The 57,671-nt window shown below is 37.3% G+C and carries 38 protein-coding genes; 10 read left to right on the forward strand and 28 right to left on the reverse strand.

The window, feature by feature from the left end; translation table 11 throughout:
• Positions 1–398 precede the first annotated feature (398 nt).
• Together BC008_RS41365 and BC008_RS41370 are read left to right on the forward strand one after the other, a co-directional pair.
• Positions 399–1,202 carry an SH3 domain-containing protein gene (locus BC008_RS41365; protein ID WP_058184653.1) on the forward strand — a complete coding sequence of 268 codons (804 nt, stop codon included), beginning with the start codon at positions 399–401 and terminating at the stop codon, positions 1,200–1,202.
• 511 nt (positions 1,203–1,713) lie between these two features.
• Positions 1,714–2,868 carry a YncE family protein gene (locus BC008_RS41370; protein WP_036266773.1) on the forward strand — a complete coding sequence of 385 codons (1,155 nt, stop codon included), beginning with the start codon at positions 1,714–1,716 and terminating at the stop codon, positions 2,866–2,868.
• Positions 2,869–2,978: 110 nt separating this feature from the next.
• On the opposite strand, the gene BC008_RS41375 is transcribed toward BC008_RS41370, so the two are convergent.
• Positions 2,979–3,380, reverse strand: a complete 402-nt coding sequence (locus tag BC008_RS41375) for a fasciclin domain-containing protein (protein WP_027844923.1) — start codon at positions 3,378–3,380, stop codon at positions 2,979–2,981.
• 360 nt (positions 3,381–3,740) lie between these two features.
• Between BC008_RS41375 and BC008_RS41380 the strand changes: the two genes are divergently transcribed.
• Positions 3,741–5,402, forward strand: coding sequence for a CHASE2 domain-containing protein (locus BC008_RS41380; protein ID WP_058184654.1), 1,662 nt, complete (start codon positions 3,741–3,743; stop codon positions 5,400–5,402).
• A 23-nt stretch (positions 5,403–5,425) separates the two neighbouring features.
• A complete protein-coding gene (locus BC008_RS41385; protein WP_058184656.1) occupies positions 5,426–6,262 on the forward strand; it encodes a DUF928 domain-containing protein in 837 nt (278 codons plus the stop codon).
• 35 nt (positions 6,263–6,297) lie between these two features.
• Here the strand turns inward: BC008_RS41385 and BC008_RS41390 are convergent, their stop codons facing one another.
• The 4 genes from BC008_RS41390 to BC008_RS41405 all read right to left on the reverse strand — a co-directional run bounded on the left by BC008_RS41390 (position 6,298) and on the right by BC008_RS41405 (position 18,630).
• Complete coding sequence (locus BC008_RS41390) at positions 6,298–10,839, reverse strand: CHAT domain-containing protein (RefSeq protein WP_058184658.1); 4,542 nt, start codon at positions 10,837–10,839, stop codon at positions 6,298–6,300.
• A 582-nt stretch (positions 10,840–11,421) separates the two neighbouring features.
• Entirely contained in the window at positions 11,422–13,038 is a 1,617-nt protein-coding gene (locus BC008_RS41395) for an FAD-dependent monooxygenase (RefSeq protein WP_036266774.1), read from the reverse strand.
• A gap of 145 nt (positions 13,039–13,183) precedes the next feature.
• A complete protein-coding gene (locus BC008_RS41400) occupies positions 13,184–16,540 on the reverse strand; it encodes a ferritin-like domain-containing protein (protein ID WP_027843588.1) in 3,357 nt (1,118 codons plus the stop codon).
• A gap of 575 nt (positions 16,541–17,115) precedes the next feature.
• Complete coding sequence (locus BC008_RS41405) at positions 17,116–18,630, reverse strand: flavin monoamine oxidase family protein (RefSeq protein WP_027843587.1); 1,515 nt, start codon at positions 18,628–18,630, stop codon at positions 17,116–17,118.
• A 263-nt stretch (positions 18,631–18,893) separates the two neighbouring features.
• Between BC008_RS41405 and cbiD the strand changes: the two genes are divergently transcribed.
• A complete protein-coding gene (gene cbiD / locus BC008_RS41410) occupies positions 18,894–19,955 on the forward strand; it encodes a cobalt-precorrin-5B (C(1))-methyltransferase CbiD (protein WP_027843586.1) in 1,062 nt (353 codons plus the stop codon).
• Between the two features lie 459 nt (positions 19,956–20,414).
• On the opposite strand, the gene BC008_RS41415 is transcribed toward cbiD, so the two are convergent.
• Together BC008_RS41415 and BC008_RS41420 are read right to left on the reverse strand one after the other, a co-directional pair.
• On the reverse strand, positions 20,415–20,747 hold the full coding sequence (locus BC008_RS41415; RefSeq protein ID WP_027843585.1) for a hypothetical protein: 333 nt from the start codon (positions 20,745–20,747) through the stop codon (positions 20,415–20,417).
• 4 nt (positions 20,748–20,751) lie between these two features.
• Complete coding sequence (locus BC008_RS41420; RefSeq protein ID WP_027843584.1) at positions 20,752–21,633, reverse strand: hypothetical protein; 882 nt, start codon at positions 21,631–21,633, stop codon at positions 20,752–20,754.
• 340 nt (positions 21,634–21,973) lie between these two features.
• Between BC008_RS41420 and BC008_RS41425 the strand changes: the two genes are divergently transcribed.
• The gene (locus tag BC008_RS41425; protein ID WP_058184662.1) at positions 21,974–22,768 is read left to right on the forward strand and encodes a cobalt-precorrin-6A reductase; all 795 of its coding nucleotides are present in this window, start codon (positions 21,974–21,976) and stop codon (positions 22,766–22,768) included.
• 31 nt (positions 22,769–22,799) lie between these two features.
• Here BC008_RS41425 and BC008_RS41430 read toward each other — a convergent pair whose 3' ends face one another.
• Both BC008_RS41430 and BC008_RS41435 read right to left on the reverse strand, forming a co-directional pair.
• A complete protein-coding gene (locus BC008_RS41430) occupies positions 22,800–24,758 on the reverse strand; it encodes a BamA/TamA family outer membrane protein (RefSeq protein WP_027843583.1) in 1,959 nt (652 codons plus the stop codon).
• A gap of 214 nt (positions 24,759–24,972) precedes the next feature.
• Positions 24,973–26,199, reverse strand: coding sequence for a serine hydrolase domain-containing protein (locus BC008_RS41435; protein WP_058184664.1), 1,227 nt, complete (start codon positions 26,197–26,199; stop codon positions 24,973–24,975).
• 409 nt (positions 26,200–26,608) lie between these two features.
• On the opposite strand from BC008_RS41435, the gene BC008_RS41440 reads away from it, so the two are divergent.
• The 3 genes from BC008_RS41440 to BC008_RS49030 all read left to right on the forward strand — a co-directional run bounded on the left by BC008_RS41440 (position 26,609) and on the right by BC008_RS49030 (position 29,558).
• Positions 26,609–27,802 (forward strand): sensor histidine kinase, encoded by a 1,194-nt coding sequence (locus BC008_RS41440; RefSeq protein ID WP_027843582.1) that lies wholly within the window; start codon positions 26,609–26,611, stop codon positions 27,800–27,802.
• A 416-nt stretch (positions 27,803–28,218) separates the two neighbouring features.
• Complete coding sequence (locus BC008_RS50095; protein ID WP_161938221.1) at positions 28,219–28,356, forward strand: hypothetical protein; 138 nt, start codon at positions 28,219–28,221, stop codon at positions 28,354–28,356.
• 116 nt (positions 28,357–28,472) lie between these two features.
• A complete protein-coding gene (locus BC008_RS49030; protein WP_063800859.1) occupies positions 28,473–29,558 on the forward strand; it encodes a DUF2927 domain-containing protein in 1,086 nt (361 codons plus the stop codon).
• A gap of 156 nt (positions 29,559–29,714) precedes the next feature.
• Here BC008_RS49030 and BC008_RS41450 read toward each other — a convergent pair whose 3' ends face one another.
• The 11 genes from BC008_RS41450 to BC008_RS41495 form a co-directional block, all read right to left on the reverse strand.
• A complete protein-coding gene (locus BC008_RS41450; RefSeq protein ID WP_027843581.1) occupies positions 29,715–30,290 on the reverse strand; it encodes a hypothetical protein in 576 nt (191 codons plus the stop codon).
• Positions 30,291–30,499: 209 nt separating this feature from the next.
• The gene (locus tag BC008_RS41455) at positions 30,500–32,092 is read right to left on the reverse strand and encodes a TrbI/VirB10 family protein (protein ID WP_027843580.1); all 1,593 of its coding nucleotides are present in this window, start codon (positions 32,090–32,092) and stop codon (positions 30,500–30,502) included.
• A gap of 43 nt (positions 32,093–32,135) precedes the next feature.
• The gene (locus tag BC008_RS41460; protein WP_027843579.1) at positions 32,136–32,831 is read right to left on the reverse strand and encodes a hypothetical protein; all 696 of its coding nucleotides are present in this window, start codon (positions 32,829–32,831) and stop codon (positions 32,136–32,138) included.
• Positions 32,832–33,143: 312 nt separating this feature from the next.
• Entirely contained in the window at positions 33,144–33,947 is an 804-nt protein-coding gene (locus tag BC008_RS41465) for a hypothetical protein (RefSeq protein WP_027843578.1), read from the reverse strand.
• 89 nt (positions 33,948–34,036) lie between these two features.
• Positions 34,037–35,077: a hypothetical protein gene (locus tag BC008_RS41470; protein WP_027843577.1), complete on the reverse strand. Its 1,041-nt coding sequence runs from the start codon at positions 35,075–35,077 to the stop codon at positions 34,037–34,039.
• Positions 35,078–35,309: 232 nt separating this feature from the next.
• The gene (locus tag BC008_RS41475) at positions 35,310–36,083 is read right to left on the reverse strand and encodes a hypothetical protein (protein ID WP_058184666.1); all 774 of its coding nucleotides are present in this window, start codon (positions 36,081–36,083) and stop codon (positions 35,310–35,312) included.
• A 13-nt stretch (positions 36,084–36,096) separates the two neighbouring features.
• Complete coding sequence (locus BC008_RS50955; RefSeq protein ID WP_201026229.1) at positions 36,097–36,234, reverse strand: hypothetical protein; 138 nt, start codon at positions 36,232–36,234, stop codon at positions 36,097–36,099.
• Positions 36,235–36,298: 64 nt separating this feature from the next.
• Complete coding sequence (locus BC008_RS41480; RefSeq protein ID WP_027843630.1) at positions 36,299–39,046, reverse strand: hypothetical protein; 2,748 nt, start codon at positions 39,044–39,046, stop codon at positions 36,299–36,301.
• Entirely contained in the window at positions 38,994–39,371 is a 378-nt protein-coding gene (locus BC008_RS41485) for a hypothetical protein (protein ID WP_058184668.1), read from the reverse strand. Before BC008_RS41485 ends, BC008_RS41480 begins: the two co-directional genes overlap by 53 nt.
• 77 nt (positions 39,372–39,448) lie before the next feature.
• Entirely contained in the window at positions 39,449–39,964 is a 516-nt protein-coding gene (locus BC008_RS41490) for a hypothetical protein (protein WP_036265657.1), read from the reverse strand.
• A gap of 990 nt (positions 39,965–40,954) precedes the next feature.
• Positions 40,955–42,589: an alkaline phosphatase PhoX gene (locus BC008_RS41495; protein ID WP_058184670.1), complete on the reverse strand. Its 1,635-nt coding sequence runs from the start codon at positions 42,587–42,589 to the stop codon at positions 40,955–40,957.
• A gap of 1,498 nt (positions 42,590–44,087) precedes the next feature.
• Between BC008_RS41495 and BC008_RS41500 the strand changes: the two genes are divergently transcribed.
• On the forward strand, positions 44,088–46,469 hold the full coding sequence (locus BC008_RS41500) for a phosphoketolase family protein (protein WP_027843628.1): 2,382 nt from the start codon (positions 44,088–44,090) through the stop codon (positions 46,467–46,469).
• 205 nt (positions 46,470–46,674) lie between these two features.
• Here BC008_RS41500 and BC008_RS41505 read toward each other — a convergent pair whose 3' ends face one another.
• From BC008_RS41505 to BC008_RS41540, 8 genes are all read right to left on the reverse strand, one after another.
• Positions 46,675–47,586, reverse strand: coding sequence for a carbonic anhydrase (locus tag BC008_RS41505; RefSeq protein ID WP_027843627.1), 912 nt, complete (start codon positions 47,584–47,586; stop codon positions 46,675–46,677).
• Positions 47,587–47,884: 298 nt separating this feature from the next.
• Complete coding sequence (gene trpD, locus BC008_RS41510; protein WP_027843626.1) at positions 47,885–48,979, reverse strand: anthranilate phosphoribosyltransferase; 1,095 nt, start codon at positions 48,977–48,979, stop codon at positions 47,885–47,887.
• Positions 48,980–49,405: 426 nt separating this feature from the next.
• Positions 49,406–50,650, reverse strand: coding sequence for a tryptophan synthase subunit beta (gene trpB / locus BC008_RS41515; protein ID WP_027843625.1), 1,245 nt, complete (start codon positions 50,648–50,650; stop codon positions 49,406–49,408).
• Between the two features lie 169 nt (positions 50,651–50,819).
• On the reverse strand, positions 50,820–51,632 hold the full coding sequence (gene trpA / locus BC008_RS41520; protein ID WP_027843624.1) for a tryptophan synthase subunit alpha: 813 nt from the start codon (positions 51,630–51,632) through the stop codon (positions 50,820–50,822).
• A gap of 60 nt (positions 51,633–51,692) precedes the next feature.
• Positions 51,693–52,529: an indole-3-glycerol phosphate synthase TrpC gene (gene trpC / locus BC008_RS41525; RefSeq protein ID WP_027843623.1), complete on the reverse strand. Its 837-nt coding sequence runs from the start codon at positions 52,527–52,529 to the stop codon at positions 51,693–51,695.
• A 393-nt stretch (positions 52,530–52,922) separates the two neighbouring features.
• Positions 52,923–55,127 (reverse strand): anthranilate synthase, encoded by a 2,205-nt coding sequence (locus tag BC008_RS41530; protein WP_027843622.1) that lies wholly within the window; start codon positions 55,125–55,127, stop codon positions 52,923–52,925.
• 369 nt (positions 55,128–55,496) lie between these two features.
• Complete coding sequence (aroF, locus tag BC008_RS41535; RefSeq protein WP_027843621.1) at positions 55,497–56,591, reverse strand: 3-deoxy-7-phosphoheptulonate synthase; 1,095 nt, start codon at positions 56,589–56,591, stop codon at positions 55,497–55,499.
• A gap of 666 nt (positions 56,592–57,257) precedes the next feature.
• On the reverse strand, positions 57,258–57,626 hold the full coding sequence (locus tag BC008_RS41540) for a hypothetical protein (RefSeq protein WP_027843620.1): 369 nt from the start codon (positions 57,624–57,626) through the stop codon (positions 57,258–57,260).
• Positions 57,627–57,671 lie beyond the last annotated feature (45 nt).

Genomic DNA, 57,671 nt, shown 5'->3' on the forward strand with positions numbered 1-57,671 from the left:
CTTTTTTACTCTTTTATTATTGATTTATTTAAGTAATTACCGATTGTGACAGTTAGAGTGCGGAAGATGGGTTTATTATCGCCTTCCGATCCCCTTACCCTCCTTGAAAAGGACGAAAATTAATTCAAATTTCCCTTTTTAACGGGATTTAAAGGGGATATAATTATTTTTTACTTAAGATTGTAATTTAAAATCCGAGAGACAACTAAAATCCGCGTTTTAACTGTGCATTTTTGATATTATAATTTTTTGTTTTTAAGTATAAACACTTATGTATGAGGTGAATTTTGAATCCTTAACATAAGTTATTAATGTTACATTATCTTTATATGCCTTGATTTTCTGGTGGCATAGTAATAGTTATAAATCATACAATCTTCAAAGTGGTAAGAATTGTCATGGATAATTTAGCATTGTTGATTAGTTATGCCGAGAACGAAAGAGATTCTGTTGTGAGTTCTCATGCTGCACAAACTGGAGCCGCTAAAAAACAAGGTTGGAAAAATCCTAAAGTATGGTTGAGTCTTATAGGTTTTTGTTTATCTTTATTCACTGTTTGCTTATCTGGAGCCGTAGCAGAAGCTGCTCCTGTTAGAGTGAATGCTCGTAGTGGATTGAATGTCCGTACGAGACCAACTACGAGTTCTCGTGTTGTCAGAACTTTATATAACGGACAGGCTGTTAACACAAGTGGGCGCGTATCTAACGGTTGGGCACAACTTGATAATGGTGATTGGGTTGTTCAGAGGTACTTGACTTACATCAATAGCGGTGGTGGTACCGGTGGTGGAAGTCGAGTCGCAAGAGTACAATCGGTGTCTGGAGTAAATGTGCGTAGTGGTCCAAGTACCAGATACAGAAGAATCAATGGCTTAAGAAACGGAACTGAAGTGAGAACAAGTGGTCGCACATATGGTGACTGGGTTCAATTAGCTAATGGTTATTGGATACATGGGGATTACTTAAGCTTCGGTCCCCGTTCTGGTGGTGGTACTGGTGGTGGTACTCGTACCTCATTTATAAGGTATGTAAGTTCATATACTAGTGGAGCAAATATCCGTAGTGGTCCGGGTACTAATTACAGTAGGGTCAATTATTTTTCCAATGGTACACCACTAAGTCTTACTGGTCGTTCCTCTAATGGCTGGTATGAGCTTACCGGAGGTCGTGGTTGGATTTCTGGTAATTTACTTCGGGTTTAATGAAGATATTTGACTAGTGGAATTTACGAGTGTGTTTATAAAAAATCAAACAGGGTGTAGGACTGCAAAACTTTAATTTATTTTTTTTGAACGGTTCAATCTTAGCTAGAATCCAATATCTGTAGTAATTAGATGACAGTATATTGGATTAATTTCAAATGTATACATATTATTAATATAATTCCCTCCAATAACTAAGATGTGGAGGGAGTTTTATTTGTTGTTATTAGATAGGTAGGGGTTTTTGGAATAAGCCAGAATTTTGTTTCTTGTTCGAGAACTGAGTTTAAGAATTATTAATACCTGAACTACTAATAAAAAACACAAATCTGCAAAATATTTTGTTGGAGTTATCTTGCTAAACTTGTTACGTAAAGTTGTTTTTCTTATTCCATTCACTTCAATAAATTCTATCCCTCAATACTTATAAATTAGAGACAATATTGTTACCGAAATTTATATTTATTGCTTTAAAAGTGTGAATACAATTGGATAGAAAAAAAGGTGTGAAATGTTCAGATTTTCGTCTCACTGGATGCAATCCCCTTGGAAACAACTTGTATTAGGTTGTGCGATTGCAGTTATTTTAATAACAACTACAATTTTGCCATTAAAAGCAAACATCATTGAGATGCGTCCCGGTACTCCAGCATCTCCCACTGGATCTCGAATCGCAGTTGCAAATAGAGGTACAAATACTGTCACATTAATAGACATAAAAAGTGAAAGAACCATCGATCTGATTCTGGAAAAAGGATCCGAGCCGATGTACGCACAGAATACCTTTTTTACTGATGAGATATGGCTGGGAGATAGAGGGAATAACAGAGTACTTGTATACGATGCATTACGACTGCGCCGAAAAGCTGAAATTCCCACAGGAAGAGGTGTTTTCCATATGTGGAATAATGGAACACTCGGTCAGATGTGGGTGGTAAATGATATCGATAAAACTATGACAGTCATTGATTTGAGAATGAAAAAGGTATTAGCAACTGTATCAATACCTGCAGACCTCGCACCAAATTTTAAACCCCACGACGTTACGGTAACCTCTGATAGTGCAATTGTTTCTCTGCTCAGTGCTAATGGTTCTGATGAAGGATGGCTGATTAAATATAGTGGAGAGAGTTTTCAAGAAACCAATAGAGTTAAGGTGGGAGGAGATCCGCATCTTTTTTATTGGGGATTTTCCGATAGTTTGCTCTATGTCGCTACACAAATCGATGGAAAAGTGTTGAAAATGGATCCATCAACATTGGAGTTACTCGGGGAAATCGATATACCAGGAGCTCACGGAATATGGGCTGATGAGTCTGAAACAAATCTTTATGTTACAGATATTGAGAGTTCTGATGGGAAAAATTCCGTGTATACGATTGATTTAGCATCCTTCAGTCTTGTTCCTGGAACTCCTGCTGATGCTCCCTTACCATTTCCGCACAATGTTATGGTTTCCCTCGACAACAAAAAGCTATTTATCACCCATAGTCAAGATTCTGAATTTACTTCGATTTACGATCTTGATAAAACTGGAGTTCCTGAGGATAGCCGCATTATCAAGACTGGTGCTACTCCATTTGGGATTATGTTGGTTCGCGACCCTGTTGCCTATAAGTGTGAAAAGAGGAATGCATACAGGAAACGGTGTAAACTGTATCGGTAAGTTTTTTCTCAATAAGTTATTAAGGATAATAAATCTTATCAGCTTTTGCAGTCAAGTGGACTCGTTAAACTAAGAATCCCCGTCCTCATAGGACGGCGGAGTGTCAAAAATCAACCCATAAGAATTACCTTGTCAATCACATGAATTACACCATTATCAGCTTCGATATCTGCTGCTAAAACTGTGGCATTTTTCACTTCAAATCCATTAGTACAATTAATATTAATAGTAGAGCCTTCCACTGAATTTACAGTTTTCAATTTTGCTAAATCGGCTTGCATTAATTTACCCGGTACAACATGATATGTGAGAATTCTTGCTAGCTGGGGAGTATTTTGCAGCAGAGTTTGAATAGTTCCTGGAGGTAATTTTGCAAAAGCTTCATCATTGGGTGCAAAAACTGTAAAAGGTCCAGTACTTTTTAATATTTCTACTAAATTAGCAGTTTGTACAGCTTGAACTAAGGTACTAAAAGAGTCATCACTAACAGCAATATCAATTATATCTGCCATGTTTTTACCATTAATCTAGTAAGTATAATATGCAGTATACGGAAAACAAACACCTAATTTTAACAGTGTTTCTTGGCCTGTAAAAGTTTTAGGGTTTATGGCAAGATATAATTGTTACCTCTAAAAGAGCTACACCCAAATCATTTATACTTTGATGAAGACCAGTTGGCATCACGCTTTTTGGAAAAGTATGTCTACCAAAACACTGATTTATTCCTGAACTATCAACAAACTCAGCCATACTTTTTATAATGGTTAATGAAGACTTGACTTGATTGATTTTCAAAGGAATGAGATAAGCATTAACATTTAGAAGTAAGAGGACGGGACAAATAAAGAGTGACGGGTATTACATAAAGTATGGATTTATCTGGTGGAGAACGGAAACAATTGCAAGAAGTTTTAATGAATGCTTTTCCCAATAGGGGGTCATTAAAGCAAATGCTATCTTTCCACCTAAATAAAAATCTACATGAAATTGCCTCAGAAGCTAATTTAAGTCAGGTAGTCTTTGAGTTAATAGAAAAAGCCGAATCAGAGAATTGGTTAGAAGATTTAGTTCTTGCAGCACGAAAGGCAAACCCTGCTAACGAAAGATTAAAATATCTAGCAAAAAGTTTAGGTATTCCTTTATCAAGTGAGAAGGAAATTTTTGCATCAAATTCCAGTCAGGAAACTGCCCAAGCACCTCCCAATACTACCGTTGAGATAGATATAAATAAGCCAGCATCTCCATCGCCAAAGGGTAGATTAACAAGATTCGTTGAACGAATTCGCCAGCCGGTGTTTAGTGGTTCTGGTTTCCGAACTCTGCTATTGGTGAGTTTGATGATCGCGGGTGGGTTAGTGGTGCTACGTTTTTTTGGTCTGATGGAATGGTTAGAGTTAAAGACTTTTGATCACCTGATACAAATCAGACCATTGAATGAAGGAGTCGATTCACGCTTGCTAATTATAGAAATCACTGACGAAGATATTAAGGCTCAAGATAAACGCCAAGAGCAGGGACAGGGATTTGCTTTAAAAGATGCTTCTCTCAATCGCCTTTTGGAAACCCTAGAGAAATATAACCCTCGACTAATTGGTTTGGATGTATACCGTCCCTATAATGCTGACCCCAATTTGCCAGGGTTATTAAAGCGCCTGGGAAAACCAAATGTTTTTGCAGTTTGCAAAGTACCTGATATCGATCACCAAGGGAAGCAAATTGGACATACCAGTGTCGACCCACCTAAAGAAGTAGCTAAAGAACGTGTTGGTTTCAGTGATTTTGTTACTGATAGAGACGGAATTGTGCGCCGATATCTGATGGTTGTAGAGGGAATTTCTGGTTCTAATTGTCAAGCTAAGCAGTCTTTTAGTTTTTTGTTGGCGCGTCGTTATCTGGAATTGGAGTTGAGGGAAAACAGTAATTATCAAGATCCTTTTAAATCTGGGGATAATCTACAACTTGGTGGTATTACTTTCCCGCAACTACAACCTTTTACTGTGGGTTATCAAGATGTGGACGCTTCTGGTTTTCAGATTTTGTTAAATTACCGTGCTACTGGTTCTGGAGTCGAAAACATTGCTAAAAGGAAGACTCTGGAAGATATCTTAAACAATCGCTTTGACGAGCAAGATGTACGGGACAAGATTGTTTTAATTGGTGGGACTGCCACTCAAGGAATCAATGATAATTGGTCTACACCCTATGGTACAATTCCCGGTGTTGTGGTAAATGGTCACATGATCAGTCAAATTCTCAGTGCCGTACTCGATGAGGTACCTTTATTGCAGGTTTGGTCACAACCAATAGAAATCCTCTGGATATGGGGTTGGTCCTTCTTCGGTGGTGTGTTTGCACTATACTCACCTTCGTTAAGAGATTTGGGAATAGCTACCGGCTGTGGGATCCTAGTTTTATATATGACTTCTATAATTTCTCTTACTGTTGCTAGTATATGGATTCCTTTGATTCCACCTGTACTGGCTTTTGTCTCTACTGGAAATATATATTTTGTTTTCCTTGACCGTAATTAAACTGTACATCAGGCGAGGAAACTATGAACCGACTACATTTCCCTTCCCGAAAAGTAATTTTTGCTTTTGTGCTAATTTTTGTATTGACTAATTTGCTGGTTTACGTACCATCAGTTCAAGCACAATCCCAGCGTAGACCTGGCTTGATTGAGAAAATTAAACGGTTTTTCTTTGGTATTCGTCCTGGAGGGACACCTACTGGTCGTAAGCGAGGAGGAGCGGTACGCGATCGCTGTCCAAATGTAGTTCAACCGCTGACAGCTTTGGTTCCTGCAACAGATGAAGGATTTCCTTATGTTGAGCAAACAATTGCTAAATATCCTACTTTCTGGTTCTATATTCCCTACTGGTCATCCTATCAACGTGATGCAGAGTTTGTGCTAATTGATGAAAAAGAAGATGATGTCTATTATGCTACTTTTCCATTAAAACAAGAGCCAGGAATTGTTAGCCTACAACTACCAAAAATAATGCTTCCGCTACAGTCAGGAAAAAAATATCGCTGGGTTTTTTCTGTGATCTGCAATCCAGATAACCGCTCTGCAGATGCAACAGTTAATGGTTGGGTTGAGCGCATTCCTGTTAGTCCTAACTTAAGTAATCAGTTGCAAGCAGCTTCCCCTAGGGAGGAAGTCTTGGTTTATACTGATGCTAAATTATGGTATGAAGCACTAACTACTCTTGCTGAGCTTCAGCGTACTAATCCACAAAATCAAGAAATACAAACAGATTGGGCTAATTTATTACAAATACTTGATTTGTCTGAGACTGTTCCCCAAACTTGGACTACCTATTTTCTTCCCAATCCATCTAGAAGGGAACGGGGAACAGCTAAATATAACTCGATAGTAAACATATAAATATATAAATAATTTCATTAAACAAATTTACCTATTTATTTCCACTCTCCTTGAATGGTAAAAGCAGCCCAGTAATAAGGATTTTGCCACTGTTGTTCTCGCCACATAGCTAGTTGGGCTGCTCGTAATGCTTTTGCTGGTGGAAGCTTGTCTTTGAGAACGCCTTGATAGAAGCGTTTCATCAGTTCTGTTGTTGCTCGATCGTCTACACTCCACAAGCTCACCATTACGCGCTTTGCGCCACTGTACATCAAGCCACCAGTTACACCAATCAACCCCTCACCTTTAACTTGTTTACCCAAACCTGTGCGACAACCGCTTAAAGTTACCAAGTCTGCTGATAAGTTAAGTTTGAAGAAATCAGGTGTGGATAAGAGACTTCTTTGAAATTCCCCTTGTTCATTTACTAAAGATAGGATAACACCAGAGCGCTCTGGCGTCTGAGAGTCAAGAATACCATGGGTCGCAAGGTGAATATAGCGATACTGGCTAAATTCTGGAGCAAATACAGCTTTGCGATTAGCAGCAAAATCAAATTTTTGCAATTGCTCAGGTGGAGGTACCAGAGACGCAATTTCTTCTGCTTCTTTACGGGTGTTAGGTAGTCGGGGATAAAGCTGTTCAACTACAACATTATTATTACTTTTAACTCCCATAGCATTAGACAAAGTTGATAACTTTTGCTGCGACTGGTAATCAGTTTGATTTAACTTGCGCGTAAGTCTTTCATCTCCCCTACTAAAGATCGGATCTGCTAATACAGCCAAAGTTTTGCTTGGTGGTTGGCGCTTTTCATTATTGCGCCTAATAACTGCAAGAGTGGAAGCTGAGGGAAGATTAACAATTTCATGTTTAACTAACAATGGCTCAACTAATAATGGCTCAACAGCAGCAGATGAACTGACTGTATTTAGAGACGTGGAGTTTGGAATAGGTAAGGCGCTAAAAGGAATATATTGCAGAATTCCATTTGCGACAATTAATAGGCGTTTGTTACCCAGCTGCTGAGAAACCTGTCCTAAGAGCATTTGGCTGAGTTTAACTCCTGATGCTGCTGCTTTGTTAGGTCTAATTCTTAAACTTGACACTGTCAAAAAGTCGTAAAATTGCTTTGCTGCTGCTTCAATATCAGCTCTCTTAGGTAACTCATAAGTTGTGATACTGTTTTTAGTAACAGCCCATAGATAGCTGCGTTCTTCCCCTAGGCTATACTCTAAAAGTAGCGTGTTATCATCGAGTAATTCCTGTTGAATCTTTTGAATTTGAGGCGGTTTGGCTAGTTCTATATAGTTGGGATTAGAATAGTCGGGATTAGAACTACTATTATTTTGAACTTTACCTTCAGGATTGCGACTATCCCTATTAATCATTGCCAGAAGACTACGAGCGTGCGACCGCTCACTAGCTTGTAATGCTTCTATATCGTAACCTGCTGAGGGGTTTTGTTGGTGTTGTTGCATTAGCAGATCGATATAAAAATCATAGTAATTTTGCTTTGATTCTAAATATTTAACTAGGTCAATATAGGATTTATATTCAGTCTGCTTTGGCTGTATTGTGGGGAAATCATCATCCTGGGTTTCTTTAGCTTCTTGAGCCTGAGCTTGGGCGCGTTCAGATTCAATCATTGCTATTGCTTTTTCAATCTCAGTTCTTGCTTGAGTCAAATTTCCTCGCTCACGTTCAGTAGTTGCAATTGCGAGATAAGTATCTGCTTCTTTGAAAATTTCCTCTTTAGCTTGCCATAATTTTAATGCTCGATTGTGAAATTCCAATGCTTTTTCATACTCTTGGTTCGCCCTATGAGCCTTAGCAATTAACGAGAGTGTTTCTCCATAAATATTCGCTGAATATGTGGAGTTGAAATAATCGATCAACATTTGTGACGATTCAACAATAGAGCCTAGGTTTTCTTGTTTGTCTTCTTCTGTAGATTTTTGATTGGAGTTTTGTACTAATGACAGGAATTTTGTAAATATATTTGTTATTTCTTGAGGGTCATATTTTTTGTAGATAGTGCTTTCATATGTAATGCTCAATCGTGACAATGCTAAATCTAGTGAAGTCAAGGCTTCTTGATTCTGTTGCAAATAAAGTTGATTTTTTGCTACTAAATTCAATAATTGTGCTTTTCCTATTTCTGCTGATTTATAAAAGCATAGATTATTTGTGACTTCATTTTTTTTATTCTTGAAAACTGCTTTTTCTTTATTAGCTTTAAAAACTAAGGTAGGAAATAATGTATCAAGGCATAAATCTTCTTTTTTTAATTTTTGGATGATTCCTAAAGCTTGATTGTATGATTCAATCGCTTCACTATTTTTCTTTGAGCTTGCTAAATTTTCGGCATCAATGATATGTTTAGCTAGGGTGATGTACTGTTTGATCTGTTCTTTAAGTTTCGGCTCAAAGTTGTACTGATTTACAAATTGGATTAGTTGTTTTTCAGACTGACTAATAATCTCTTCCAGTTGTAGCCCTGTAACAAACTTAATAGGAATTTGCCAAATATTTAGCAGTAAAGCCTTTGTAGTATCCCTGTTATCACTATAAATTAAATCAATAAAATTCGGTATTTCCTGCTCTGCAATGTTAAGTGATTGTTGTTTGTATTGCTTGCTTAACTGTTTGTTACCTAATTCCTCGTATATTATAGAAATCTGAAATAACAGCCAGCCATTCAATATATTTTTTAAAACATGACTATTTTCTCTTAAGAGGGTAAAGATTTCTTGATCGTTTTCTACAGTTTTCCAGAGTTCTAATGCATTACTAGAATAATATAGAGCCTGTTGATAATCACCAAATGACTGATAATGATGTGTAGCATTTAAGAATGTTACCACTCGCCAAAAGCGGCTATCTAAAATGCAGTTTGATAATTCATCATCTAATAGTTGGATTCCTGTGTATATATATGAACCACTAGCATCACTCATACCTAATCCAAAGAAAAAATGTGCTTTTTTCTCCAATCTTTCTGAAGATTGACGTTCAAGACATTCCTGAGATTGTCTTTCAATTTCAACAGGGTTTTGCTTTAGATTCTGTAATTGCAAAAGTGCCTGATTATATAATTCTATAGATTTATCTTTTTCGTCTAAATAACGGTAGTTGAAGGCAAGATTATTTATAGTTATTACTTCCCATAAAGGTTCATTAAGATATGAAAATATTTTCCTGGCTCGGCTGTAGTTATCTATTGCATTTTGATATTGATTAGTTTGCATATATGTATTGCCAAGATTGTTAAGTAATATGGCCTCCCCCAATTTATTTTTCTTCTGCTGATATATTTTCAGAGATTCTTGAAAATTGCTGATTGCTTGGTCATACTTGTCATATTTGTAATAAACATTACCTACGTTGTTATAAACTTTAGCGACTTCTATCTCCTGATTCTCTGACTGGAAAATTTGCAGTGCTGTTTGATATTTTTTAACCCCATCTTCATAGTGAATTTTATACTGACGATATAAGTATCCCAGTTTTTTTAATGCCTGAGCTTCCGCAATTCTATTTTTACTCGCTTGAGCAGTTTGCAATTCCTGCTGATACTTTAAAATTTCCGCTGCATCACCTGTTAATAGATTCTCAGCGAACTTTAAAACTACAATTTCTTTATTTTTATCTTGACCAGAAATGAATGAATAATTGGCGTGTTCAAAAATTCCCCAGCTTAACAACTTCTGTAAGCTTTTTACTGTTTGAGGATGATTAAAAACACTTCCTGGTTTTAAATCAATTTCTTTGAGAATAGCAGTAGTTAGTGTCTCACTGCTAATTGCTTCTTCTTTCTTGTCTTTATCTTTACCATCCTTATTCACAAATCGGACTTGAATATCTTCAATCACCCCTTCTGCTACTTGTAAGGTAACAACACCATCTTTGGAAACGATAGGTGAATCAACTACATTCGCTAGTACGTAACCTTGCTCTTCATACCACTTAATTAAATGCTTAATCCCATCTCGTAAGTCTTGCAAATTGAGTCTCTTACCGTACTGGGGACGAAAAATTTTATCCACAACCCCTAGTTTCAGCACCGAGGATACAGTACTAGGACTTACTTGCACTTTTACCTGACTTAAAACCGGGTTAAGCTTTACTTCAAAGGTTACTCGCACCCCTGATGGAGTGTCTTCTGGTACTGCTTGGACATTGGAAAAGAAACCCGTATCAAATATGGCATTTATATCTAATTCCAATTGAGAACGAGTTGTTGTACGTCCTGGTTTGGTCTTAACAATCTGGTAAATCTTATCGTTTAATTGTCCTTCTACCCCACTAACTACAACTTCACTTATCAATACTCTTGTTTCTGTTTTACTAGGTCCAGATTCATTAGATGGCTTTTCTGAAGTTGGCTTTTGAGAATCTTGTGCTAGGAATCTGGAGTGGTTTAACTTGGGTGGGATATATGTTTCAGTCTCTAATGAGAGTTCTTTGAGTTGTTTTACATCTTCTCCACGACTAACTGCCATTAAAGCTGAAAAACATAAAATGTTAATAGATAGAGGAAGACTATAAAAAGCAGAACTGAGAAGTAAACATTTCAGTAAAGAGTTTTTCTTCATATCTAAGAGTTATGACATCTTAATATATTCTTGAAATAAAAATTTATAATATATTAATACACATATAAACTTAGCATTATAAATTAACTCACAGATGTGGTTAATTGTATCAGATAATAGTTTTATATTTCTAGGACTTTTATAAATTAACAGGACTTACACAACTAAGATTTGTCATTACGACCGAAAGGCATTGCAGGAAAGCAATCTCACCTATTTTTAAAATTATGTTGCTATCACTAGCAATGGTATAATTACATTTATTTTGCGTAAGATATGATTAAGATACAAATGACATATTATTCATTGTAAATGAGTTTTCCCCCAATATAATTTAGTTTTATTTAAATTTATTGTATTTAATAATTTTAACTAATAATTCAGAAAACTTAAGAACTTAAAAACTCAATTAAATTAAAATATAAACGAAAGTTTATATTTTAATTTATGTTTCTATTTGTATATTTTTATTCCTGTTATTATGAATTAGGACTTACATATTTATAGTAGAAAATGGGATGATTTATAATTATGGAAAAGATTTTATTTCCCAGTTTTTTACCGAAAAGTAAGTCCTAAAACCTATACAAACTCTCCTCGTACCTGATCGATGATAGCTAGAGGATTATCCGGTAAAATATCACCTCTCCAAGCAACATGACCGTCAGGTCTAACTAAGACATATGCTTTTTCATAGAGTTGAGCAACTTCAGGATTATCGATCGCATGTAATTTAAGAGGTACACTCCGTTTTTCGCATGCTGTGACAAAAGTTTCTAATCCTTCTTTTCCTTTAAAGCTAAGTAATACAAATCCATGACCGAATAAATCTAAAGTTGATTTTCCAGGTTCTAACCAAGCATGGGGTGCGCGACAACCAGGATAACTAGTTTGAGACCATTGGAAAGGATCTTCACTAGGTAGATTAATATTATCTTCAATAACGATAGGGGATTGATAACGAAAGCCAAAATGAACTCCGGGAGCGTCGAATTCACGCTTAACTCCACTGCGTTCCATCCCTTCAGCCATTTTTTGGCGCATTTCCCGACCTTGGGGAGAATCGCTGGCGATCGCTGGAGGTATACTACGTTTTTGGGTACGTTGAAGATTGGCGTTTGCTTGCTCGAGATTTCGTACTGCGATGGGACGACGTTCAGTTTCGTAGGTGTCGAGTAGTTTTGAACCTCCCCAACCTTTGATGGTTGCAGCAAGTTTCCAACCCAAATCAACAGCATCAGCGATACCAGTATTCATCCCGAAACCACCGGAGGGTGAAAGTGTATGAGCAGAATCACCAACAAAGAATATGCGTCCATCACGGAAGGTATCTGCAACTCGGTGGGTTAAACGCCATGGCATATTAGAAATAATTTTATATGGGGTATCGATGGATATAGCAGCAGCGATCGCTTCTTGTGCATCGTAGATTTTGCCATCTTCCTGGGGTTTTAAAATTAGGCGATATTTACCTTTTCCATCTACAGCACGCAAAGGCTCTTGAATAATTGGGTTGACTAAGAAGAAAACCATAGCATTATTTGGGCCTAGCAGATCGGGAAGTTGGGGTGCTTCAAAAACAACACTTTGAAATACTTGGGTTTGATGAAAAGTTTGAGCGCCGATTCCAGATTGCTTACGTATTTGACTGCGAGCGCCATCACAAGCAATTATATATTGAGCTTCAATAGTTTGTGTGTTTCCAGATTTTGAACTTCCAGACTCTAAATTGGTTATTTGAGCAACTATACCTGTTTCATTTTGTGTAAAACTTTCTAAACGAGAAAGAAATTTGAGATTTCCTTGGGGGTATTCTCCCAGAGAATTGATAAATTTGGGAGCAAACCAGTCTTGGGGACAAACCTGTTCGGTTTCTGGACTGTATTCGGGTAAAGACCGTTGCGCATAGGATGGAAACTTGATGCGGAAAATTTCCTTCCCACCGACAGATGTAACCCAAGCTACATCTAGAGTATGTTCTTTAGGCCAACCTGCGTTACGTATTGCTTCAGAAATTCCCCAGCGACGGCAAAATTCCATCGACCTGGGACCGACTGTGCTAACTTTTGGGTCAGTAACAACACCGTCAGTTTGCTCTAAAACAATACAATCTATACCTTGGTAGCGTAGTTCGGATGCGATCGCCATACCGACGGGACCACCACCGACAATTAAAACTTCTGTTTTGATAGTGTTCATTATTGGTAATGAGTAATGAGTAATAAGTAATAAGTAACAAGTAACAAGTAATAAGTAATGAGTTACTACTTCTGACTCCTGATTTCTGTACAGACGTAGCATGCTACGTCTCTACGACTCCTGACTCCTGACTCCTGACTTCCTACTACTTTTCTACAAGTTTTTGAAAGAATTCAATATAAAAATCAAACATTTCTGAAACTGTTGTGGGAATCACCTCACACTGGCGCGAGCGTCGGGCTAAACTTTCAAACTCCCGTGATATTCTTTTATAAGCAATTTCTGGATCGGCGATATATATCGCCATAGGTATTTCAAAAGATGGTCCTGCTGTTTTACCCCGTTTCCCAGAAGGTAAAGTCATTAATAGTTCGCCCAGAGGACGCATCATACCTGTCATAATATCAATGCTGGCATTCATTAGTTTGGAACGTCTTAAACTTGCATTGGGATTTAGACCAAAGTGTTGCACCATTAATTGCATCATTAAGAAGTAACAGCGATTGAAAATTTCCATTACTTCTCGGGTTTGAGGTACGGTAACAATATTGGAATGATAATCTTGATAGTTAAGGGTAGGGTTACGCAAGGAAGGATAAGCAGGGTTCCAGGGTAGTAATCTTTGTGTGGAAGTTTTTATAAAGTTTTTTGTAGAAATATGTTGTAAGTGCTGTTGGGAAAGCTTTTGTGCAATACCTTGAAATTGTTGATAGTGGGATTTTTCAAACTTGGGTGAGTTTGGATCGCATCCTTCTCCTTGCTCGACAATAAAGTCGATCGCAAATAGAGCGCTTTCTACATCATCTACTTGAAATTGGAAGTGGGGGTGTTTTTTGTTAGTCTCCTCTCGTAAAAATAAATGATGTTCGCCTCCCGTACTACCTTTTTTAACAACAAATAAATCGGGAATAGTTTCAATCGCTTGTCTAATTTGACGATATAACTCACTTAAAGAACCGTAACCATGTAAGAGATCTGCTTTTGGGTCTTCAAGTACAACTTCATTAGTTAAATCTTCCTCTAAAAAGTCAGGCATTTCAAACCGAATAAATCGTTGAATTGAGGAAGCATTCAAAGGTTCTAGAGCAAAATCGACTTCAATTGGGAAACGACGATTAATTTCGCTGAAATTCGGTGTTGCAGCATAAAAAGGTTCTCCCATAGCCATCAAGATATTATTCACCATCAAGAAGTGAATCATTTCTTCGTGACAAACTTCCAGAAAAACACCGCGCATTCCGTAATCCCGGACTTCTTTCCCATCTCCGCAAGCTAAATGTAATTGTTCTTGGGTCCATAAACCTCGGCGCACATACTCTTCACCTGTGACATAATTGGGTATGGAATAACCTGCATAGATATATTGCAGCATCACCGCAACTTCCAACTCTGCAGCATGATGTAATGCGCTAACTAACTCTTCTCGTGTTTTTAGTTCCCGTTGGATACTCTTAGGTTTTGGAGTTGCTTGGGGAACATAACCCACTTGCTGTTGATTTTGCAAAAATTTACGCAGGAGCATGGCTTTAGGTTCTGACATATCCCTTGTTGGCGGCATATAATAGGTTTTGTTTTTATTTTTGGGATCTGACATTTGCCACATCAAACGGGAGTAAGTTTCAACTTTACATTTGTCAGCCAGACTAAAAACTTCTGCTTTCATAAAAGAGAAGCATTGTTCGTAGTAAGCCAAGATATGTTGATAAATAAAGTCAAAATCTACTGCTCCATCGGGGGTTTGTGCTAGTAAATCCCAGTCATCTGGTAATACTCGCAGGTTGAAGGAACCTACACTAGACCAAAATCCTAATTTATTCTCGTTATCGTAGGCTGTAATAGCTTCATTTGTCCCTAATTCATTTGCTTGAGTTGAAAGTAATACCCGTGCTGTACCTGGTTGGAAACCGCGTATGCTCACCCAAGTACGTCCATCCTTACCAGTGGAAATTCTACATTTAGGGGAAAAATGTCCAATTTCTTCTTGTTTTCCTGGCTTGAAATGAACAATATCTATTTCATTGCTGGGGGGATAATTAAATTCTTGACCGATATTACTTTGATCTTGCTCAAATTTATAACGAAGTTGGGGGAGTGCTTCTGGATTATAGAATTGATGTAAGTAAATATTTTCAATTGCTTGGGGACGTCCTCTAAAAAAGGAAAATACTTCTACTTCTACAGCATAATCTTCACCATTTTGCCAATCTGGACATTCAATAAATAGACAAGCGTCATCTATCTGTAGATTTATTTCTTTCTCTCGAACTAAAATTTGTTGTTGTCCGTCGGCTTGATTTCTAACAATATATAAACCCTGATTTTCTATCTCGTCTTGAATCTCTTCAAATTCTGCCGATAGGGGGACATCGATAATCCCACTGCTGAGCTGATAAACTTGTTTTTGATAAAGTTCCTCGGGAATTTTAGCGATTAATCGTTGAGTATCAATCGTACGCAATTCTAAGTTCCCTAACTTGAGTTTACCCTCGATACTGTGGGTGGGACCAGGTCCTGCTTTGGGAGAGCGTCCCACACAAGGTACTGCTGCGATCGCATTTAAACTCACACCTTGGGGAGTAATTTTTAAACTCAGATTAGATAAATTTTGTGGGGATGACTTATCCCCAGTTACAAGACTATCGGGAATCAAAAGACGACCGTGGGGGTAACTTTTCATCTCTCCCACACACCACAAACCAATTGTGCCATGTAATTCCCAAAAGCTAGGGGAATCGGGTTTGATGGGAGTAGACATATTACTAATGCTAAACTGCACCACCAATCCCAAAACATCGTCTCGCTCCATTGCTTCTCGCAACAGGGACACAGTCGGTGAAAGTTCTGCTTCCTTCATCCAGAGAAAATCTGCAGCATTTTTATCTACTGCAAATTGATACACCGCCGCTTTTTTAAATTCCTTATTGAGACAATGTTCTGGTAATTCCCGAATATAGTCAAAATTTTGCCAACGAGGAGTCTGAAGACCTTCTACAGGTCCAGAAAACATATTTGGTCGCTCTCCAGCGTCACCTTCCCTTCCAAAGGTAAACTGTCCGAGCATGATTGTTGTTGTCCAATTGGAAGCTGGGTCGCAATCAAATATCCGAGCGCGGTTAACGGTGGTACCTAGATATTCGTTGTAATGACCCCACATATCAACCTTACGCCCTACTACCGGATCCTTTTGGTCGATTTGTCCAAACTCACCTTGGGTACTAATAATTTTGGCATCAATTACAAAGTGACCATTTCCACCAAAATCCCAACCCATAGCCATGCTGAATGGACCATTATCATCTTTTTGTCCTTCAGAGTTAAATTTTGCTCCCTTATTGTAAAGATAGTCGTGATATTCAGATGCTTTATGACGATAATCAAAAGGTTCACCGTTCATATAAGCTGTATTAGTACTTAAATCCACTTCCTTATTTTTATTTCCTGTGGGAGCGTGGATACGAGCTAAACCCTGAAAGTGCAAGCGAGGAAAGTCTAAAATACTCATTTTAAATATGGAAATGGGATGACTGATTGGTAATTTAAATAGGTGATATGTTTTTATTTATTTAGTTAATAAAGTACTTTAAAAAAGTCTAGAATCATTGAAAATTATAGTTATAGTAACTATTTTCTTTGATGTAGTACTCTATAGGACCTGTTTAACTAGTTTGAAACTCAAAATAATGTATTGTAAAACCAACTATTTAAAATAATTAACTATAGCTAAATGATTAAAAATAATTGGTTTTAATATCGGTTAACAGATTTACTTTATAAGTATGGGAAATATAATTAGCAGAAAGCGATAGAAGCACACTTTATCAAATTTTAATTAGGTGATTTTGACTTGGAAATTTCCAATCGGGTTTGTTATCGTGCATAAATTTTCCTTTCATAGAATGTTCTCCGTCGTAACTTACAAGTAGACTATTGTGCTTCCTTAAAATTACATAGAGTAAAGTGGATGATATTTATGCACTTATTCTTAACGACATTAGATAATTTTTATTAGAACAACAAATTCCAAATACAAATTCCAAATACAAATTCAAAGAAAATATTCCAAGAACAAGACTTACTTTATGCTGCAAAGATATTAATACTGTTCGCTCTCACCGGTAAGATGCAAGAAGCATCCAAAGATTTATCCAAACGAGGTTTGTGAGTAACAATGTCATATACGGCTTCAAGTGCAGACTCTAAAGAACCTTGAATCCATGCAGGAAAGCGAGAACAATGTTCCCCAGCAAAGAAGAGAGTGTTTTGAGGTCTTGCTGCTTCTAAATAATTGATTGTGTGCTTCGACTCATCACCATCCCAATGAATTGTACATCCACCAGCACTCCACTTATAATTACCCCAAGCAATGGAAGCTTCATCTACAACCATTCCTTCTTCTTGAATTTCTGGGTGAATTTTTCCAACCACCTTTTTTACGTAATCATAACGTTCTTGCTCCACCATTGCGCCCATTTTGTCGGCATCCTCGCCAATGCTGTAACTTGCTAACATGGTGGTATTACCTTTTACTGAAGGATAGTAAGTTTGACGAATACCTTCACCACTAAAGGATGCTCCACCTCGAATTCCATCTTTTTCCCAAAATCTTTGAGCGCAGTTAAATGCAACTTTTGTCGCTGGACAATAAACTGTGTTATGAATAGATTCCAATTTTTTGCGATCAAAGCCAACTAATTCTAATTTTCTCAATACTGAGAAAGGAATCGTACATAATACATAGTCACAATTACTGCTATAAAATTCTCCATTCTTTTGTAAGGAGACTCTCACACTATTTTTACAAACTTGTAAACCAGTAACTTCAGTATTGCAATTGATATTCCCTTTAATAGAAGCAACAAGGCGATCAATAATTTGTTCTGTTCCTCCTGCAATTTGCAATAGATCGTGACTGGTTTCAATTAAAATATCACTGAGAAACATATCCAGTGCTTGGGAACATTTTGCCCGAAAACTAGGATTTTCCTTAATGAAATTCTGTAAATCTATGGTCTCGCCATCTTCACTAAAGTAAGGTGTCAAATCTAACCGTTCTAATTCACCCATCAAGTGAGTTTGTAAATCCCGTTCCAGACTTTTTCTTAAGCTTTCAGGAGATATCGCATTAACAATCGTTTGTAACCAAGCAGCAAAGAATCTTGTTTGTTCGCTATAACGTTCATCCTTAAAAATTCCTTGATACTGTTCTTGCAAAACTCTAGGTGCATCCTTCATCCGGAAAACTTTTCCTTCCATATTCATCAAAGCGTTTTGTTCCTCAAAAACAGTTACAAACTTACAAAGTTTGTCACCCAATCCCATTTCCCGAACATAGTGGAGAGTATATTCGTGATCTGAGGGGATACGCATTGCACCTAATTCCCCGTAAGCTGCATCTTCACCATCTCCAAAACGGTGAGTCCAAATTCGACCACCGATGCGATCGCTAGCTTCAATAATTTCGACTGTGTGACCTAAACGTTCTAATTCATATGCTGCAACTAAGCCTGCAATACCTGCGCCGAGAATGAGAATTTTCTTACCTGTTGTATGATTCCTCAATCGGCACATATCTAGCATTGTTTGAATATCCATAATTCTGATCCTCTACCTGAGTACAATCTGTATTTTTTAGTTTGCGGCTATCTGACCGCCTCTTTTTATTCGTTAGAGAAAGCGCAAATTTTTTATGCAGCGAAGAAGGAGTAAACAAGGAAATTTTGAGAACTTTTTTGCTTAAATGCTTAGCGTTATTGAATAATTAGCAACTTTACAATTTTAGTAGAGTTCGTTTTTGAACTCACGACAATCTTATTTTTCCTGTATCCTATTTCCAATGCTCAATTCCTAATTTCACCATGCCCCGTCAAGGATATACCTTACCTGTTTTTGCTGTAGCGGCTGCTAAAGCAGCATTGTTACACCTTCAGAACAACATAATTACTCACAATACAGTCAACCTCGATTTACTCCCTGAAGCTGCAGATATTCCTATTCAACAAGTTGCAAATTTAGCAAATGATACTGCTTTAGCTATTACCAATAGCGATCCAGGGGATAACTTAGATATAACCAAAAATACTCCTATCTGGGCTTGGGTAAAGTTATTACCGCGCGAAAATAGAGCAGAAGAATTCATTTTAGAAGCCGGTGAGGGTTTGGGAAAGACAGTAGATGGAGAAGCTGCAATTTATCATTTTGCTCGTCGTTTGTTTGAGGTTAACGTTTCACCTTTAATTTCTCCAGATCGAACAGCTATTATCAGAATTATCCTACCCGAAGGTCGTCAATTAGCCCAACGTACCTCAAACGAAGCATTTGGGATTCTCGAAGGTTTAGCACTATTGGGAACTAGTGGTATTTCCCAACCTTTGAGTGCTGCTGACCATTTGGAGGAATTTCGCGCCGTACTGCGTGAGAAAGTAAAAAATTGTTCCGACTTAGTATTTTGTATTGGTAATAATGGTTTCTCAGTAGCCCAACGCTTACCAATTCCAGAATCAGCCATCATTCCTACGGGTAATTGGTTGGGTGCATTACTTGTGGAAGCAGGGTTGTACAAAGCAAAATCGGTAACTTTATTGGGATATCAAGGAAAGTTAATTAAACTTGCAGGTGGAATTTTTAATACATCTTCTCATATTGCAGATGCCAAGCTGGAAATCATTGCAGCAGCTGTAGTTGAAGCTGGAGGGGACATACAAATAGTTCAAACTGTGTTACAAGCCAAAACGGCTGATGCTGCATACAAAACTTTGGTTGGAGTTCAATTAGCAGATCGGGTTTTTGCTCTTTTGGCTGCTAGAATTGGCGATCGCGCTAAGAAATATGTGCAAAAGTATGCCAGTGTAGAGTTAGATATAAAGGTTATTTTATTCGACCGTCAAGGAAATATTATTCATAATTTAAGTGAGTTCTGAAATTTTGTAGCAACAGACACCTCGTTTGGGACATTATAGTTTTGCTTTCAAGGGAACGAAGAACAGAAAAAAGTCCTAAAAATTATGATGACTGCTATATATTTTGAAAAAATCTCATCATTGGTTTTGCATTGTCCTAGATAAACTAAAACAAAAGAGCAAAGAAGACTATTACTACACCACATTAATTTTGATAGGTAAATTAAGGTTCGTAGTAGCGCTTTAGCGCTTTAATATCAAGACTTTACNATGTCCATCAGGACATAGCCCAACTACAAAACCCTCAGAACTTATGTGGTGGAGTACTATTCTTCCTGCTCCACTGAGATTTTAAATTTTGATTTGTTGAAGATAGATAGAATTTAATCCAGTTCCATCCCCAAGATATATTTACTAAATTTTTTATTGTCTAAGGTAAATAAATTTAAATTTATTATCCTATATTTGATTGACTATCAACTATATAAACATCAAAATTCGGGAAGCAACACGAGAAACATTACTGATGTTTCTTAAAATTCTGATTGTATTATTAATACTTTGCAATTCCTGTTCTAACTCAGAAATAGCATTTTCTAATTCTGGCTCCAAAGATTTCATTTTTTCAGCAATGTGTTCTAAATTTTGTTTTTCCAAATTTTGTAATATGCTTACATATTTTTGACGCTCTTTAACAAAATTTACCCTCTTTAATTCATCTGGGTCTTGTTCTAGAGCAAACTGTATCTCTGGCGAAAACAACATCCGCTGTTGTCTCCTCATAAGTTCGATTAGTTTATGAGTTTTTGACATGATTTTAACTTTCCTGAATAATTATTGATTTTTTGCTATTTTCAAGTATTGATAAAAATGAGTCGATATCTTTTAATGAATTATTGAGACGCTGAGAATTGATTTTTCCCTCTACAGAAGCCTGGAAAATATCCTTAAATTCATCTAAAGCTTGGCTTGCATCTGTAAGCTCTTGAATCTGTTGATCCATAAAGAAAATTTTCCTGCGTTCATTAATCCATATATCTGCACTTCTTATGGGATTGCTTGCAATCAAAGGACGAATAATTAGGCGGTTTTCCCTCACTTGCTTCATTTCTTGGGTTCTATGCTTCATGAAGCTACCAATTTCCTTCAGCATTTCCCTTTGTAGGGTTAATTCCCGTAAAATTATTTGATTGCGTTTTTCAAGTTCTTTTCTAATGACACCTTTAATTCGAGAATGTATTGCAAGATTTGTTATGTTACCCACAATACCTTGAATTGGAGGTGTAAAAAACTGACTTTTTTGGATTCTTAAACTAACAGAGTTGATATTATCAGCAATCGCTTCAATTTCTTCTTGAGCTTCTGATGGCGCATCAGATTTCGCAATTTGGTCAAGTTTATTAAAGTATCTTCTTAGTAATTGATTATGTAAACGAATATTATTAATAGTTCGGATCATTTCCCTATCTTGTTTGGAAATATTTTGATATTGCTCGACGGTTTGATTAGCAATTATGTCATCCTCTAATATTCTTTCAGAACTTGAATCCAAATGAAGCTCTCCTGCTGCAAGCAATAGTTTATCAACTGCAGTAGTATATTTATTTCCGGCTTCTGTAAGCTTTTGATATTCTTTACTATAACGACATCCACTTGTTAAAGCTGCAATAATTGCAACTAATAATAATGTTTTTCGCATAATTGTTTGACCTAGATATGACTAACTTCAAATTTGAATTAGTCTTGTTTTTTATAACTATCTATTCATAGTTACAGTGACAAAAACTTATGCAGTAAAAAATATATTTCTCAAATCAAATTTTATTTCAAGTTCATTTTTTATAAATACTAAAACTATATTTATGCCGTTAGTAATTTCTCAAAAATCCTGAATTAAAGGGCTTTGACAGCTTTTTGTTCAATCTCAAAATAGATCAAAAATATAATATAAAACTTAATAAAATATTTTAAGACCTCAACTTAAATCTAAACTTAAATCTAAATTAGTCAATTTAAAGCATATTATTCAAGCACATTAAATGAAGCGTTTATTAATTCTGGGTGGAACAAAGGAAGCATCTCAATTAGCGATTAAAGCCGCAACTATTTCTAATGTAGAAGTAAGGTTATCTGTTGCAGGTCGTACTACTCAAGCTAGGTACCAAGTAGGAGTGACACGAGTTGGTGGTTTTGGTGGTGTTCCAGGCTTAATAAAATATTTGCAGGATGATGCAATTGATATCTTAATTGATGCGACTCATCCATTTGCAGCCAAAATATCTCTGCACGCAGCAGTAGCAGCAAAGGAACTAGATTTACCCAGACTGATGTTGATTCGACCAGAATGGTTATTGCAAGCTGGAGATAACTGGCTTGAGGTTGATAGTATTATAAATGCTGCAAAGATCCTAGAAGAAAATGCAAAACGAGTATTCTTAGCTGTTGGTAGACAACAAATTATCCATTTTGCATATATAGACAATATTTGGTTTTTAATGCGATTAATCGAACCCCCCAAGCAAGATGATTTAATTCCCAAAGGATCGGTAATACTCGATCGCGGACCATTTAAATTAATTAAGGAAAAAGAGTTATTAATCGAACATCAAATTGATACAATTGTCAGTAAAAATAGTGGTGGAGATGCAACAATTGCTAAAATTACTGCTGCACGAGAATTAGGAATCAAAGTTGTTATGGTAAACCGTCCCCAACTTCCCTTAGGAGAACGGGTTAATAATGTTGAGGATGCTTTGAGGTGGTTGCTTTTATTAAAAAATGCATTATGGTGCAGTTCTTTGTTTTTCTTCTCTCAAATCTTACTAGCTAGATAAAGAAAGTTAAAGACGATTTATTTCCACTTTTTTAAAATCTCTCTCCTAAACCAAATTGAATCCGACTTTCTCCATCATTATTAAAACCATAGTCAAGACGAACAGGTCCTAGTGGAGATTGGATGCGAAGACCAGCACCATAACCAAAACCACTACCTGATTTATCTCTTGCACCTCCGGGGTTACCAACAACGCTACTACTACTACCCAAATCTGTTGCAGCATCAAAAAATACAGTTCCACCCAAAAAAGATAATACTGGAAAACGATATTCAGCCGACGCTTGGACAAAACTACGAGCGCTACCCAAATCTCCTTCAGCAAAACCTCGAACAGAATTCAAACCACCAAGGGAAAATGCTTCATAGGGTGGTAAATCGCCAAGAACAGTTCCTGCTTGGAGATTAAAAGCAAAAGCTTGGGGACATTTATCTGTTTTAGAATTAGATTTGGAATTACGACAACCCTTTGTGAATTTGGTTAAATGTGTAGGAACATAAAAGCTATAATTTCCTCGCAGTTTGTTGGATAAAATATTTCCATCTCCAATGGGAATTGATTGTTCGCTACTCAGACTTAAAAAAGAACCTTTTGTGGGACGCAAAGGATTATTACGTTTATCTCTCACTAAAGCTAGGGGTATGCTGAATAAATCATCTTCACCATCACCACTAAAGCTAAGATCGTTTCCTAATTCATCCTTAGCGTTTAAATTCCCATCTGAATCACGAATCGCAATTTTTTGATACTTTAAACCCGCACTTGCGACCCAATCAGACTTTTCAAATACATTTTTACTCAACGGACGACGAAAAATAATATTACCACCGGTACGAAATACTCTAGGGTTATCACCGTTGGGTAGTTCTACATCTGTTTCCCCACCATCAAATATTTGTGAAAAAGAACGTTTTCTAAAAGCACCAACTTTATAAGAAGTTCTGTAAGGATCTCCCGCAATCCAAGGGTCAGAAAAATTAACGTCAAAAGTTAAATCTCGTCGACTAACTTCAACATTTGTACCAAATTTCTGATTTCTACCACCAATATTCTGTGCTTGAAAATTCCCAGAAGCAAATAGTCCACTACGAGAACTGAACCCTCCTGTGGGTGTAAGACTAATATTTTTCCCTTCTCTAAGGTTTACGACTAAAACTACTTTTTGTGGGTCTTTCCCGGGATTAAATTTAAGATTGAGATCATTAAAAATTCCCAAACTTGCAATTCGTTGCAGGTCTTTTTGAGCAACTTCACGCTTGAATACTTGTCCGGGTTTCAATTGCATTTCCCGAGTAATAACGTATTTTTGTGTCCGACCTTTAATTGGTTTACCTTCAGCGTCTTTTTCCTTTCCTTCCTCATTAATAAATTGAATTTTAATGTCTTCTATAATTCCTTCTGCAACTGCTAAAGTTACACTTCCATCAGAATTAAAACTAGGGGGAGCGATCGTCTGAGCTAATACATAACCATTATCCTGATACCACTGATTTAAATTTTTTACTCCTTTTTGAAATTCCCGAAAATTGATTATCTTACCGTACTGTTGGCTAAAACTTTTATCTATTACCTTTTGAGGTACAACATTACTACCCTTTACTGTTACCCTGCGCAGTGTTGGATTGGGTTCAACAACAAAAGTTATCTTTACTCCCAAAGGTGTATCTTTTGGTATTACTCGAACATTAGCAAAGTTACCTATAGCAAATATTGCATTAATATCTTGTTCTAAGCGATCGCGAGTAATGGTTTGACCTGCTTGAACTTGGATTACTTTGGATATTTTCTGTTTTAATTCTTCTTCTACTCCCTCAATTACAACTTCTGAAACCATTACTTGGTCTTGTTCTGGCTTTTGTTTAGTTTCCGTAGAGCTTAAAGAATTATTATTTCTGGAAGTTGTTTGAGCTTTAGCAGCAGGAGTGAAAGAAAAATAATTTAAGGTTGCAGCTGAGAACAAGCTAATACTCAAAAGATACAAATTTTTCATCTAAACTTTTCCTTTTGTAGAATACTTCTTCAAAACAGCCAAAGCTCTAGTTAATCATGGATTGAACAAATCATATATTTGCTTAAGTCATATATAATAGTGACTTAAGTCATGTTATTTGCAGATTTATCTATAGTCGCAACGAAGCAAAATTATGAGTTATTCCAATTGATTTTGTTAATTTATTTCAATATTTGCAATATCTGTAAAATTATTAATTTGCATAATCTGGAAGCGTTCGGAAGTTGTCCCTTAAGATATTAATTCCTAAAGTTTCACCGGTTTGAGTTCCATAAAAAGTTTCCTTACCAAACCAACCTTCATCAATACGGTTAGAAAGTACGATTACCACGGTATTATTAGAATCGGCATACTTTATAAATATGGCATTTTGCGAATCAGTTGCACCATCATGGGAAATAATTTTGCCATATCCTGGTATTTCTTCGGTCACCCATCCATAACCGTAGTAGCTTTTTCCATCTTTATTTTCTTTGATATGAGGTGCAAACAACTTCTTAGTGGATGTTCGAGAAAGAATCAAATTCTTTTCTAGAGCAATATTCCAGAAATAAAGATCCTCTACCGTCGTTAATACACCACCGAAACCAACCAATCCCCAATAAGGACCAGGTCGCTCTGCAGCAGAACCAAAATCTTTTCCGTTATTATAACCATGTGCTACTGTCACTTGGGACCATTGAGGATCGTTATAAAAACCCGTATTAAGCATATTAGCGGGCTTAAATAAGTTGTCTTTTAGATAATCTTGAAAAGACTTACCAGAAACAACTTCAACAATTATTGCAAGTAACCCATAACCAGTATCAGAATATAAATATTTTGTTCCTGGTGAAGTTTTTAATCTAGCTTTGAATACTAATTTTTGTGCTTGTTGACGGCTAAGTTTAGCAAAATCACTATCAAATGCGTATTCTGGAAGACCAGATGAATGGGTTAAGAGTTGGTGTAGAGTAATCTTGGCTTTATCTGACGGAACATCATGAAAAAATTTAGCCAATGTATCTTCAACTTTTAATTTACCCTGTTCTTCTAGATGCAGAATAGCTGCTGCTGTAAATTGTTTGGAAAGAGAACCTGAATCGAAAACTGTTTTAGGTGTAATCGGTATCCTGTTCTTCCGGTCAGCTAAACCATAACCATTTTCAAAAATGATTTTGTCATTTTGACTTACGAGTACTGCACCTGAAAATCCATTTTCCTCAAGTATTTCCAGATACAAACTAATTTTATTTATTCGTTCTGCAGTAGATATATTTCTTACATTGGTAAGTTGATTATCATTTGAAGTCGTTTGATTTTTTGAACTAGTTTGATTATTGAGAAGATTATTTTCTTTAAAAACACACCCATATAAAGAAATCAGTAAACTCGAACAAATCACGACAACCAAACTGGAAGAATAGGATTTGAAAATCATTAGTTCCCTGAAATCTAATTTAATTAAATTTTTACCGACAAATCTCAACCAACTATATTTTAACTCAGTAAAAAATATTTAGATTTAAATATCAATAGTAAATAAATATGCATTTATATTGAAAATAGTTAAATAAGCCCTCCTTAAAAGGAGGGTAGACAAGGAGCAAACATTTTAAAATGTTTATTACTCTATTTACTCGATTAGAAGTGCTCAAAAGGCAAATAGATATAATATAAGTTTGGTAAAATACTTATTGAAAAATAACTAAAAATATTAAAGCATAAATTTATTGGGTCGCATATTGTCTAAAGTAATAAATAGTTATGACTTTAGTCATACTATAAGTTCTATAAAATTGTGCATGATAGCAATTAATAAGTTAATAATCCTGTGTTCGAGGTTGAGTATGATTGATTTAGTAAAAACACCGGACTCTATTCGTCGAACTGTACGCTATATAGAATGGACCTTGATAGTTGTATATTTCTTATTATTCTTACTAAATCGCCGTGATAGCAACTATTATTCTCAATTAATACCCACTTATGCAAATATTATTTATCTTACTTTCTGTTTATTTTTAAGCTTTATATTTCCCATCAATTACCCCAACTGGCAAAGATATATTTATATATTTTTAGAGATAACATCTATTATCTTAGCAAGAGCATTTGGAGCAAACTTTGAAATATTACTTTATCTTGTATTAGTCAAAAGTTGTTTTCTTGTAAATAGAAAAAAAGTTATTATTATTGCATTTGTATCAGGTATATTTTGGAATATTGCCCTAGGTTTGAGTCTACCTGATATTTTAAAATTTCAGTTCAAGAATATTAATAAAATTCTCGATGAACTCTCTGACACTAATTTTGTTATCATCAGGATTATAATTAACAATACTGGTGTTTATCTAGCGGCGAGTACTTTTGTTATATTATTTAGTTTTGTCATATTAGCAGAACAAAAAAGTCGTCAACAGGCAGAAGAACTAACAAAAAGAGTTGAAAGTTTGGCTGCAAATTTAGAACGTAATCGCATTGCAAGAGAAATTCACGATTCATTAGGTCATTCTTTAACTACTTTAGATGTACAACTAGAACTTGCTCAAAGATTATACGAGCAAGATCCAATCAAAGCTGCAAAATCTTTAGATATAGCCAAAGAATTAAGTAGTCAATGTTTAGATGAAGTACGACGTTCTGTTCAAACTATGCGCCAGTCAAATTTTAATTTAAGTGAAGCACTTAAGACATTAGCGCAAAAAGTAGAACGAAATCAATCTTTTGTAGTACGAGTAAATGTAAAACTACCGCACCTACCAGTTCAAATTAGTCATCAACTTTATTGCATTGTTCAAGAAGGATTCACAAACATCCAAAAACATGCTGAGTCTAAGTTGGTCACCCTGAATGCAAACAAAGATTCTAATGGAATACTTTTGGAATTAAGAGATGATGGTCGAGGTTTTAATATTAACGCACATCATACAGGTTTTGGATTACGGGGAATGCAAGAAAGGGTAAACATTTTAGGTGGAGAACTGACAATTAAGAGTTATCCCGAACAAGGGACAAAAATTCTGGTTTGGATTCCTGTTTGAGGATTTTTGCAAGGAAGAGTAATATATGTCACCCTTATAATTCCTCAATAACTTTAGAATGGTTCAAAACAAAATAACTCGACTAGGACTTACGTACTTATAAGCAATTTCTAATATTGGAATTTCTAATATTTGGAAGTTGTAATTTTATGTGCGTAAATTTCCGGTAACCTTGTATCTTAATTACTCCAATTACCTCGTACGCCAATAATTATTGTTGATTATAAAGCAAATTTATAGTGGCTACAATCGCAAAGAAATATTGGGTTCATCTCACATGAAGCAAATGTATTATTGCGAATAACTAGAGGATAAGATTTTCACATTACTAGGTAAGGTGGGTGTTTTTACGAAAGTGAGACGCTCCCGAAATATTCTCATTTTATCTGTACATTTATAAAAAACATGAGGTATAAATGGAAACTACTAATGACACACAAACATTATTTCAGAAAGTCAAAGTCAAAAGCGATCGCTCGCAGAATCTATATTTGATGTTCCTCATACAACAAGGTTTCCAGAAAATACAGAAAAATATTTTTGTTAAAGGCTAAAGTTCTAAGGGCTAAAGTTTTGGATCTTTGATTATTTAAAGTTTTAAGTAGAAAGGTTTGGGTGTCATCAGAGCCAAGTTTCCCATATTTCCCATCATTGAATTTACACAGGATTTATGAAAATAAAGCAGATTTTTGTCTCTGGGATTCGTAATACTCTTGCTTTGAGCATCGCATCGACCACAATTGGAGGAACAATATTAGGGATTGCAATTTCTTCCTCTGACGCACAAACAGCAGTTCTCAACAGTAAAAATCCTACCAGTCAGATAAATCTTCGCTTAGCACCTAGCACCCTATCCGATGCTGTTGATTACGGTAGATCTGGCGATCGGGTAATCATCCGCAATAATACAGAGGGAATGGATGGCTTTACTTGGTACTATGTCAAGTTACAGGAAACTGGTATCACTGGTTGGGTCAGAGGTGATTTAGTTGCGAGGGGAAACCGGGATAAAAGTGTCGAACACAGAAGTAACATTATTCCTATCCCACCGGAAAATTACAATGGAATAAATAGACAAGGAATAAATACTTCAAGTTCTAGATATATAAACCCAACAGTAAATAGTTATAGAAAAGAACAAAATTATCAACAAGCTTACATCACACCAAATATATATACACCTGAAGAAATTAATTATTTTCTTGAAATAGCACTTGGTGCTGAATTTTCTGCAGGTTCCAATCTGATCAGAAAATGGGATAGGGATTTAAGAATTAAAATCATCGGTTCCCCAACCCCTGAAGACTTAAATACTTTGAAAAGCGTAATTAATGAAATTAATAGTTTAGTATCCGGAATAAAATTGAATATAGTTGACAATAAACCGAATGTAAAAATTCATTTTGTTCCCGTATCTCAGTTTCGGCGGTACGAACCTAATTATCAACCAGGAAATTATGGCTATGCTTGGACTAACTGGAATCAAAATAATACTATAAATAGTGCAAACATTTTGATCGCAAGTGCTGGGGTAAATCAACAAGAACGATCGCACTTAATTAGAGAAGAATTGACCCAATCTTTGGGACTTCTAAGAGATTCTTATAAATATAAAAATAGTATTTTTTATCAACCTTGGACTGACACAAATAGATATTCTCAAATTGATAAAAAAGTTATACAAATACTCTATCAACCACAAATTCGTCCTGGAATGACTAAATCGCAGGTTATAAATTTTTTTAAAAGAACTTAAGAGTTGATAATAAAAACATTTAACAGGAAGGACTATTTGGTTGTTTTCATTACAGCAATAGTTACTAATTTCAATCCTATAGCAATCATATTTGATTTTCGTAAATGATTTAGGATTGCTATAGTTTAATTAAAAACATATTCACTGTGAAGCAGCTTACTGATCGATTCGTACGCAAGGATTTTCGCTAGAAGATGGAGGATCGGAAAAAACAGCCATAGTATTGTATTCTGGCATTCCGTCTCCATAAATCACGCGAAAAGTATATAATTTTCTCCTACCTCCTCCTTCCGTGACCACAGTTAACAGAGTTTTGGAATTATTACTTCGAGGGGGAAGACCGGGAATATCGAGTTTTTCAATCCGTCGCATGTGAATTACGCTAGCTGCTGAATTTTCACAATCTCCTCCTTCTTGTCCGCCAAAATTCACACACATGGGACCATCAAAATCTAAGGTGACCTCTGAGGGATCGTCTAACCAAACTTTTTTGATAGTTTCACCTGCGGGAATAAAGCTTAAATTTGTACCGTTTTGATACCAAACTTTTACACTGGGTATTGCTCCTCCCAAACCCTGTGCTTGACATGAAAAAATGGAACGGAGAACAGCATTATTAGCAAGTACACGATTGGTAACGCACAATCCTACTGTTAAAAAAAGTAGAGATGTTAATGGGAGAAAATAAGAACTTTTGACGATATTCCGGCAAAAATTAATGTATTCTTTCATCGGCTGCACCTAGATTCTGCCCTGTATTTTCCTGGGATTTATTTACTGAACAATTATTTTTTCTAAGTTAGAATTATTCATCAATAATTTCGTTACGTTAGGATACACCCAACTGTGCCCTCATTCAAAGTATATTTTTGATGTAAAACTCCTTTATTTAAAATTGAACTTCCTTAAACAATAAACTCAAATTGCCTCAGCACTACAAACTACAAGCGAACTTCTTGGTTGACATAAACCTCAACTTCTTTACCTGCTTTGAGAAACCAAATATCACTTTTTCGATTTATGCGCGAAATTGCTTGTTGGTTGCGACGAGTAACTTGGGGAACTAAACTTCTCATCCCACCTTCTAAAATTCCAGCCGTGATGTTGGGATCGTTATTATTAGTTTCTGAAAAAACAGCACCTTCGTCACGAACAATTCTAGTTTCAGTGCGGTTAAATAATTGAGCTGCTCTTCCCAATCCACCCAAACCAAATGTTAGCGCATCCCTTCCAGCAATCGATGAACCCTTGTTGGGATAACTCTTAGCCATTAAAGGTTTACCTTCAGGAGCGCGAATTGTTAGAGCATTTGGTGATAGACTTTTTTCAATTAATTCATCTTTATCTTTAACTAACAATTTGGTGACATTAAGTCGCATTAAACCTCTGTCTGATATTGAACTGACTTGAGTTAGAATTTCGCTACCTGCGGGTACTATAACCTCACCATCTCTTGCTTTGAGTGGTTCTTCTAAACGTACGACAAATACATTGTTGTCTGTGCTAGAGTTATCACTATTTCCGCTACTTCTACTTCTACTTCTACTTCTCCCCCGGGATTTTGTTGTTTCGCCAAAAATAGCGGTTGCAATTACGGCTTCAGCACTACTACCAACAACTGTACGTTTACCACTTCCCGATCTTCTTGATGTACTTGGTTTTGGCGTTACCTTTGATTTCGGACGACTGACGAGGGGTTCAACTTTTCTTTTTGGTGCAGATGCTGTTTTTACAGTATTTTGCTTGCTAATATCTTGAGTCACCATCCCATAACTACCCAACTTCGCCAATTTTTGCCATTTCTGCATTGGATCTGGATCTGGTGTTGGATCTGGTGTTGCTACTGGTTGTGGGGGTGGAGGTTCTGGAAGTGCAGGTTGAGTTTGATTAATCTCAACAGGTCGGGGTTCTCGTATTACTCGGGTAATAACCTCAGGTGGAGAAATATTTTGTGTAGGTTTGGGGGGTTTCGGTGGTGAAGGTTTATTTACAACTTCAGGTTTTGGTTTGTTTCTTCTAAGTTGTTGTTGTGCATTTTTGACTGCTTCTGCTTGTTTCGCAAGCGCAAGTTTGGTTTTGAGTGTATCTACTTCTGTTTCTAGTTGTTCGAGACGATTTGGGGTTTTAACTTGAGGTGGTTGAACAGTAACATTTTTTTTAACTTGCTGTTTTCCACCCCCACCCATAATTTGTGATAAAAATCCTCCAGCAAATAGGACAGCTACTAAAGTACTAGCACCAACTAAACCAGCTTTTGCAAAAGGATTTGCAGACAGGGATTGTTTGGTACGAACTGAGTTTGGATCTGGAGTTTCTTTGCTGACTTCTATTCGTTGGTTTTCTGATATCGCTTCTGTTAGGGATGTTTCCTTGATTTGGGAACTGGGTGATGTTACTTCTTCTTCTAAACCAACTAACTTGGCGATACGCGATTCCCATTCAGAAATATCTGTACTTGAAGGAGAATTGTCAATATCGGTCACAGTTGAATTTCGGGAAGATACAGGGGTAGAGATTTGATTTTTTGGCTTCATAGTTAAGTTCTTATTGATTTAGTTAATTTCTTATTTGTTTACTTTACATTTTTTTACTTGTAGAACATTTTTTATCTTTTAGTTCGCAGATATTATAAATTTCTAGCCTTGCTTCCCGTAAGCCACTAATTGCTAAATTAGCTGGTATCCCTGATTGATCTGCAGTGGCTTTAGTTGTTTCTATTGCTCGTACAAAAATCTGTTTATTAAAAGGAATAGAAGTACCTGTTTTTTCTGCGCCTTTAAAAGTTAAATAATTTGCATAAATATCGACTTTCCAGTTCCCCTTACTAACTTCTTCTGGTTGGGATATTCTTGCGATCGCTAGAACATTTTCTGTATTTCGCAAATTCCTATCTAACCCATAGTCGAAGCCCATATTATTATTCTTAGAATTTAATTTTTGCCTCAAATCTTCACTTAGTAGTGGAGAAGTTATTTCCTTAATTAAGCTTGGAGGTAAATTATTGGAAGAAGTTAATATTAAAGTCATAGCTTCACCCACAAAGCGACGAATAGTTTGTTGATTGCGTTCTAAATTATCGGTAGCAGCTACTGCAATTGTTCGACCATCAACTAATTGAACTAAGGTTTCCGGCAAGGTTTTACGTTTTACCTGCTGCAGCATTGTGTTATGGAACATTAATATCAGCACCGTGAACAAATGTAAGCTAAAAGTTCCAATAACAAATAAAGGAATAAGATTATTATTATTTTTTTTAGGATTTAAAGAACGCATTTGATATGCTCCAATCGACCCAAGTTTTTGTAATTTATAGTAGTAAGTATATAGTTAGGAGATTAGATTTTACTGAGAATAGAACAAAGAACAGGGAACGAGGAACAGAGGGGTAAGAAAAATTACCTAAATCAAAAGCTTAGTACTAATCTCAATGGAAATAATCATATCAAATACAAAGCTTTGGTTTTTTAATGATTCAGACTTAAATAATTTAAATTTAAAGTGCTAAATTTAAATAAAATCAAACTTCAAGTTACACTTAAACTCAAACCCAGACTCAAAATTTAAATATTGATGGGAAATTTGAAACTAAAATTTTACTTTACAGCGCAACCATCTTTGTTTCGCTGTTTTATCATATTCATCAGTCAGACATAAATCGCGAATTTCATAGATTTCTAAGCTATCCGAACGCACGCTATAAATAGCTTGTTGTAAATCTGTAATTTGCTGTGTCAAAGGATGTTTAAAACTATCTATTGATTGTACTATTACATCTTTATTAAAAGGGATTATAACTTTTTTATTGTCACGACCCTTAGTTTGGATTAGATTTGCAACGATTCCTACTCGCCACTTATCCGGTGCAATTTTTTCTGGAGGATAGATTTGAGTAATATCTAACTTGGCTGACATTTTTCGTTCTGGTCGGTCGGAAAAGACCTCAGGTGGAGTCATTTCAGCAATTTGACTTAAAAAACCTTTACGAAAATCCTCTGCGAATGCAAAACTAGCCAACCAACTACTAGTCGCAACTCTTTTAACACCTCCGGATGGTGTCTTAATTAAAATTCCCAAATCAGATTGAGGTTTTGAAACTTGTTCAATAGTTCGGGGAGGTAAATTTCCCGACCAGTTAAAAATTGACACCATTGTTTTACTAACAAATTGGCGGATTGCTTCTGGTTCCCTAGCCAGAGTGTCTATGGTTTTTATCGGCTTCCCATTGACTAATTGTACGAAAGTAGGCGGCTTTTGCAGACTTAACTGTCGAACAGTAAATCCTTGCAGAATTAAAATAAATAAAGTCAATAAATGTAAACTGAATGTTGCGATCGCAAATACAGCGAGAACATTTACTACTTGTTTTTTTTGTTTTAGTAGTTGCACCATTTTGATTGGGAATTAGTGATTTGGGATTGGGGATCTGCGACTGGGGTTAGCAAAGCGTCACGCTAACGCCAACAGCTAACTCTCAATCTCTAAACTTTTTCACTGACCCAAGAGCTTGTGTTACTGATTGCGTTAAAAACAGCAAATCCCCCTGAAGCTGCAATTAACAAAGATAAAATCGGTGCTAAAACTCCCAGGAAAATCATAAACCACATCAAGTCTACATTGGTATTAGGATTTGAAGATGTTCCATTTACGATCGCACTTGAAGTTAAAATTGCAATAATGTTGAAAGAAATTTTGGCAATTCCCATAGCGATAAATCCTGTAACCCATGCAAATATTGGTTTTCCAGCTACAGGTAATAATGAACCACCCACAGCTAACGGACCCAATGCTGCCACAAGTAACATTGTAACTTCTATCAAGTTTTGAAAAGCAGACTGTAAAGAAATCAGAAAGCTTTTTATACTTGGTTGAATAGTGGAACCAAGGAGAGAATTAAAGGCAAATTCTGAAACATTATTAGGATTTAAGGTAATTTGATTAACCTGTTCTTCCAACCTTACAATCCAAGGACGATCGCCATATAAATCTCGGTATTCTTGCCAAAGAGTATCAGTTTTTTCAGTTGCCTTAGTAAAACACTGAACCCTCTGTTCGCCAGATAAAGATTGACAAGGACGCAAAAAAGAAGCTACAACCTCTTCGGCGACGCTCATACTTAATGCTTGTTGATAATATTGGTCTGCATCTCCAATTCTTACCACCTGTTGATTAATACTATTAATGTAATTTCTAACACCTAAAGTTAAGCTAGAAAGAACTGAACCATTACCAGTATTAGTTAATAATAGAACTACAATAAACGGCCAAATCAAACTCGATATAGGGCGGGAGTATTCGCTGTAAATTAAATCTTTAAGCCACTGCATCATAAAAAATAGCAGGGTACCCACCGCAAAAAAAACGCCAAGATTTGTTAAGGAACCATATAAATTTTCACTGCTATTATTTTGCAATAAATTTAACCATTGTTCGTCCCAAGCTTCAGCGATACTACGTGCAGTTGTTGCACCATCACCAATAATTTCATCAACACCAGTTTGAGCCAATATCTTGATATACATTTTTGGGGATTAGGGATTGAGGACAAGTCAAAAGTAAAAAGTCATTAGCGTTCGCCGCAGGCGCATCTCAGCGTGTCCGTAGGACATAAGTCAAAAAATAATTGACCAATTAACCATTACTCCTTACTTGTTACTTACTTGTTACTCATTACTTGTTACTCATTACTTATTACTTATTACTCATTACTTATTACTCATTACTCATTACTTATTACTTATTACTTATTACTTATTACTCATTTTCTTCTCTACCAAATAAATCTGATTGGGAACTAGCTCTTAAAAGTCTAGCAACAGATGCAGCTGAGTCAACGCGACGCGCATTATTTGCTTCTTCTACTTGTTGGGAAATATTTGCCAAGTTTAAATTAGAATACTGTAGATATTGATTTTGTTTAATATTTTGACCTAAAGATTCTGCAATCATTCTTGATTGCTGTCTATTAATTTGCAGTTGTAGATTAGTTTGATTTGAAATTAATCGTCCTAGAAAATTTTGACCGGTTGCTGCTTGACCTAAACCAGCTAATTGATTGAGAATATTTTGATTATTTTCACGCGCTTCATCAGCTTCGCGATCAATATTTTCGATGACATTTTGAACAGTTTCTAGCTTTATTTGTAATCTTTCTTGTCCTTTAACACCGAAGTATGATTCTGTCGCAGCACGGGTCAGTTGACGTTCGATTTCATTTCCAATTAACTTACCTTGAACTGCTGGATTATTTTCAAAAATGTCAGAAAGTGAATTATCTGTTACGTCTTGAACGACCTGTTGTCTTACATCAATTGGATTGGGTAAATTGAGTGCACCTGTAGAATTATTAATTGCGGTAAAACTTCCTTCTCCTGCAGGATTTACAGTTTCGTCAATATTATTTGTTAAATAATCTTGAAAATCGACAGCGTAGTTTTGAAAATCTGTCCATATATATCCCAATCGCGCCATCGCTGGTAAGCTGACTAAAAATGTAAAACAGATAGTTAAAAAAGCAGTTTTTCGCATAATTTATTAGTATTTATAATTTGTTAATTTTTAATAGGTAATAGGTAATTGGTAATTGGTAATGGGTAATTGGTAATTGGTAATGGGTAATTGGTAATTGGTAATGGGTAATTGGTAATTGGTAACTCAATTTTTCATTCCTAGTCGCCAATCCCTAATCCCCAGTCGCCAGTCCCCATATGCCGCAAGGCGGCACGCAGTGCTATCCCCAATCCCTAACCCCCCCGCAAAGATGCGACTAATTGACGTGCAAAGCTGGAAATCGCTTCATATTTATCTTCATACTTTTGCATACTTTTTTGACGAGCGCTTTGTTCGTCGGGGTTATTCGCTACCACTGCAAGTTGCTCGTAACCTGGATAATAGCGACAAAAAGTGTAAATTCCGTTGTCATCAAGCAACCATTGACTGTAAATACCTTCTTTGCGGGGAAAGAAACTTTCTGATGCATTACGTCCGATAATTTGACGGGGATATTTTAAAATATCGACAAAACTGTCTACTGCGACTGGTTGAATCCTTCCTATTAACCTGGTAGTTAAGTTTTGCAAAATTTTCGATGCTGCTTTTGATTTCGCGATCGTATCCGGGTCCTGGGCTGATAAAATTACTCTCACACCTGCTTTGGCTCCGTTTGCACAAATTCTTCCTACTAAATCAGAAATTTGGTCAAATTCAAATAAAATTGGTGCCTCATCAATAAAAAATATGGAAGCTGGACTGCTAAGGGCGCGGCGTAATGCGGCAGAATAAGCGCTTAGGGATAGAACTGCTGCATCTTCACTATCCGATAAGTTTCTCAGAGCAAAGACCAAAAGCTGAGCATCAGTTGGAAAGCTTGAAGGATAGGAAATTGCTTTACCTACACGACTTGATAACCAAAATCTTAATCTGAGGTGAATTTGACTCAGAGCATCTTCTACTCTGCCACCTAGGGTTTCCATCTGTAAATGTTCGGAAGAACAAAATGTTAAAAAGTCGTGTAATGTGGGCGTTTTGTCCCAAGCATGACTCCCGAAACCCCCCTCGATCGCATCTTGATATCTTTGATTGATTCCCGCATCTTGAAAGAAAGCTGCTAAAGCTAAGTTGAGAACGGAACGTACTGTTTGTGATAGCAGTTGGTCTTGGTTAGATGAACCCAAAACCATGGTCATCAAAGCTGATTCTAAAAAGCCAACATAATCTTGAAAGCGATCGCGTTGTTCCTCAGGACTCAAGAAACGTAAATCTGGTTGTTCAAATAGGTTATTTGATTGTTTGGAGATATCGAAATAAGCTCCCCAACCGGACATAAATTCTGTATAGTCGGTAAAAGTAGACGTACCATCAGGCTTAGGAAAATCTAAGGCGACGACCGGAATATTATGGGCTAAGGCTTGGGTTAAAATTCCCGACACTAATACTGATTTACCTGCACGGGTAGTAGCAAATAATGCTAAATTTTTATGTCGCTTAAATAAGTCCAAATGTACCGGCGTTCCTCCTTCTTCAGCAATCAACTCAAACCCTTGGCGATCGCCCTTGCGGGTATGGACGAGAGGTATTAGTCCCGGTACTTCATTTGTTAAATATAGTTGACGGCGATTAAAGGGTTTTGCTAACAAGACTTCCCAAACTATAGGTAAAGTTTGCAACCATATTTTCCAGGCATATTCTGTTTCCCTAATCACCTGTGCTGGACGCTGAAAGCTGTTCTCAATATATTTTGTTGCTTCGTCTAGCTTTTCTGTACTATCCCTATGTACTAAAACTGTAACTCCAGTATAAATAGGTACGGCACCTTCGTATATTTGTTCTTGTGCTGCTAAGGATTTTTTTAGTTTTAACTGGGCGTTAACATCTATGGTTTTACTTTTCGACTGCGCCATCGTAGCAGTCATATTTGATTGTTTGAGGACGCGCTGCAATGTATTTTTGACTAATCCTGGGTTTGCTGCACTCAATTGACAAAAAACCTCTGTATCGACCACTGCTTCCCTAGCGAGCAACTCCCATAAATAACGCAATTGGGATTGTTTATTTTGCCAACCTCCGGGTTTCTCTAGAAAAGTTAATACACCGATATAACGATTTTTTACATGTACCCAACGGCGATCAGCGCAGGGGATGTGAGATTCCATTAACAAAGTTGTACTGTGGGGATTATCTATCAGTAACTTGCTACTAGCTAGATCGGAATAAACCTCTTCATGCAATCCTTCCTCATTTAAGATTAGTAATTGGGGAATCTCAATTGCTGATGTATGGTTAAACCGGTACCAAATTTCTTCCCATAGCTCACCTGCGTTCATCGCTTTGACATCCAAACCCATTTTATTGGATAGGATCTGCTCCCAACGGCGAAAACCTTCTTTATAAGCATTAAGGATAACCGTTTCCAAATGCTGGTTTGCTAATACTGTGGCGTCCCCCTTAAACCTCAGCCACCAATCTTCACCTTTTGCAAGTAACCTCTCAATCCAATCATCAGTTTCAGCAGCGTTGGGTTCAACTGTATAGGTCACATAAATTCGTAAAAACTTGGGTTTGCGAATACCATCCCGGGTCAATTCTCTCACCCTGGCACGCTCCGCCATCAAAAGATATTTGATGTCAACTGAAGCCGCATCCTTAACTAGAGATGACAATTCCTCTTGACGCTGAGTTTCCGAGCTAAAGGAACTTAGGTGAAACGTCAGCCTTTCCCCTGCAGGAATATCTTTTAAGCCAGCTTCGATATTATTACAAATCGTATCAACTTGCTCTGGTCTGAGGGTTGTATGAATACCCTGACAATCAAACCCGAAAACAAAGCAAAATCTATCTTTTTGATTACCCTTGGTAAGAACATAAGCCCCCACCTCCCTACCATCCAAACTGACCTGCAGCATGGTAGCAAGATGGAGAGAATCCTCAAAAGGAGTTAATCTAACGTCGCTTCCTGCGAGACCGACGCTTTGTTTTCCGATTTTTTCCTTCATGTTTTACTTCCAGAAAACTTCGATAACGGGCTAAACCTCTTGTCCAAGTAGGGACGCCAATAAACTTGCTAAGAAACCGCCAACTCCTTCCACCAGTTAAAATCCACCACGTTCCCATACCCCAACCAGCAATTAGTGAAGTCCACAGCCATTTTTGAAAGTCATCCTGAAAAACTCCTCCAAAAACTCCATTGACAACAAAATAAGAGGCTAAAGCAATGATTGTCCAAGGAAATACTTGATCTGCGGGTAAGGGTCCTAATGATGGTTGAGTTCCCAATATCCGGTTTACAGGTCGAAAATCCTTATCTCTTTCTTCAGACATTTGTTAATGGTAATGGGTAATGGGTAATGGGTAATGGGTAATGGGTCACTGTCAACTGTTAACTGATAAGTGATTCCTCAGCTACCACTGGTATCACCAATGATAAAGCCCGTGAGGACGTCAGCGATAGTAACTGCTACTACTACTAGTAAAGGTGTTCTAGCAATACTTTGCCAATCTTCATCCTTACGAACCGCATTGACCACACCAATTAAGGCAACTGCAATATAAAGCAAATAAAGTGCTCTTAGAACATTAAACACCAAACTGACTGCAGGTTGGGTGTTTCCTGCGTCGGTACCTTGAGTTAGGGTATTTTTAAAAAAATCTTCAGCCTTACCAAAGAATTGTGCATGTGCTGGTGCAGCAAAATAATCCAGCCAAAATGCGCTTAAAATAACTGCAACTGCTAAAATTTGACATATTAATAACCATTTCTTTGGTAAATGCACCTGATTTCCAACTTGTCTGATAACGATGACGAGTAAACTTCCCATCAGCAAACAAAACAGCAATATTGGATTTTTTAGACTAACCGCAATTAAAAATACGGCTACCGTTAGTAAAAATGGGATAGATTCTTGCCACCTCATACTTGCCGCTAATTGTATTTTTTGTAACTTGGTTTTACGATCTAAATTGTTTCCAGTTGAATAATTAATTATGTAACTAGAAATTGTCAATTCTTTATATTTAAGAACAGCTTTAGAAATTTTTACTTTCTGTATTCAGATCTTTTTCAATTTAACATTACTACCAATAAATTTTCGCGTTCCAAGGTAGTATACCTATCTTAGAGTTACCCAAATACAGTACTTTGAATTTTCTCTTTTCGACTCACTGTAAGCTTAAGGTTAAAATAAATACTTTATTTGAGGTCGTAATATGTCTGAAATCGTTATTTTTTAAACTGCTATGACACTCAAAAAAATATCACAGTATTATTTATTGCTTGGTTTACTCCTGATTTCATAAATTTTATTAGTTGAAGATAGAATATCTTTGGTATGCAAATCGATATTGGTTTGAACTAAATATAATTACTTTGGTGAACTTAATTTAATTGTTGTTAACAACCCTAAAGAATTTTATCCCCGTATTATCCTCAAATTTAAAATAGTGGATTCTTTGGTTGCGGATTTACTTTGTCGCACTCATATCTATACTTTCTAGAAAAAATAAAGATAGATGGTATTTGATAAACAGTATTTGTAAGTCGCAAAATAAATACCTAAGATGCAATCTTGTCACAGCGAAGGAAGAAGGAAGAGGGAAGAGGGGCAGAGGAGTTTAATTAATGAGGATTTTTGCACGAAACTGAATGGCACAATTTCCACACCTCCCACACTCCCCAAACCCAATCAGTTAAAGGTTTGAGTCTTAACGAACGTGCCACTCGACCGTGGGGGATATAGTTCGAAGACTCCACTCTGCCTCTTAGTTGTTGCAAATGGTCAAAGATGCAGATTTATCAGATATTTACTATTAGCTAGGAAATGTACACCAAGGTGGATTTTTGGGCTAAGTTATGTCAGATTATTATGGCAATATTTTTCCGCTGCGATCAAATAATCCTTATTGCCTTAATCATCATCACCTCTACCATCGTCATCTCCATCACCTAAGGAAATCGAACGACCATCGGTGCGCCAAATGGCGTAAGTAATACCAACTCCCTGAGAATTAACATACATAAATTTTCCATTACGCGAAAAACATGCTCCAGCAAATTCGCTCGTATCGAGATTGTTTTGAGCAAAGGTAAACAAGCCACCTGAAGCATCTACACCCACAACGCGCTGACTGAAGTTTGGAGTTCCAGGTTCCCCACTACTACCATCTTCGCAAAGATAGATCGTACCATCGGGGGCAAAAGTCATGTTGTCAGGACCATCTAGTAGGTTTTCCTCGGTCGATTCAACAATCATGGTAACGGTTTGTTTTTTGGGGTTATAACACCAAACTTGACCTTCACCAGCATCACCTGCACCGCTGTTCACCCAATAATGTAAACCCTTGTATTCCCAAGCACCTTCACCGCGCCAGAAAATTGTTGCTCCCTTAGACTGGGCTTCGTATCGCAGAGTGTCTTCATCTGGATCGACATCATCAAGTTTCACCCAGCGAACCTTGAGGGGCTGACCTAAGAATGGAAGCATACTACCTGAAGCTCCGCGATCTAAACCACGAGTATCAACAACTTTGGTTGTTGGATTATCAATAGGAGCCATAACGGTAGGTAAGGGTTCACCAGTACACTTAGATTTTTGATTTGGCTCGATCGCAATTGCAAAGAGCGAACCACCTTCTTGTAACTGACCGGGACGACGAATTCGTCCACCACGCTGTACTACATTCGGGACAAACTTGTAATAACAACTATCACCCCGATCTTCCGTCTCATAGACAATCCCAGAACGATCTACAGATACTGCTTCATGGTTCATCCGACCCATTGCAACTAGGGGAACTGGCTCAACAGCTTCAGTAGCGAAAGCAGGAACCTCAAAGTTATAACCATGTTTTTTGGTAACCAGTTCGTCGTTGGTGGGTGTTGAGACATTTTCCTCACAACTAATCCAAGAACCCCAAGGGCTTGGACCGCCAGCACAGTTACGGATCGTACCTCCCAGAGAAATAAAATGCTTTACTACGTCACCCTTATAATTCACTACAACAGTCGTAGTACCTCCACTTCCAAGACCAGCAGCCTCTCCTTGGAAGGTATCGTACTGTCTACCGTTTGGAGCTAAGGCTCCTTTTAGATTACCTGCTTCCTCCTCTGTAGGACTTAATTCGTGGTTGCGCACCAAAATATTAGTACGAGAACCTCTCGGACCGGGAAAACAAGCCATACCATCATGGTCGCCGGGAACAAGCGCACCATCGCTCATTACTTCTCCCCTAATGGAAATAGCTTTATATTGAAATCCTGCCGGTAGTAGCAACAGGGGAACATTACGTAGATCACCAGCACCTGCAACGTCACCCAATTGATTTGTATTTAAGGGAATTACAGGACTTAGGGGACCAAAACCAAATACGCTAAAACTGGCAGTAGAACACTTCTTTTTTCCTTCTCTTTCATCATCATCACCTTCTTCGCCTTCGTCAGCCAAAACCCGGCGACCATTTAGCAAACCAATGGGAGCGACAGCAGTACCTGCAGCAGATGCGACAACTAATGCAGCAAACTGTCGACGTGAAAGTTTAGACATAATAAGTTTAATCTCTGCTTAATCTCTATTTAATCTTTGCGTTATAGTGCGCATGTTTAATATTGGATTAATGGTAGTTTCAGACAGGAAGTCCGAAAACTATTGGTCCAATATCAATTACTTATTCCGGAAACTATGACCGGAAATTTTAGTTTATTCATTCCCCAAAATAACCGGGATGTCAATGGGGGTCACGCAAAAAAAATGTTTTTAGAAATAGATAATTAAATTACTTTGTTTAAAGTAATACAAGACCTTTTGTTTATTAAACTTAAGTGATTTTAAGAAATTAATAATTACGAATTTCCCGCAGTAAATCCAAATATAACCGAAATAAATATCCTCTTCTTGTCAGGCTGAGCCTTGTATGTAGTGATTATTATACATTGTGGAGGCAAATATTATTATCGGATGAAATCAAAAGTAAAAATAAAATTACCTCAAGCCTTAATAAGAAGTTGCAATTAGTAAATAAGTTACAATTACAACCTCCAAATTTGTCTTTAATGATATTTTTTTCTATTTAATTAAAGCTTCTAAAATTTTGGTTAGTTTATGAAAAGGTTAAAATTTTGCTAATTATAATTTTGTAGTTTTTATTAGACATCTTCTCAATAACGGCTTTGTTGCAACGTCTAGGATTAAAATATTGAGAGTATAAAATTTCTTATTCAAAATTTATTTTTCAGTCAGTATTCGCTAAATCTTAGTGGAGTAAGTAGAGGGTATTTAAGTAATCCTCGTCGAGTCTGTTCGCTCGACAAGCACTCTTATTTTAAAGCTTAAACAAAATCAAACTCTTTCCTGAGTGAGGTTCTATGACGATACAAATCTTTCTACCCAACATCACGCTTATCTCTGAAGGCTCAGGAGCTCGCTAGGGAAGTCGTTAAAACAAACGCAGCAGGAATAAGCCGTGGAGTTTACAAAAACCATCACAAAAATTAAATTTTTTTGGATAATTTATTTCTTATAAGTCTTTATTGAATCATCCTTACATAATACCAAAAATATCTATGCTCTGATAGCAAGAAATTACGTATATCTGCTTGATGTTGATTGTAGAATCAGCTGAGGAGACCACGAGCAGCTAGCTCCGGAGAACTTTGATGAAAAAGAATTAAATGAATTTGATACAAATGATTCGAATTATTGTGTTAAGTAATTTATCTAAATAGAAACATTTTCTCATTTGATTTTGCTATTTATCTCAAAAGAATATTTTTGAAATTCATATGGTTATGGCACATACAGTACTGATGCGATATGCTGACAAGTGTATTTGATGAAAGCTTATTTAAAGCTGATTGATTAACATATTGCGAGGAAAAATATATAGGAATGGATCAATATACTTTGGATGCTAATCGCTAATTGATAATAATTAGATGTTCATCTATTGTTGCTAATTAAAATCACAAAACATAGCACAATATTGGCACTAATTTATATTGATTTAATCCTATTGATTATCGTTCAAATGTGAGGAAACTTTTTTATGACAGTAGCTGCTTCAATTCAAACTAAGCCCTTATCGGCAGAAGAGTTACGCAAAATAGATGCCTATTGGCGGGCTGCGAACTATTTGTCTGTAGGGCAAATATATCTGTTAGATAATCCTTTACTACGGGAACCTCTAAAGCTGGAGCATATAAAACCCAGACTATTAGGACACTGGGGAACCACACCTGGATTAAACTTTATTTATGCTCACCTCAACCGAGTAATTAATAGATATGACTCTAACATAATTTATATTGCAGGTCCCGGTCATGGTGGTCCCGGATTGGTAGCTAACACTTATTTGGAAGGAACTTACAGCGAATATTATCCTAATGTTTCCCAAGATACCGTGGGTATGAAGAGGCTGTTCAAACAGTTTTCCTTCCCTGGTGGAATCCCTAGCCACGTTGCGCCAGAGACTCCAGGAAGTATCCACGAAGGCGGTGAGTTAGGCTATGCTGTCTCCCATGCTTATGGTGCGGTTTTTGATAATCCTGACTTAATCGCTGCTTGTGTTGTTGGAGATGGCGAGGCTGAAACTGGACCTTTAGCAGCAAGTTGGCATTCAAATAAATTCCTTAACCCTATTCATGACGGTGCTGTTTTACCAATTTTGCATCTCAATGGGTATAAAATAGCCAACCCAACAATATTAGCACGCCTCAGTCATGAGGAATTGCAAGAACTGTTTGTTGGATATGGCTATAAACCTTATTTTGTAGAGGGTTCTGACCCCGAAACAATGCACCAACTGATGGCGGGAACCTTGAATACCATCATGCGGGAAATTAAGGAGATTCAAGAATATGCTCGCACTAATAGTTACATAGGTCGTCCCCAATGGCCGATGATTATTTTGCGATCGCCTAAGGGTTGGACTGGACCCAAAGAAGTTGATGATCAAAAAACTGAAGATTATTGGCGATCGCACCAGGTACCCCTTGCTAATGTCCGGAACAATCCCCAATATCTGCAGCAGTTAGAAGACTGGATGGCGAATTACAAGCCAGAAGAACTGTTCGATGAAAACGGTCGATTCATTGCAGAATTCGCAGAACTTGCACCCAAAGGTACTCGCCGTATGGGAGACAATCCTCATACTAATGGTGGTATGCTGCTGCGAGATCTGAAAATGCCTGATTTCCGTAAATACGCTGTTGAGGTAAGCAAACCAGGTCAAGCAATTGCTGAAGCTACCCGCGTCATGGGCACCTTTTTGCGGGATGTCATGAAAAAGAACCTAGAAAATAATAACTTTAGAATTTTTGGTCCTGATGAAACTGCATCTAACCGGTGGAGTAATGTATTTGAGGTTACCGATAGAACTTGGTTAGCCGAAAAATATGATTTTGACGACCACCTTTCCTCAGATGGTCGGGTCATGGAGATCCTCAGCGAACATACTTGTCAAGGTTGGTTAGAAGGCTATTTGCTGACTGGACGTCATGGCTTTTTCTCTTGTTACGAGGCATTTATCCACCTGATCGACTCTATGTTTAACCAACACGCTAAGTGGTTAAAGACTACTCGTCACATTCCTTGGCGCAGACCTATAGCTTCTTTAAACTATCTGCTGACTTCTCATGTTTGGCGACAAGACCACAATGGTTTTAGCCATCAAGATCCAGGTTTTCTCGACCATGTAATCAATAAAAAGGCGGAAATTGTTCGGGTTTATTTACCACCCGATGCTAATACTCTGCTTTCGGTCACAGACCATTGTTTGCGTAGTCGTAATTATGTGAATGTAGTTGTAGCTGGTAAGCAACCCGCGCTGCAATACTTAGACATGGATGCAGCCATTAAGCACTGTACCAAAGGCATTAGTATTTGGGAATGGGCAAGTAATGACCGAGATGGGGAACCTGATGTTATCATGGCTTGTGCGGGAGATATTCCCACTTTAGAAACTTTGGCGGCTGTGGATATTATGCGGCAGAATTTCCCTGACTTAAAAGTACGGGTAATCAACGTCGTAGACTTAATGACCCTACAACCAGAAAGCGAACATCCCCACGGTTTAAGTGATATAAATTTTGATTTACTATTCACAACTGACAAACCAATAATTTTTGCTTTCCACGGTTATCCTTGGTTAATCCACCGCCTAACCTATCGCCGGACAAACCATAAAAATCTCCACGTGCGTGGTTATAAAGAAGAGGGAACCACAACAACACCCTTTGATATGGTGGTAATGAACGATTTAGATCGCTTCCATCTCGTAATAGATGTAATTGACCGCGTACCAAAACTAGGATCGACTGCAGCTTATGCTAAGCAAATGCTCAAAGATAAATTGATCGAACACAAACACTATATTGCGAAACACGGCGAAGATATGCCAGAAATTCGCAACTGGAAGTGGGAGTATTAATTACTCCTTTTAGGTGTACTAAAAAATAGGCATTGGTGAATGCGTAATGCTTTTGATGCAAATATCTAGGAAAAATCAATGTTTCAATAATTTGATTTCTTGATTAGAAAGATACCAGAAGCCCACACTGTAATTTTTAATTCAGTGTGGGAGCGTCACGTTATCCATACTCAAATTACGAATTTTTAGTTTTTATTTTTAATTTTTAAACATGGGCGTAAATCTTACTGGTCCAAACCTGAATTGGTTCAGCAAACAAAGCATGATAATTTTTCAACTCATTGCGGTTCATACCAGAATTCTGCGCTTGTTTAAATAAACCCAAAAGTGACTGTATCGCAGCTTCTGCTTCTTTCCCGGACTTAGGATCGGCTACTAACAAATCTGCAAATGCAATTCTGAGATTACCTATAGATTCGTTATCTACTTTGGAATCTCGATCTGATAAGTATGGAGCTAGAGAACTTACTTTACCTTGAGTCTTACCATTAGGCAATTGACTTTGGGGATGAACGTAGGTGTGAGTATCAGCATCATATGCTAAAACCTCTCCTGTTTCAATTTGATAGATCCAAGCATAAATTTGTAATCTACCTTGATGAAGCTTAGCTCTAATAACTGGATAGGTTTTGAGGTTTTCGATTTGAATTAAAACATTTTCTGCAACTAAAGTTTCAACTAATTCTTCTTCGGAATAATCTTTATAATTCTCTTTGACTAAACGTCGAGTTGCTTCGGCATGTTTTAACCAGTCGTATACTAAAGGCATATCAGCCTGAAGTTTATTGAGTTTGAGTAGTCCCTTCATTGCTCCACAGTGGGAGTGACCGCATACTACAACTTGCTCAATTCCTAGGGCGGTTATAGCATATTCAATGGTTCCACCTTCTCCCCCATTTGCTGCACCGTAAGGCGGGATAATGTTTCCTGCATTGCGAATGACAAATAAGTCTCCGATATCCGTACTAGTAATAAGATTCGGTGCAACCCTAGAGTCAGAACATGTGATAAATAAAACTCTGGGTTTCTGCCCATGGGAAAGTTGTTCCAGAAGTTCTAGGTGCTCAGTAACATAGTGTTGCTGAAAATGATCGAGACCGCGAATTAACTTTTTCACTCTAGTTTTGAATCTACTGACTTTAAAGGTATATAAAAATATATTTTCTATTATCTGATAACTTTGTGATTTTTTGGAAATTGGGGACTGGGAGAAGTGTGGGAAGTGTGGGGAGTGTGGGAAGTAGTGTGAGGTTGGGGATTAGGTATTTTGCTGTGCTTTACGCCCCACTTACGTTAACCCTGTCAGCGCGGTCTGTTCTGACTCCTTATTCATTACTTCTTACTTTCTACTTCTTAGCCAAGGAATTGGGAATTGGAATAATAAAATACCCGTTCCCACTTCCCATTCTTTATCCCTAACGAAGAAAATCGGCAAGCTCTTCTAATTTATTCCAAGCTGCTCCACTACGAAGGATATCTTGAGCCAGATTAACGGCTTGAGTAAAATTCTGTAAATGATCTCCTGTATCTGGAATTATTTCACCAACATACAAAGCAAACGCAGCATTTAAAGCTATCACATCTTGTTGTGCTTGGGTTCCTTTACCCGAAAGAGCTCCTTTAAGAATTTCTACATTTTCTCGAACATCTCCGCCCCGAAGTGCAGTCACAGGGGCTGAACGCAATCCAAAATCTTGGGGTTCTAATTCTAATAAATGGATTTTACCATCGGAAACTAAAGCTAAGTCAGTTTTATCACCAAGACCAGCTTCATCTAATTTTTCCCGTCCATGAAGTGTGATTGCACGGTTAATTCCCATTTGGTGAAGAACCATAGCAAAAGTTTCCACTAAACTGGGATGATTAACACCAATTACCTGTCCTGTGGGTCTTAATGGATTAATTAATGGACCCAGCAAGTTAAAAACTGTCCGGACCTTAAGTTTTTTCCGTAATGGTGCAACAACTTTAAGTGTGGGATGCCAATCCGGTGCAAATAAAAAAGTAATTCCAACTGCATCAACAGCCTCTTGAACTTTTTTACTGCCTGCTTTGAGATTTAAACCCAATCCTTCCAATACATCTGCCGAACCAGTTTTACCGGATGCGGAACGGTTACCATGTTTAGCGACTTTAATTCCTGCTGCAGCTGTAACAAAAGCAACTGCTGTAGAAATATTAAATGTTGACGCACCATCACCACCAGTTCCACAAGTATCAACTAAAGGTGAGGTTCCAACAACTCGATCTCGCAAAGTTGCTCTGACTGATTGAGAATATAAAACCTTTACCATACCCAGCAATTCATCAGCAGAAACACCTCTCATCTGAATTGCGGCTAAAATTGCACCTGATAAGGATGGAGGTATGGAATCACTCAACCAACCATACATTAAATCAGATGCTTGATATACAGAAAGGGACTTTCCATCTAAAATTTGTTGTAACAGTTTAGACCATTCAGGGAAGTCTCGGTTTGATGTTTTGTTTTCTGTTTTAGTTGAAACCATATCAATTACTAGTTTTCCGTTAATGAGTTATTCGGTTGTTAGGATTATTGATGAATTGAAATATTGGAGTAGTTTTAATATTTCGATAGTCGTCGGTTTTCCCAAAGTCTTGAATCTGTCCAGATTTTAAATTTAGAACACTTAAGGATTATTATCTCAGCCGAGCGAGAATGGGAACAAGTAATAAATTTCAGGATTTAAATTTTAGTATTTAGATTTCAGGACTTAGATCTCAAAACTTAAAGGTAGATAATATTTACTCTCAAACTCAAATCTTCTTAGATTCTAGTGGTTTATTTTAATTAATTCTAACTTGCTTGTTTTCCTATGACTCCTGTAGAGACGCACCACCCTACGTCTCTACAATCCGTCGGGACTAATGAAATAGATAACAGTTAGAGGATTTCAAATTTCAATTGATTTATTTCACTTTAAAAATTTAGCAACTGTTTGCACATCTTTATCTCCACGTCCAGAGCAGTTGATAATAATCCGCGGACTACCGCTGAGTTGTGGACAAAGAGTTTCTAAATATGCGATTGCATGGGCGGTTTCGAGAGCAGGAATAATTCCTTCTAACTGCGAAAGTCTTTGAAATCCAGCTAAAGCTTGTTCGTCTGTCACGCTGTAATATTCAGCACGTCCGATTTCTTTAAGAAAGCTGTGTTCGGGACCGACCCCAGGATAATCCAAACCTGCACTAATAGAATGGGGCTCGATAATTTGACCGTTCTCGTCCTGCAATAAATAACTCATTGCTCCGTGCAAAACCCCAACTCTACCCTTTGTTAGTGTTGCTGCATGTTTGTCAGTGTCAATACCGAAACCTGCAGCTTCAACTCCAATTAAACGTACGGATGCTTCATCAACAAATTCGTGGAAAAGTCCGATCGCATTAGAACCCCCACCAACACAAGCAAGAAGAATATCAGGTAGTCCACCCCACTTTTCTATCGCTTGAGCGCGAGTTTCTCTACCAATTACAGCTTGAAATTCCCGTACCATCATTGGGTAAGGGTGGGGTCCAGCAACTGAGCCTAAAATATAATGAGTTGTTTCGACATTTGTCACCCAATCTCTAATAGCTTCGCTGGTAGCATCTTTAAGTGTTCCTGTTCCTGCTTCTACAGCTTGTACTTCTGCGCCCATGAGTCGCATGCGGAAAACATTTAAAGCTTGTCTTTTCATGTCATGGACACCCATGTATATGATGCACTTCAAACCAAATAAAGCACATACAGTTGCGGTTGCAACGCCATGTTGACCGGCTCCAGTTTCTGCTACAACACGCTTCTTACCCATTCTTTGAGCTAATAATACCTGACCCAGGGCATTATTAATTTTGTGTGCTCCGGTATGATTTAAATCTTCTCTTTTTAAGTATATTTGTGGTCCTGTACCATCAGGTTTTGCATAACGAGCTGTTAGACGTTTAGCAAAATACAGAGGTGTAGAACGCCCAACGTATTCGAATAATAATCCTTGCAGTTCATTTTTAAACTCTGGATCGTTGCGATATCGTTCAAATGCAGCTTCGAGTTCTTTCAGAGCTGACATTAAAGTTTCTGGTACGTATTTACCACCAAATTGACCAAATCTACCATTAGCATCAGGTTGTTGAGCGAGGGGTAAATTTGAAACTTTAGGATTATTAGGTTTATTTGCTAACATAACGATTTTTGCAGATGTCTAATATTAAACGAATCAGGGTGGGAGCAATCGATGTGAAATTACTGGAAAGGAAAGAAACTGCTAAATACTTAAGACGCTCTGAGCATCAAAAGTAAAAGAGATTAGAAGTAAAAGAGATTAAGAATATTAGGAGCTTAAGTTTCAGAAATTACTTAGCACTACTGATTAAAGAAATTGATGATTTAAGTTCGCTACAGAAGTCTTTAATATTCCGCAGTCCGTTAAATGGTGTACTTTCCGCTAATTTTTGAACAAAAGCACTTCCGACAATGACACCATCAGCACCCCACTCTTTCATTTGACGTGCTTGCTCTGGTCCAGAAATACCAAAACCAATTGCAACTGGTTTATTTGTGGATTGGCGAATTTCCTGAAGTACATCTTTTACTCTACTTTGAACTTGAGAACGCATTCCAGTAACACCTGTGACACTTACCAAATAAATAAATCCACGGGATTGATGAGCGATCGCTTTAATGCGTTCTTTAGAACTTGTGGGAGTTACTAATAAAATGACTTCGATTCCAACTGCATCAGCGCTTTCAATTAAATGGTTAGATTCTTCTAAGGGTAAATCTGGGATAACTAGACCTTTAATACCAGAAGCTGCAGCTCGATCTAGAAATTCCTCTATACCCAAATTCAAAATTGGATTGTAATAGGTAAAAAGAATAATTGGCGATCGCAGAATTTTAGTTAATGGCTGGATTTTGTCTAAAACATCGAGCAGTCGCACTCCCCGGTTTAAAGCGCGGGTTGCTGCAGCTTGAATCACAGGACCATCAGCTAAAGGGTCAGAATAGGGTACCCCTAGTTCAATAAAGTCTGCACCGCTAGCATCTAGAACTTTGAGAGCTTCTATTGTTGTCTCTAGGTCGGGATCCCCTGCGGTAATGAAAGGGATCAAAGCACATTGGTTTTTTCCTCTTAAACTTTCAAAACGTTGAGAGATTGAAGTCATTTCTTTAAGATGATAGGTGATAGGTAATAAGTAATCGGTAATGGATAAATCAGTTACTAGTTAGTCTTTAGACTCTTGTGGAAGGAGATTTCTTACAGCCTTCTCAATGTCGGATTGTTTAACTAAAGATTCTCCAATTAAGACAGCTTCAGCTCCTGCTTGAGCAACAAAATTTAAGTCATCGCGGGTATATAAACCAGATTCACTGACCACAGTAATACCCAAATTTTCCAATTCTTGTCGACGCTCTGTTAATAAGGTTTTTGTGGTTCCTAGATCCACTTTAAAGGTTTCTAGATTGCGATTATTTATTCCGACTAATTGCACTTTAGGTAATTTCAAGACTCTGTCTAGCTCAGCTAAAGTATGTACCTCTACTAAAGCTGTCATACCTAGATAATAAGTAATCTCCAAAAAATCTATCAACTGTAAGTCGGATAAAATTGCTGCAATTAGTAATACAGCATCTGCTCCGTTGACCCGTGCGAGATAAATTTGATATGGGTCGACAATAAATTCTTTGCACAACAAAGGTAATTTGACGGAGTTTCGAACTATTTGTAAGTTATTGAAACTACCTTGAAAAAACTTTTCATCCGTTAGGACTGAAATACAACTAGCACCACCATTTTCGTAAGCTCGAGCAATTTCTGCAGGGTTGAAGTCTGCACGGATAATACCTCTACTAGGTGAAGCTTTCTTAGCTTCGGCTATAATTGCGGGCTTATGCTGATTAGATCGCAATGCGCGCAGAAAATTTTGTGGAGGAGATGCAAATTGTTGTTTTACACGTGTTAGAGGAAATGACTCTTTTTTTTGGTTAACCTCTTGACGTTTGTGTAAAACGATCTTCTCTAAAATATGTTGAAATTTGGGAACTTGTTGGTTAGCAATCATCAGTCATCAGTGAATTTTGATAATTAGTTATTAGCTGGATAAGTGATGGAGATGGTTTGAGTAACAAGCATAGAAATAGAGTATACAAATGGGTAAGACAAATGGGATTTCAAACACAAAATTATTACTCATTACTGTGCGCTGTGTACACTTACGTGTCCCGCTAGACCGCCCCGTGAGCGGCGAATGCTAACGCGCCCCACAATACCTAGAGCCTGCGGCGACGGCATGCGGCGACGGCAGCTCGGAACGTGACGTTAGTCATAGCCTCTAGCTGCGCTAACGTCGTCAGACGCGTGCATTCGTCTTTAGACGCGTCCAAACCGGTACGCTGACGCGCTTCTACGCGCCCCGCTACCCTAACATTACTCATTACTTATTACTCACTACTTCTTACTTCTTACTCCTTACCGGTAACTGATAGCTACTATTTACATAGGTATTGACCAAGTTTTTAACAATCCCCAGTCCAATACCTTCTGCCAAAGTCATGATTGATTCTGGATGGAATTGAACCCCTGCAATTGGTAGGGTTTTATGCTCAATACCCATAATCACACCATCATCTGATATGGCTGTAACTTTGAGTTCCCCTGGTAAACAGTCGGATAACGCATATAAGGAGTGATATCTTCCCACCTCAAAGGATTTAGGTAAATTTTTGAAAGTTACTGATTCTGTTTCTGCAACGGAAATTTGGGATATTTTACCGTGTTGAGGATAGTCAAGGATTCCTAGTTCGCCACCAAAAGCTTCCACAATGGATTGCAATCCCAAGCATACCCCAAAAATTGGTATTTTTCGTTTGACACAAACTTCAATAGTTTCTTTGACGCCGAAATCAGTTGGTTTTCCAGGTCCAGGAGACAAAACAACTAAATCTGGTTTTTCTGTATCAAATATTGATTCCGCAAATCCATGACGTAATGTTTTTACTGTAGCCCCTGTTTGGCGAATGTAATTTGCTAAGGTATGGACGAATGAATCTTCATAATCTATTAACAACACACGCTTACCAACAGCCAAATCCTCTTGTTGAAATTCAGATTGTAAATTGTCTTGGAAATTGCTCTTGTTGTAACTAGTCTGAAGTAAAGCCTGAAATAGGGCTGCACCTTTAGTTAAAGTTTCTTGAGCTTCGGCTTCCGGGTCAGAATCATAGAGAACTGTTGCACCTACTCGCACTTCTGCAATGGAATCCTGAAGTCGAATCGTGCGCAGAATTAATCCTGTATTTAAATCACCAGTAAAGTTTAAATAACCTACTGCACCGCCGTACCACCTTCGAGGACTGCGTTCGTGTTGTTCGAGGAATTGCATCGCCCAACGTTTGGGTGCACCGGTTACAGTTACAGCCCACAAATGACTTAAAAATGCATCCAAAGCATCAAATTCTGGTCTTAATACGCCCTCAACATGATCTACTGTATGGATCAGATGGCTATATAGTTCGATTTGACGACGACCAATAACTTTTACTGAACCAGGTTCGCAAATACGTGATTTATCATTGCGATCGACATCGGTACACATCGTCAATTCGGCTTCGTCTTTTCCAGAGTTGAGCAGTTTGAGAATTTGGGCTGCATCGCTAATCGCATCCTGTCCCCGACGAACTGTTCCACTAATGGGACAGGTTTCAACCCGTCGTCCCTCAACCCGGACAAACATCTCTGGAGAAGCACCAATTAAATATTCCCCACCCAAGTTAAAGATAAATCCGTAAGGACTGGGATTAATTTCTTTCAAAATTCGGAATAGTTCAGTTGGGGACTGCTCGCAAGGTTGGGAAAATTTTTGTGAAGGAACAACCTCAAATAAATCTCCACGACGGAAATATTCAAGTGCTTTATGAACTTGTTCTTGATATTCACCTTCTTGATGGTCGGATGTTTCAGATGGTACTAAATATTTACCTCGGTAATCAATACTTTCTCCTATACGGGGCAAGTCTCTAGTGCTACCATACTTGGTGACAAAGTCATATTGCAAACGAAATGCTGTTTGTTGATAATGATCCACAACAACCAATTCATCCGGTAAATACATTACCAAATCTCTTTGGTCGGGAGTCCGTTGTAGCTCCTTCGGCATTTGTTCAAATTGGAATACTAGATCGTAACCAAAAGCACCATAAAGTCCTAAGTGCTCATCCTCACTACTTTTGAACGTAGATAATATTTGGCGAATAACTGTGAAAACTGATGGCTGCTGAGAACGTTCTTCCTCAGAAAATAATTTATCTGTGGAGCGAATAGTCCCAGTTACACAATTATTTTCCTGTTTTACTTCCTTTAAATCTGGGCGATCTATCAATAGTTCCAGTAAATGCTTTAGCAACACAAAACCCCGTTCATTGTGTGCTGTTAGCGTAAAATGATTATCACGGGTAGATAACTCTAGAGGAGGATTAACAAAACCAATTGCCCATCTCTTATAACGTCCTGGATATTCGTAACTGCTAGTCAATAAACATCCTCTTTGGGAATCAAGACGTAATAAAACTTCTTCTATACCAGTTTCCATGGAAGTTTTAGTCGCAGTTCGAGATACGAAAATCCCACCGGAAGTTGTATAAGAATGAGTATCTAAATACATAGATGATTTCCCCGATCCTGTTGATAGTTAATTAATATTTTGAGTTAGACTGGACTAGATAAGTTTGATGTAAACTTCGTTAACTTATCTAGTGTAATGTCGATTTATTATTGCTTGGAAACCTAGCATATTTATCGCGTATACATAGCATATATACGTATCATGTCTTGAGAAACTTGGTAATGAGAGTAAGTAATAGTTAACTGGTAATTAACAATGTGTAACAAATTAAAAACTTAATTAATACAATAAACTAGCCAGTTGACCATAAATCAAGGATGCACAAATGATGTCATTAAACTGATTTATTGCGTGTAAGTCCAATTGTGGCATCATTTTTTTTGTTCTCAAGTTACGATCATATAGTTTTTATACTTTCGAATAATCTTTTGTCACAAATTGGGATAATGTTTGACTTTGTAAAGATTTAGTCCCACGACCGAAGAACTGGGCTAAAGGTTTTACCTCAAGCATTAGTTCTTGAAATTCCTGTGGTTTTAAAGATTGGGGACCATCAGAAAGTGCTTTGGCTGGATTGGGGTGAACTTCAATCATTAGAGAATCCGTACCTGCAGCGATCGCTCCCATTGTCATCGTTGGTACGTATTGGGATTTACCAGTAGCGTGGGAAGGATCGATTGTAATTGGTAAATGAGTTAGCGTTCGCAACACTGGAACTACGGATAAGTCAAGAACATTACGGGTATGCTGACGGTCAAAGCTACGAATACCCCGCTCGCATAAAATCACATTGGGGTTACCAGCAGCCAAAATATATTCTGCAGCCATCAACCATTCTTCAATTGTTGCCGAAAGCCCGCGCTTTAGTAATACTGGTTTACCTGTTGCTCCCACTTTTTTCAGTAGAGAAAAGTTCTGCATATTACGAGCACCAACTTGCAAAATATCTGCGACATTAGCAATTTTATCTACATCTGCGGTATCCATTACTTCAGTAATAATCCCTAACCCTGTCACTTCCCGCGCTTTTGCAAGTAAGTCTAAGGCGCTTTCCCCATGTCCTTGGAAAGCATAAGGAGAGGTACGAGGTTTGTAAGCTCCTCCTCGAAGAAATTTTGCTCCAGCGGCTTTTACTACCTGCGCTGTTTCTACAATCATTTCTTCATTTTCGACAGAGCAAGGACCAGCGATGACTACCAAGGGAGAATCTTTCCCAAAATCTACTTTTCCGTTAGGTGTTACAACTGTAACTGTAGAGTATTCACCGTAGCGAAATTCTAAGGAAGCCCGCTTATAGGGCTTTTTGACTCTAATTGTTTCTTCGATAAAGGGGCTGATCTGTTGGATATATTCGGATTTTATTGCTGCAGTCTCACCAACTAAACCGATAACTATTTTGTTTTTACCTACTAATTTTTCTGGTACGACATCCCAGCCCTGAAGTTCGTTTATAATGCGTTCAATCTCACTTGGGGGTGTCTCGTCCTTCATGACAACGATCATTTTGGATTCTCCTAAGTCGATATTTTTTCATCGTCTTTTTTTGTCTTGATTTTATATAGGAGAATACAAGGAAATGTTATGCACACAGATGTCTTAATAAGTGGAATATATATTTGTATTATTTTCTCTATAAGTACAGATTATATGACCATGCTTACTACTCCTGGTAAATTATAAAGTTGATATACCAAGATTATGTATCGGTTTCGCATCAAGCAAAAATCATCAGCTAATATTATTAACGTCTTCCCTGTCTCGTCGTCTATTTCTATTACAGATGTTATTGGGTGTTACTGCTTGTGCAACCACTGCTAGATATAGCAATAATCTCAAATTGATTATTGGAGCTATCAATTACGACGAGGGAGAAGAAACAAGCAAAATACTTCGCCCTTTTTCTGAATCGTATTTGCAACATCTAGTTTAGCTGCGTTAGGGAAAAGCAAATATCAGTAGTTTCCAATTTTTTATCTTCAGCTAACTATTAAGTTACACTCTATATTTGTTATCTGTAAGAATAGTAATCTCGAAAAACTCACTGATTAAACGCCCAAAGGGAGCGGTCTGCTTTGCTCCGCTACCCCTACTTGTTAACGCTTTGCTAGCGAATATCCGCTAATAACTTGCGCGTAGCGCTATATGGGTCATTTATCGGACGATACTAAATCAATTTACTTCTTGTTGAGAAGTATCTTCAGGAGTATGAAAAGTTGGTTTTTTCTCCTCTATTTCTTCAATTTTTTTAATCTTCGTCATATCGATTTTGAGAATAACTTCACGCTCATAACGCTCTGGATGTACAAGAATGTCTGCCTCTGTTTCCAACTTGCGTCTTCCTTCTTCAAGGAATCTTTCAGATGCTGTTGGTGAGATTAAGCCATTTAAAACTGATGGATGGAGATCAGGTAAAGTTCTTGGTACGGGAGCATTATTATTTGCTTTAGCAGTGCTCATCGCACTAATTATTACTAACGCGAGCGCGATCGCTAAAGAAGTAGAAAAAAAAGAAACAAGGCGTAAAATGTTCGTTTTCATATCGCCCTCCCAGCATAATGGAGTGGCATTATTACATAACATTTT

It is taken from the genome of Mastigocoleus testarum BC008, from assembly GCF_001456025.1.
GTDB lineage: Bacteria > Cyanobacteriota > Cyanobacteriia > Cyanobacteriales > Nostocaceae > Mastigocoleus > Mastigocoleus testarum.

Excerpts from the sequence above, each read along its gene's own strand:
- trpA (WP_027843624.1), bottom strand. The coding sequence starts at position 51,632 with ATGACTTCAATCTCTCAACGTTTTGAAAGTTTAAGAGGAAAAAACCAA.
- BC008_RS41385 (WP_058184656.1), top strand. The coding sequence starts at position 5,426 with ATGAACCGACTACATTTCCCTTCCCGAAAAGTAATTTTTGCTTTTGTG.
- BC008_RS41530 (WP_027843622.1), bottom strand. The coding sequence starts at position 55,127 with ATGTATTTAGATACTCATTCTTATACAACTTCCGGTGGGATTTTCGTA.
- BC008_RS41430 (WP_027843583.1), bottom strand. The coding sequence starts at position 24,758 with ATGAAAAATTTGTATCTTTTGAGTATTAGCTTGTTCTCAGCTGCAACC.
- trpB (WP_027843625.1), bottom strand. The coding sequence starts at position 50,650 with ATGTTAGCAAATAAACCTAATAATCCTAAAGTTTCAAATTTACCCCTC.
- BC008_RS41435 (WP_058184664.1), bottom strand. The coding sequence starts at position 26,199 with ATGATTTTCAAATCCTATTCTTCCAGTTTGGTTGTCGTGATTTGTTCG.
- BC008_RS49030 (WP_063800859.1), top strand. The coding sequence starts at position 28,473 with ATGAAAATAAAGCAGATTTTTGTCTCTGGGATTCGTAATACTCTTGCT.
- BC008_RS41480 (WP_027843630.1), bottom strand. The coding sequence starts at position 39,046 with ATGAAGGAAAAAATCGGAAAACAAAGCGTCGGTCTCGCAGGAAGCGAC.
- BC008_RS41450 (WP_027843581.1), bottom strand. The coding sequence starts at position 30,290 with ATGAAAGAATACATTAATTTTTGCCGGAATATCGTCAAAAGTTCTTAT.
- BC008_RS41425 (WP_058184662.1), top strand. The coding sequence starts at position 21,974 with ATGAAGCGTTTATTAATTCTGGGTGGAACAAAGGAAGCATCTCAATTA.
- BC008_RS41475 (WP_058184666.1), bottom strand. The coding sequence starts at position 36,083 with ATGCGAAAAACTGCTTTTTTAACTATCTGTTTTACATTTTTAGTCAGC.
- BC008_RS41375 (WP_027844923.1), bottom strand. The coding sequence starts at position 3,380 with ATGGCAGATATAATTGATATTGCTGTTAGTGATGACTCTTTTAGTACC.
- BC008_RS41370 (WP_036266773.1), top strand. The coding sequence starts at position 1,714 with ATGTTCAGATTTTCGTCTCACTGGATGCAATCCCCTTGGAAACAACTT.
- BC008_RS41365 (WP_058184653.1), top strand. The coding sequence starts at position 399 with ATGGATAATTTAGCATTGTTGATTAGTTATGCCGAGAACGAAAGAGAT.
- BC008_RS41485 (WP_058184668.1), bottom strand. The coding sequence starts at position 39,371 with ATGTCTGAAGAAAGAGATAAGGATTTTCGACCTGTAAACCGGATATTG.
- BC008_RS41455 (WP_027843580.1), bottom strand. The coding sequence starts at position 32,092 with ATGAAGCCAAAAAATCAAATCTCTACCCCTGTATCTTCCCGAAATTCA.
- BC008_RS41470 (WP_027843577.1), bottom strand. The coding sequence starts at position 35,077 with ATGTATATCAAGATATTGGCTCAAACTGGTGTTGATGAAATTATTGGT.
- BC008_RS41500 (WP_027843628.1), top strand. The coding sequence starts at position 44,088 with ATGACAGTAGCTGCTTCAATTCAAACTAAGCCCTTATCGGCAGAAGAG.
- BC008_RS41495 (WP_058184670.1), bottom strand. The coding sequence starts at position 42,589 with ATGTCTAAACTTTCACGTCGACAGTTTGCTGCATTAGTTGTCGCATCT.
- trpC (WP_027843623.1), bottom strand. The coding sequence starts at position 52,529 with ATGATTGCTAACCAACAAGTTCCCAAATTTCAACATATTTTAGAGAAG.
- trpD (WP_027843626.1), bottom strand. The coding sequence starts at position 48,979 with ATGGTTTCAACTAAAACAGAAAACAAAACATCAAACCGAGACTTCCCT.
- BC008_RS41380 (WP_058184654.1), top strand. The coding sequence starts at position 3,741 with ATGGATTTATCTGGTGGAGAACGGAAACAATTGCAAGAAGTTTTAATG.
- BC008_RS41460 (WP_027843579.1), bottom strand. The coding sequence starts at position 32,831 with ATGCGTTCTTTAAATCCTAAAAAAAATAATAATAATCTTATTCCTTTA.
- BC008_RS41440 (WP_027843582.1), top strand. The coding sequence starts at position 26,609 with ATGATTGATTTAGTAAAAACACCGGACTCTATTCGTCGAACTGTACGC.
- BC008_RS41395 (WP_036266774.1), bottom strand. The coding sequence starts at position 13,038 with ATGAACACTATCAAAACAGAAGTTTTAATTGTCGGTGGTGGTCCCGTC.
- BC008_RS41400 (WP_027843588.1), bottom strand. The coding sequence starts at position 16,540 with ATGAGTATTTTAGACTTTCCTCGCTTGCACTTTCAGGGTTTAGCTCGT.
- BC008_RS41420 (WP_027843584.1), bottom strand. The coding sequence starts at position 21,633 with ATGCGAAAAACATTATTATTAGTTGCAATTATTGCAGCTTTAACAAGT.
- BC008_RS41465 (WP_027843578.1), bottom strand. The coding sequence starts at position 33,947 with ATGGTGCAACTACTAAAACAAAAAAAACAAGTAGTAAATGTTCTCGCT.
- BC008_RS41490 (WP_036265657.1), bottom strand. The coding sequence starts at position 39,964 with ATGAGGTGGCAAGAATCTATCCCATTTTTACTAACGGTAGCCGTATTT.
- BC008_RS41405 (WP_027843587.1), bottom strand. The coding sequence starts at position 18,630 with ATGGATATTCAAACAATGCTAGATATGTGCCGATTGAGGAATCATACA.
- BC008_RS41415 (WP_027843585.1), bottom strand. The coding sequence starts at position 20,747 with ATGTCAAAAACTCATAAACTAATCGAACTTATGAGGAGACAACAGCGG.
- cbiD (WP_027843586.1), top strand. The coding sequence starts at position 18,894 with ATGCCCCGTCAAGGATATACCTTACCTGTTTTTGCTGTAGCGGCTGCT.
- BC008_RS41390 (WP_058184658.1), bottom strand. The coding sequence starts at position 10,839 with ATGAAGAAAAACTCTTTACTGAAATGTTTACTTCTCAGTTCTGCTTTT.
- BC008_RS41540 (WP_027843620.1), bottom strand. The coding sequence starts at position 57,626 with ATGAAAACGAACATTTTACGCCTTGTTTCTTTTTTTTCTACTTCTTTA.
- aroF (WP_027843621.1), bottom strand. The coding sequence starts at position 56,591 with ATGATCGTTGTCATGAAGGACGAGACACCCCCAAGTGAGATTGAACGC.
- BC008_RS50095 (WP_161938221.1), top strand. The coding sequence starts at position 28,219 with ATGGAAACTACTAATGACACACAAACATTATTTCAGAAAGTCAAAGTC.